This window comes from Actinomadura hibisca NBRC 15177, assembly GCF_001552635.1.
In the GTDB taxonomy this organism is placed as follows: Bacteria; Actinomycetota; Actinomycetes; order Streptosporangiales; family Streptosporangiaceae; genus Spirillospora; species Spirillospora hibisca.
Genome location: NZ_BCRO01000028.1, coordinates 1 through 57671, shown reverse-complemented (window position 1 = coordinate 57671; position 57671 = coordinate 1). Strand labels below are relative to the sequence as shown.

At 70.0% G+C, this 57671-nt stretch carries 34 protein-coding genes and 1 pseudogene (1 of these 35 running past the window's edge); 18 read left to right on the top strand and 17 right to left on the bottom strand.

The window, feature by feature from the left end; translation table 11 throughout:
- Positions 1-2470, bottom strand: the 5' portion of a protein-coding gene (locus AH6_RS14700; protein ID WP_067479655.1) for an AAA domain-containing protein. 563 nt of this gene lie to the left of the window's left edge; the window shows 2470 of its 3033 coding nt (coding positions 1-2470); it begins with the start codon at positions 2468-2470; its stop codon lies beyond the left edge, outside the window.
- Between the two features lie 170 nt (positions 2471-2640).
- On the opposite strand from AH6_RS14700, the gene pglW reads away from it, so the two are divergent.
- The gene (gene pglW, locus AH6_RS14695; RefSeq protein ID WP_067479690.1) at positions 2641-7062 is read left to right on the top strand and encodes a BREX system serine/threonine kinase PglW; all 4422 of its coding nucleotides are present in this window, start codon (positions 2641-2643) and stop codon (positions 7060-7062) included.
- 41 nt (positions 7063-7103) lie between these two features.
- On the top strand, positions 7104-10760 hold the full coding sequence (pglX, locus tag AH6_RS14690; protein ID WP_067479652.1) for a BREX-2 system adenine-specific DNA-methyltransferase PglX: 3657 nt from the start codon (positions 7104-7106) through the stop codon (positions 10758-10760).
- A gap of 206 nt (positions 10761-10966) precedes the next feature.
- Here pglX and AH6_RS14685 read toward each other — a convergent pair whose 3' ends face one another.
- Positions 10967-11152 (bottom strand): hypothetical protein, encoded by a 186-nt coding sequence (locus AH6_RS14685; protein ID WP_067479651.1) that lies wholly within the window; start codon positions 11150-11152, stop codon positions 10967-10969.
- A gap of 610 nt (positions 11153-11762) precedes the next feature.
- On the opposite strand from AH6_RS14685, the gene AH6_RS47090 reads away from it, so the two are divergent.
- Complete coding sequence (locus AH6_RS47090; RefSeq protein WP_083982848.1) at positions 11763-12257, top strand: helix-turn-helix domain-containing protein; 495 nt, start codon at positions 11763-11765, stop codon at positions 12255-12257.
- Between the two features lie 395 nt (positions 12258-12652).
- On the opposite strand, the gene AH6_RS43750 is transcribed toward AH6_RS47090, so the two are convergent.
- The 5 genes from AH6_RS43750 to AH6_RS14660 form a co-directional block, all read right to left on the bottom strand.
- Complete coding sequence (locus AH6_RS43750) at positions 12653-13141, bottom strand: hypothetical protein (protein ID WP_157431485.1); 489 nt, start codon at positions 13139-13141, stop codon at positions 12653-12655.
- A gap of 13 nt (positions 13142-13154) precedes the next feature.
- Positions 13155-16889, bottom strand: a complete 3735-nt coding sequence (locus AH6_RS14675; protein WP_218005826.1) for an SGNH/GDSL hydrolase family protein — start codon at positions 16887-16889, stop codon at positions 13155-13157.
- A gap of 379 nt (positions 16890-17268) precedes the next feature.
- On the bottom strand, positions 17269-18186 hold the full coding sequence (locus AH6_RS14670) for a hypothetical protein (RefSeq protein WP_067479647.1): 918 nt from the start codon (positions 18184-18186) through the stop codon (positions 17269-17271).
- Between the two features lie 67 nt (positions 18187-18253).
- Complete coding sequence (locus AH6_RS14665) at positions 18254-18778, bottom strand: RICIN domain-containing protein (protein WP_067479646.1); 525 nt, start codon at positions 18776-18778, stop codon at positions 18254-18256.
- Between the two features lie 230 nt (positions 18779-19008).
- On the bottom strand, positions 19009-19716 hold the full coding sequence (locus AH6_RS14660) for a transposase (protein WP_218005825.1): 708 nt from the start codon (positions 19714-19716) through the stop codon (positions 19009-19011).
- 25 nt (positions 19717-19741) lie between these two features.
- Between AH6_RS14660 and AH6_RS43745 the strand changes: the two genes are divergently transcribed.
- The 8 genes from AH6_RS43745 to AH6_RS14625 all read left to right on the top strand — a co-directional run bounded on the left by AH6_RS43745 (position 19742) and on the right by AH6_RS14625 (position 35067).
- Entirely contained in the window at positions 19742-20116 is a 375-nt protein-coding gene (locus AH6_RS43745) for a helix-turn-helix domain-containing protein (RefSeq protein WP_157431484.1), read from the top strand.
- 497 nt (positions 20117-20613) lie between these two features.
- Positions 20614-24459, top strand: a complete 3846-nt coding sequence (locus tag AH6_RS14655; protein WP_067479645.1) for a DUF6079 family protein — start codon at positions 20614-20616, stop codon at positions 24457-24459.
- On the top strand, positions 24456-27284 hold the full coding sequence (gene pglZ / locus AH6_RS14650; protein ID WP_218005824.1) for a BREX-2 system phosphatase PglZ: 2829 nt from the start codon (positions 24456-24458) through the stop codon (positions 27282-27284). Before AH6_RS14655 ends, pglZ begins: the two co-directional genes overlap by 4 nt.
- A gap of 28 nt (positions 27285-27312) precedes the next feature.
- Positions 27313-28632, top strand: coding sequence for a BREX system ATP-binding protein BrxD (brxD, locus tag AH6_RS14645; protein ID WP_067479644.1), 1320 nt, complete (start codon positions 27313-27315; stop codon positions 28630-28632).
- Complete coding sequence (locus AH6_RS14640) at positions 28629-30728, top strand: DEAD/DEAH box helicase (protein ID WP_067479643.1); 2100 nt, start codon at positions 28629-28631, stop codon at positions 30726-30728. Before brxD ends, AH6_RS14640 begins: the two co-directional genes overlap by 4 nt.
- Positions 30729-30897: 169 nt before the next feature.
- Positions 30898-32721, top strand: coding sequence for an ATP-dependent nuclease (locus AH6_RS14635; protein ID WP_067479642.1), 1824 nt, complete (start codon positions 30898-30900; stop codon positions 32719-32721).
- Positions 32722-33580: 859 nt separating this feature from the next.
- Positions 33581-34447, top strand: coding sequence for a lytic polysaccharide monooxygenase auxiliary activity family 9 protein (locus AH6_RS14630; protein ID WP_067479641.1), 867 nt, complete (start codon positions 33581-33583; stop codon positions 34445-34447).
- Positions 34448-34533: 86 nt separating this feature from the next.
- Positions 34534-35067: a DUF305 domain-containing protein gene (locus AH6_RS14625; RefSeq protein ID WP_067479687.1), complete on the top strand. Its 534-nt coding sequence runs from the start codon at positions 34534-34536 to the stop codon at positions 35065-35067.
- 15 nt (positions 35068-35082) lie between these two features.
- Here AH6_RS14625 and AH6_RS14620 read toward each other — a convergent pair whose 3' ends face one another.
- Positions 35083-35559, bottom strand: coding sequence for an Lrp/AsnC family transcriptional regulator (locus AH6_RS14620; RefSeq protein ID WP_157431483.1), 477 nt, complete (start codon positions 35557-35559; stop codon positions 35083-35085).
- A gap of 65 nt (positions 35560-35624) precedes the next feature.
- Here AH6_RS14620 and AH6_RS14615 point away from each other — a divergent pair, with 65 nt between their 5' ends.
- A complete protein-coding gene (locus AH6_RS14615) occupies positions 35625-37796 on the top strand; it encodes a helicase-associated domain-containing protein (RefSeq protein WP_067479631.1) in 2172 nt (723 codons plus the stop codon).
- Between the two features lie 8 nt (positions 37797-37804).
- On the opposite strand, the gene AH6_RS14610 is transcribed toward AH6_RS14615, so the two are convergent.
- Positions 37805-38065, bottom strand: a complete 261-nt coding sequence (locus tag AH6_RS14610) for a hypothetical protein (RefSeq protein ID WP_067479630.1) — start codon at positions 38063-38065, stop codon at positions 37805-37807.
- Between the two features lie 511 nt (positions 38066-38576).
- Here AH6_RS14610 and AH6_RS14600 point away from each other — a divergent pair.
- Both AH6_RS14600 and AH6_RS42460 read left to right on the top strand, forming a co-directional pair.
- A complete protein-coding gene (locus AH6_RS14600) occupies positions 38577-39380 on the top strand; it encodes a DUF72 domain-containing protein (protein ID WP_067479626.1) in 804 nt (267 codons plus the stop codon).
- A gap of 94 nt (positions 39381-39474) precedes the next feature.
- A pseudogene (locus AH6_RS42460) lies at positions 39475-41712 on the top strand (Orn/Lys/Arg family decarboxylase); the annotation flags it as partial.
- A 25-nt stretch (positions 41713-41737) separates the two neighbouring features.
- On the opposite strand, the gene AH6_RS14595 reads toward AH6_RS42460, so the two are convergent.
- From AH6_RS14595 to AH6_RS14585, 3 genes are all read right to left on the bottom strand, one after another.
- The gene (locus AH6_RS14595) at positions 41738-45985 is read right to left on the bottom strand and encodes a hybrid sensor histidine kinase/response regulator (protein WP_067479624.1); all 4248 of its coding nucleotides are present in this window, start codon (positions 45983-45985) and stop codon (positions 41738-41740) included.
- Between the two features lie 106 nt (positions 45986-46091).
- Positions 46092-46940: a siderophore-interacting protein gene (locus AH6_RS14590; RefSeq protein ID WP_067479622.1), complete on the bottom strand. Its 849-nt coding sequence runs from the start codon at positions 46938-46940 to the stop codon at positions 46092-46094.
- On the bottom strand, positions 46940-47977 hold the full coding sequence (locus tag AH6_RS14585) for an ABC transporter substrate-binding protein (protein ID WP_067479620.1): 1038 nt from the start codon (positions 47975-47977) through the stop codon (positions 46940-46942). Before AH6_RS14585 ends, AH6_RS14590 begins: the two co-directional genes overlap by 1 nt.
- A gap of 159 nt (positions 47978-48136) precedes the next feature.
- Here AH6_RS14585 and AH6_RS14580 point away from each other — a divergent pair, with 159 nt between their 5' ends.
- From AH6_RS14580 to AH6_RS14570, 3 genes are read left to right on the top strand one after another with little or no spacing between them, the layout of a single operon-like run.
- Positions 48137-49171, top strand: coding sequence for a FecCD family ABC transporter permease (locus AH6_RS14580; protein WP_067479685.1), 1035 nt, complete (start codon positions 48137-48139; stop codon positions 49169-49171).
- Positions 49168-50214, top strand: coding sequence for a FecCD family ABC transporter permease (locus AH6_RS14575; RefSeq protein ID WP_067479618.1), 1047 nt, complete (start codon positions 49168-49170; stop codon positions 50212-50214). Before AH6_RS14580 ends, AH6_RS14575 begins: the two co-directional genes overlap by 4 nt.
- Positions 50211-51017 (top strand): ABC transporter ATP-binding protein, encoded by an 807-nt coding sequence (locus AH6_RS14570; protein WP_067479616.1) that lies wholly within the window; start codon positions 50211-50213, stop codon positions 51015-51017. Before AH6_RS14575 ends, AH6_RS14570 begins: the two co-directional genes overlap by 4 nt.
- A gap of 55 nt (positions 51018-51072) precedes the next feature.
- Here the strand turns inward: AH6_RS14570 and AH6_RS14565 are convergent, their stop codons facing one another.
- The 5 genes from AH6_RS14565 to AH6_RS14545 are packed head-to-tail and all read right to left on the bottom strand — an operon-like array spanning position 51073 to position 56041.
- A complete protein-coding gene (locus AH6_RS14565) occupies positions 51073-52338 on the bottom strand; it encodes an ABC transporter substrate-binding protein (protein ID WP_067479614.1) in 1266 nt (421 codons plus the stop codon).
- Entirely contained in the window at positions 52335-53486 is a 1152-nt protein-coding gene (locus AH6_RS14560; RefSeq protein WP_067479612.1) for a branched-chain amino acid ABC transporter permease, read from the bottom strand. Before AH6_RS14560 ends, AH6_RS14565 begins: the two co-directional genes overlap by 4 nt.
- Positions 53479-54369, bottom strand: a complete 891-nt coding sequence (locus tag AH6_RS14555) for a branched-chain amino acid ABC transporter permease (protein WP_067479610.1) — start codon at positions 54367-54369, stop codon at positions 53479-53481. The genes AH6_RS14560 and AH6_RS14555 overlap by 8 nt, the downstream gene beginning before the upstream one ends.
- Positions 54366-55190 carry an ABC transporter ATP-binding protein gene (locus tag AH6_RS14550; RefSeq protein ID WP_067479608.1) on the bottom strand — a complete coding sequence of 275 codons (825 nt, stop codon included), beginning with the start codon at positions 55188-55190 and terminating at the stop codon, positions 54366-54368. Before AH6_RS14550 ends, AH6_RS14555 begins: the two co-directional genes overlap by 4 nt.
- 50 nt (positions 55191-55240) lie before the next feature.
- Complete coding sequence (locus AH6_RS14545; protein WP_067479606.1) at positions 55241-56041, bottom strand: ABC transporter ATP-binding protein; 801 nt, start codon at positions 56039-56041, stop codon at positions 55241-55243.
- 225 nt (positions 56042-56266) lie between these two features.
- On the opposite strand from AH6_RS14545, the gene AH6_RS14540 reads away from it, so the two are divergent.
- On the top strand, positions 56267-57526 hold the full coding sequence (locus tag AH6_RS14540) for a PucR family transcriptional regulator (protein ID WP_083982844.1): 1260 nt from the start codon (positions 56267-56269) through the stop codon (positions 57524-57526).
- Positions 57527-57671 lie beyond the last annotated feature (145 nt).

Below are 57671 nucleotides of genomic sequence, written 5' to 3'. Positions count from 1 at the left end.
CGCAGTAGATGTCGATGCTGCTGCGCGCCCGGGCGATGTCCCACTCGACGGCCCGGGCCACCTCGTCGGCCGGGAAGAAGGCGGGACGGGCCAGTTCCTCAGCGTCCAGCCCGCTCAAGTCGGCGGCGGCCCGAACCGGGACCAGTTCATCCACGGGGAGGCGCTGGGCGTCCCGTTCGAGGTGGTCGAGCATGACCGCTACCTCGCTGCCCGGAGGCAGGTTCCGGCGCATGAACTCCACGTTGGCGACCACGACCAGGTGGTCCTGGGCACGGCTCAGCGCCACGTTCAGCAGGCGGCAGGAACTGGATGACAGCCCCGTGCCCTGGTAGAAGTACCCGAGCTGGGACCCTGCCCCGGCGACGGTGTCGATGACCACCAGCGGCCGCTGGCTGCCCTGGAACCGGTGCACGGTGTCCACCAGTCCCTCGTAGGCCTCGCCGAACCGGTAGGCCAGGCTGGTGTTGAGCGCCTTCTTCTGCGCCGTGTAGGGAGCGATCACCGCGAGGCGGTCGGTCGGCCGTACCGCACCGGCCTTGCGCGGGGGGAGCACCGTGTCGTACTGCAGGCCGCGGATCAGCTCGTGGATCACGGCCTCGTGGACGGGGTTGGACTGATGGGCGTTGCGCGCCTTGGGGTCGCCGACCTGCCGAGCGGAGGTGTCGATGAGCACCAGCGGCCCGTCGATCAACGGTGAGGCGGGCAGTCGGCTGCCGTCGCCGCGCCCGGTGAGCAGTGGTGCGTCCGGGTAGGCGACCTCGTTGACCACCGCGCAGATGGCCGGGCGCATCCGGTACTGCTCGTTGAGCGAGATCATGCGGGCGTCGGAACGTGCGGTCCCGCGCTCGTCCACCAGCCCGGCGGCGTGGAAGGCGTCGCGATCCATCCACCGTCGGGAGTGCGCCTTGTCATCCTCGCCGGCGCGGCGGTCGCCGGACCCCCTGGTGACGGCGGGCAACTGCCGGAAGTCACCCGCTACCACCACGCGCTTCCCGGCCAGGCCCGCCGCGTACCAGGCCGAGGGCAGGTCGACCATGCCGGCCTCGTCGATGACGACGACGTCGACGGTGTCCATGAGCTTGCGGGACTGCACGGCCTTGGCGACGGTGGTGCCCATGACGCGGCAGCGCGAGCGGACGGCGGCGGCGATCTTCTGCAGTTGGTCCCGGAGGCCGGCCAGGTGCTCCTCGAACCGGGCGATGAGATCACGCAGGTCCGCGGCCGCCTGCAAGCGGCTCCGCTTGACCTGGAGCGGGGCGAGCGCGGACTGCACGGCTGCCAGATCACCGTAGTGGCGCTGCCGGTCGAGCCGAAGGACGGCACGCTCCTGCTCGAGCAGCCCCAGCACGTGCTGCCGGTAGCCGAGTTGGTGCTGGAGCTGGTCAAGCCGGGCCTGCTTGCGCTGAGCGCGGAACCCGGACGGCACTCCGATATCGGTGATTTCCCTTCGGAGAGCGGCGACGTCTGCCACCGCGGCCTGCTCACGCTCTTCTATCCGGACGAGAGCCTGATCGACGGATACCAGCTCCTGCTGCAACCGCAGGAGTTCGGCGGCCGATCGGTCGAACTCGTCATGGATGGCGAGATCGCGGCGCAGCGCCTCCAATTGCGGGGTGACCCGCAGGATCTCGGCGTCCAGGGCAGCCCCCAGACGCTCGGCGATCCGCTCCGGGACGATCCGGTCACCGAACCTCGCGGCCAGGGAGGCGAGGGCGATGTCCCCGGCCCGCTGGACGAGCCCGTCGCCGAATCCCGCCTCCTGCGACAGCAGCTCGCACATCCGCTCCAGGGCCTGGTCGACGGCCACGTGGGTGGGGGCGAGGAACAGCACGCGCAGCCCTTGCCGGTAGCAGCCCTCCACCAGGCAGCTCACCACCTCGGTCTTGCCGGTGCCTGGCGGACCCCAGATGAAAGTGATCTCGCTGCCGAGCGCATGCTCGATCGCCTGCCGCTGGCGGAGGTTGAGCTGCCGCTGCCGGTAGCCGCTGATGAAGCGGTCCGGGGTGTCGCACCGACCGACCCGCGGCCGTCCTTGCCCGATGAGCCAGTTCGCCGTGGTCGTGTTCACCGGGCCGTTGGGGTCGCCCGCCCGTTCCAGCTTCTCGGCCAGGATCTCCAGGCCGGCGGTGTCGTCCTCGACGAGCCTGGCGTTGCGCGGGGCGGAGCCGAGGTCGGCGGCGGTGACGACCTTGATCTTGCCGTCGTGCATCCGCTGGATCTGCGCCGGAGCCCAGGGGGCGGAGCCCCGGGACAGGCGGATCAGCAGCCGTTTGCCGTGGAAGGCGTCCCTCCAGGACTTGCAGGAGAACAGGTACTCGCGCTCGTCCCCGGACCCGCCGATCCACGTACCGTCACTCAACGGGAGTCCGGGCGCACCGGTCATGTCGCTGTTGAGGGCGGCGGTGATCTCTGCTCGGACCGCGCGGTGGAGGTCGGGAATCGGATAGGGGCCCGTTCGGCGTTCGGTCAACTGTTCTCCCCGCTGGCTACACCGGCACCGTGGGGAAAAAATTTACCGGATCATTGACTTGTCGTCAGGTGATCACCGATTGCAGGGCGAAAAACCAGTGCGCGGACGGGCTGGCCGATAAGATCGATGCGCGTCCCGAAGGGCGTGTCCAGGGGCGAGAGGGGATGACGGTGGCCGAGTCCAGCAAGCCGGTGCCCAAGCCGCCTCCGCCCGTTCAGCGCTGGTTCCAGGAGCGCAGGTCCGAGTACCCGTGGGAGCAGGACGGCCTCGACCACGTCGCCGGTCTCATGCCCAAGGTCGAGCCGTACCGGGCCTGGGCGACCTTCTCCTTCACCGCCGCCTCCGGCCGGGTCAACGAGTGCGACCTGTTCATCGCCACCCCCGGCGGTCTCTACCTGGTCGAGCTGAAGGGGCATCCGGGCCGGGTCGTCAACAACGGCGGCGACTGGATCTTCCACGGCCCCGACCGGGCCCGCCACCTGCACAACCCGCTGCACCTCACCGACCGCAAGAGCAAGGAGCTGCGGAGTCGGCTGAGCTGGGCGGCCGGAAAGCTGCACCTGACCGGCGTCAAGGTCCCGCGCGTCGAACCGGCGGTCTTCCTGACCGACCCGAACCTGGTCAGCGAGCTGGACGAGGTGCAGCGCGCCCGCGTCTACGGCCGCGACGACGTCGACACCGGCCTCGGCCGCATCTGGGCCGACCTGCTGGGCGTGCCGCCGCACAAGGAGTCGCTGCGGGTCTCGCCGAACTTCTCCCGGCAGCTCCCCAAGCTGCTGGAGGCCATCGGCATCACCAGCTCCCAGGCCCACCTGAACTTCGGCGACGGCTGGAAGCTCGCCCCGCAGGTGCTCGACTCCGGCCCGACCTGGGAGGACCGGCTCGCCGAGCGCAAGCAGATCGTGTCCGAGGCCGGCCGGGTGCGCATCTACCTGGTGAGCCAGATGGCCACCGACGAGTCCCGCCGGTCGGTGGACCGCGCCGCGCGCCGCGAGTACCAGGTGCTCCAGGGCATCAACCACCGCGGCATCGCGCAGGCGGTGCAGATCGGCGAGCACCAGGGCGGCCCCGCCATCCTGTTCCGGCACGCGCCGGGCGACCTGCCGCTGCAGTCCTACCTGAACGTGTACGGCGGCTCGCTGACCTCCGAGGTCCGGCTCGACCTGGTGCGGCAGCTCGCCGAGGCCGTCCGCTACGCCCACAACCGCAGCCTGTACCACCGGGCACTGGCCGCGCGGTCGGTGTACGTGACGGCCAAGGAGGACGGTTCGCAGCCGGTGCTGCGGATCGTCGACTGGCAGACCGCCGCCCGCGACTTCGACACCGCCACGCCCAAGTCGATCGGCAACTCGCTGGCCGACGACACCCACCTGGAGGACTCGGCGCTGGTGTACCTGGCGCCGGAGTTCGAGATGCCCTACGCCGACCCCGTCGATCTCGATGTGTTCGGCATGGGCGCGATCTCCTACCTGATCCTGACCGGCGAGCCGCCCGCGCCCGACCGGCCGACACTGATCGAGCGGGTCAGCGCAGCCGACGGCGGTCTGCACCCGTACGCGGTGGCCTCCGGCCTCACCGACGAGCTGGACCGGCTCGTTTTCCAGGCGACGCGCGGCGCCACCGGCGACAGACTGGAGTCGGCCGGGCGGTTCCTGGAGATCCTCGACCAGATCGAGCAGGACAGCGCCGTTCCCGACGAGGCGGCCGACCAGGACTGGGCGGGCACCGATCCGCTGACCGCCGTTCCCGGCCAGGCCGTGGACGGCGACGTCGACGGGGTCTGGCGGGTCGAGCGCGTCCTCGGCAGCGGCGGCACCGCACGCGCGTTCCTGGTGGCCCGCACGGTCGAGGACGACAACGGCGAGGAGCGCACCGAGCAGCGGGTCCTCAAGGTCGCGCTGGACGAGACCAAGGCCCCGCAACTGCACGCCGAGGCCGTCGCGCTGGGCAAGGTCGGCGGCGGCGCCATCGTCCGGCTGCTCGGCGGGCCCCGCCAGCTGGGCGACCGCACCGTCCTGGACCTGGAGTTCGCCGGCGAGCGCACCCTGGCCCGGGTGCTGAAGGACGACGGCAAGCTCACCTACCACCAGCTCGAACGCTACGGCCGGGACCTGTTCCGCGCGCTGGACCAGCTCGCCGCCAAGGGCGTGCGGCACCGCGACCTCAAGCCCGACAACTTCGGGGTGCTGCGCCGCGCCGACCGCACCTGGGAGCTGAAGCTCCTGGACTTCTCGCACTCAGGGGTCTCCGACCGCGACGCCACCGCAGGGACCCGCGGCTACCTGGACCCGTTTCTGGGCACCCACAGCCGCCCCGACTTCGACGACCACGCCGAGCGCTACGCCGCGGCGGTCACCCTGCACGAGATGGCGTCGGGGGAGAAGCCGCGCTGGGGCGACGAGAAGACCGACCCGCGCACGACCTCCGACCCGACGCCGTACCTGGCGGCGGACCTGTTCGACCCGGCGCTGCGCGAGGGCCTGACCGCGTTCTTCTCCCGCGCCCTGAACCGTGACGTCAACGAGCGCTTCGACACCTTCGGCCGGATGGAGGACGCCTGGCGGGAGGTCTTCAGCAAGGCCGACCAGGCCCCGCCGGTCACCACGCAGGTCACCGCCACCGGCGACGAGGCCGACACGATCCTGGACACCGAGGCGTTGCAGGCCGCCCGCGACGTCGCGGCCGAGGCCGCAACGCTGGAGACGCCGCTCCAGGCGGCCGGGTTGTCGCCGCGCGCCGCATCGGTGGCCGCGGGCTTCGGCGCCACCACCGTCGGCGGGCTGCTGGGCGTGCCGCTCTACCAGATCGCCAAGGCGCGCGGCGCGGGCGCGGTCGCCCGCAAGGAGCTGAACCGGCGGCACAAGCAGTGGACGGCCAAGTTCGGCTCCCCCGACCAGCAGGGCGACCAGCCCGTCGCGGGCCAGGGCACCGACGGCCAGGACGCGCCGCTTCCGATGGTCGGCCGCGTTCGGATCGACGAGCTGGCGTCCCTGCTCATCCCGACCGCATCGGCCAAGAACTCCCGCAAGGCCAAGGTGCTGCGGCTGCTGCTGAACCTGCCCGGCGAGGACGGCGCGCTCCCCGAGGTGCCCGAGCAGTGGCCCACGCAGGCGCAGGTCGCCAAGAGCGTGCAGAACATCACCCAGACCACGGTGTCGCGGTACTACAAGGACGCGGTCACCGAATGGGCGCAGGCCGATTGGATGGAGCCGGTCCGCAAGGAGGTCGTGGAGCGGACGCGCGCGTTCGGCGGGATCGCGTCGGTCTCCGAGCTGGCCGCCGAGCTGCGGGTCCGGCACGGTGCCGGTGACCGGCTCGACGACCAGACGGTCATGGTCCTGGCGTCCGCGGTGGTCCGCGCCGCCGTCGAGGCCGAGATGTACACCGGACCCGGCCGCGACGAGGAGGACGAGCCCAAGCTGGCCCGGCTGCGCCGGGGGCCGCAGGTGCTGGTGGCGCTGGAGTCGCTGCCCGGTACCGACGACCCGGCGCCGGGCGAACTGGCCGACTACGCGGTCGCGCTGGGCGGTCTCGCGCGCGAGCTGGCGGGGCAGGACCCGTTGCCGGGACGCGGTGAGGTGCTGCGCGAGCTGCGCCGGATCGCGCCTCCGGAGGGGATGTCGCCGCTGTCGGACGTCCGGCTGGTCGGGCTGGCCGCCGCGGTCGTGCCGGGCATCCTGGTCTCGCCCGGAATGCAGGTCTACCCGCGTGATCTGAAGCTGGCCAAGGCACTGCGGCTGGCCCAGGCCGGCGCGGGCGTCCGGCACCCGCAGGGGATCACGCTGGAGGGCCTGCGGACGAAGGTGGAGGCGTGGTTCCCGGGCCTGGACGCCTACGGCCCCGGCCTGACGTGGGTGGAGATGGAGGAGGCCCTCGCCGCAGCGGGCTTCCCGCTGAAGTACGAGGCCAGGGAGCAGCGGTTCCTGCCTCCGGCGCCGGTGCCGCACCCGACAACCTCCACGACGGCGACGAACCTGACGCCCGGAACGGGCGGGAGCGACCCCGTCCGGCAGGACAAGGTCGCCACGAGACTGGGCGTGGCGGCGAAGCGGGGCGGGTTCCTGGCGCTGACGGTGAACCTGAAGAAGCTGCCGGGCATGGCCGGGGCGATCGCGGCGAACTACCCGGTGGTGCCGGTGGACGTCGCCGAGGTGTTCCTGACGGAGTTCCGGGCGCTGGCGGCCGAGCACAAGGCCGAGTGGGGCCAGGTGCTGCGGGCCGACGAGAAGCTGACCCGGACCGGGCAGATGCCGGGCGGGCTGCGCTCGTTCGTGACCCGGGTGATGGAACGGGTCGAGCAGTGCCTGCTGGAGCGGGCCGACGGCCCCCGGACGGTGCTGTTCCTGCACAACGCCGGGCTGCTGGCCAGGTATTTTGAGCACGGTGGGCATGAGCTGCTGACCCGGCTGCAGAACGCGGCCCGCCGGTCCGCCGACGTCCCGCACGGGGTATGGCTGCTGTGCCCGTCGGAGGCACCGCGCGCCAGGCCCAACCTGGACGGCAAGACGGTGGAAGTGATCGGCGGCGACGCCGAATGGATCGTGCTGGACAAGGCGTTCGTCGAGCGGCTGCACGAGTCCCGCGCGGCCTAGCGGAACTCGTGTCGCATGGAAGAACCTGAGGAGATCGTTCGGTGGCTGTCGATCACGTGGCTCTGCTGAAGGACCTGCGCAAGCAGGTGCTCGTGCTGGAGGACGACCTGCGCGAGCGGACCGAGTCCGAGGCGGAGTTCAGGGACAAGCTGCAGGGCGAGTACGACCGGGCGCTGGAGGCCAAGCGCACGGCGGCCACATACGGGCCGTGGCGGGACGAGCGGGTCACGCAGGCGGCGGTGGCATGGGTTCTGGCGACGGTGTTCGTGCGGTTCTGCGAGGACAACGGCCTGATCGCCGAGGCGTGGATCGCGGGGCCGGGGGAGCGGCTGCTGGAGGCCGACGAGCGGCACCAGGCGTTCTTCAAGAAGAATCCGCAGAAGAACGACCGGGACTGGCTGATCGAGTCGTTCGATCATTTGGCCGAGACGAACGAGACCGTTGCGGGGCTGTTCGACGAGGACCACAACCCGCTTTGGGAGCTGGAGCCGTCGTACGAGGCAGCCAGCGAGCTGTTGAAGTTCTGGCGGCGGACCGGCCCGGACGGTGCGATTGTGCACGACTTCACGGACGCGGAACTGAACACGCGCTTCCTGGGCGACCTGTACCAGGATTTGTCGGACCACGCGAAGAAGACGTATGCGCTGCTCCAGACGCCGGAGTTCGTCGAGGAGTTCATCCTCGACCTGACGCTTGAGCCGGCGGTGGAGGAATTCGGACTGGAGCCGGTATGGCGGCACAAGCCCAAGGGCTGGCCGGGCACCGATCCGACAGTGCGGGGCCTGCGGACGATCGACCCGGCTTGCGGGTCGGGGCACTTCCTGCTGGGGATCTTTCACCGGCTGCTGCGGAAGTGGGAAGACGCTGCACCGAACGTGGACCGGTGGGAGCTGATCCGCCGGACGCTGGAGTCGGTGCACGGGTGCGACAAGAACCCGTTCGCGGCGGAGATCGCGCGCTTCCGGCTGCTGATCGCTGCCTTGTACGCGGCGGGGGAGAAGCGGCTCGACCGTGTACCGACGTTCCCGATCAATGTGGCGGTAGGTGACTCGCTGCTGCATGGCCGCGACGCAGAGAACGTGACAGGCCAACTTTGGGGCGATACGGAGCAGTTCACTTACCGGACCGAGGACGTCCAAAGCTTCGCGGCGCGCTGTGACCTGCTGGGAAAGCACTCCTATCATGTAGTGGTCGGTAACCCGCCCTATATCACCGTCAAAGACGAGAATGAGAATTCTAACTACAGGAAGTATGAAGCGGTTGGCGGCGCTTATGCGCTCTCGGTTCCGTTCGCAGAGCGGATCTTTGAGCTAGCCATCACCCCCGGGGGCGCTGGTCGCTCTGCTGGGTACACCGGGCAGATTACGGCAAACTCTTTCATGAAGCGAGAGTTTGGCAAGAAGCTGATTCGCTGGTTTTATGAGCGAGTTGACGTCACTCACGTCATTGATACGTCAGGCGCCTACATTCCTGGACATGGCACGCCGACGGTGATCCTTATCGGCCGAAACCGAATGGCATATGCCAATGCGACCATTCGCGTAGTGCAAGGAATTTGCGGCGAGCCCGCACAGCCCAAGAACGCGTCCGAAGGGAGTGTTTGGCAGTCCATCGTCAGACAGACGCCTCTGCCAGGCAGCGAGTCCGACTGGGTGAGTGTCGTCGATGTGGAGAGAACCAGCCTTTCTACTCACCCTTGGTCGCTATCTGGCGGCGGTTCTTCTGAAATGCAGAGCCTTATTGAAGGAGCTGCCCAGGAAACCTTGGGTAATGTAGCAAAGGAGATAGGTGCTGGGGCTGTAACTCGAGAAGACTCGGCGTACATGGTTGGTGCTGGCACACTACGCCGTCACCGAATCCCTAAATCATTTTGGCGTGCATTGGTGGAAGGTGATGTAACGCGTGAATGGAGGATCGCTGACCCTGTCATGTCGGTATGGCCCTACGATGCGGAATCTTTGAGGGCTCACGGTGATCCTGCTGTACTGACCTTCTTGTGGCCCTATAAGGTGAATTTGCGTGAACGCATCGCTTTCGGAAAGAGTCAAATTGCTCGCAAATTGACTTGGTTTGAATACTCTATGTTCTTTCGTTCAAGGTATAAGAATCCGCTATCGATCGCGTATGGGGAGATTGCAACGCACAATCACTTTGCGCTAGATCGAGGAGGGAGGGTCTTCAATCGTACTGCGCCGGTTATCAAGCTTCCTGATGAGACCAGCGAAGAGGAATACCTCGGCCTGCTCGGACTGCTGAACTCTTCGACAGCTTGCTTCTGGCTGAGGCAAGTGAGTCATAAGAAGGGTGGAAGTGTTGGTTCGGGGGGTGGTGACGCAGATCAACCCTGGTCGTGGACCCATCAATTCAATGCGAGCAAGGTTGGAAAATTCCCTATTGCAAGGCAAAAGCCAATTGATCTTGCAAAAATAATTTCATTGCTCGCAGATGGGCTTGACCTTCTTGAGGTGCGGATAAGTGATTATGATGCACTATCTAATCGTGATTCTTTAAATGACGTTCAGTTCAGGCGAGGAGTGTTGCGTCGGAAGATGATCTCTCTTCAAGAGGAGTTGGACTGGCAAGTTTATGGCTTTTATGGGCTACTTGGAGTAAGTGATCGAGGCGCCTTCTGTGAAGTAGATGCGATCGACCTTCCTGAGGTGGAACTTGGAGAGCGGCCTTTTGAGATCGTGCTTGCTCGGCGGGTGGTAGCCGGTGAAGCGGACAGCGAGTGGTTCCGGCGGCATGGATCTACGCCCGTCACGGAGATTCCGGAGCGGTGGCCGGAGGAGTATCGACGGGTTGTGCAGGCCCGCATCGATCTGATCGAGAAGCAGCCGCGGGGGATCGGGCTGCTGGAGCGGCCGGAGTACAAGCGCCGCTGGGCCGACGAGCCGTGGGAGAAGAAGGAGCGGGCCGCACTGCGGACCTGGATTCTGGACCGCTGCGAGCGTAAGGATCTCTGGTTCAGGCTGCGGGACGGGTTCGAGCAGCCGCGCACGTTGACCGTCGCGCAGCTCGCCGACCAGTTCCGCAACGACGAGGACATGCAGAACGTCGCCGCGCTCTACGCCACCGACCATCTCAACAAGCGTGACCTTCCGCTGGCTCAAGTGCTGGCCGAGGTCATCGCCGATGAGCACGTCCCCTACTTGGCCGCGCTGCGCTACACCGACACCGGGCTGCGCAAGCGTGAAGAGTGGGAACAGACTTGGGAGAAGCAGCGCGAGGAAGACCGCACTGGCACGCGGCTCGACATCGCGGTACCGCCCAAGTATGCGCCCAAGGACTTCAAGAAGAACTCCTACTGGTCGCATCGCGGCAAGCTCGACGTCCCCAAGGAGCGCTTCATCTCCTACCCGGGTGCGAGCCCGGACGCCGACAGCAGCCTGTTGCTCGGCTGGGCCGGTTGGGATCACAAGGACCAGGCACAGGCCCTCGTCAACCTGGTCAACGACCGGACCGAGCAGGCCGGTTGGGAGTCTGAGAAGCTGAAGCCCCTGCTCGCCGGCCTCCTCGAAGTGCTGCCGTGGGTTCACCAATGGCACGGCGAGCACGACTCCGAGTGGGGAGGCGTGCCTGCCGAGGAGTTCCAGGCGTTCCTAGACGACCAATGCACCGCGCACCGATTCTCTGAGAGGAATCTGCGTGACTGGCAGCCTCCGGCGGCCACGCGCGGGCGCAAGAAGCAGGCGTAACCCGAGTCTGGGTGGTGACCGCGCAGCCGGGAGACGGGGACGTCCCGGCCGCGAGGTGGTTCAGTGGACGCGGCGTGTGTTGGAGACGGCCTGGGCCAGCTCGTCCAACGTGGCCGTGCAGACCAAGCGCGGTTTCTGGGTGTGTGGTTGATCGCCCACCACTGCTGCGTGTGAACGCCCCACCAGCACGGCACGTCCGGGAAGTGCTAATGGAACTCCGCGATGCTCAGCGGCTCCCGCTTGGCCTGTCGGAAGAACACACCGGCCACCAGCGGTGCCACCAGTTCGGTGATGCGCGCGATTGCGGTGGCCGCGTCGGGGCAGCGCGCGAGCAGCCTGCCGGCGCTGGACCGGTACCACCACTGGTCCGAGACTGAACTCTCGTCCAGCATGACCGTCTCGCGAGGACCGGCAGCGCGGCGGAGAACACGCGCAACGAAGGACAAGGCTCGCTGCAAAGACGGGTCGTCCAGCCGTTCTCCTCCAAGACTCTGGCCAGGACCGGCAAGTCGGTGACGGGGGCGAAAGGACATTCCCTCCCTGGTTGGTTCTCTCTTCTCTTGGGCGGCTACGCGCTCCAGCGGCCTAGCCCCTCGTCGGGCACTGTCATCGCAACTCCCGACCGGCGGCACGCTCGGACGCGCGAGCGCGCTCTTTCGTCAGTGCCTCGTCAAGGGCTTCGGCCGTAGGGCGGATGACCGTGGCGCCAACGCCGGCGGTCTTGTCATGTAGGGTCGCCGCCCAGTCGCCGTACCGACCGTCGTAGCGGACGGACCGCCAGATCCGGTAGCCGGTATAGGTGGAACGGAGCCAGGCAAGGGCCTGGTCATCCGGGTGCGTTTGCGCGTCCCTGAAGAGTTGCCTCACGAGTGATGATCTCTCTCGGTTACCAATCCCAAGCTTGCTGTGATCAGGTTGCCTTCGGGAAGCGCAGGATGGCCAACCGGCGAATGCCAAGCAGGCCCATCGAAAGCGGCCAGGTTTCCTACCCCGAAGGACCCGATGCCCCGCCCTCCCAGAAATCCCGGTGTACCCCGTGCCCCTGTCCAGTACTTCGGCTCTGAGTTGCGCACCCATCGGGAAGCGGCGGGCCTGCCCCGGTCACAACTCGCGACCAAGCTCGGCTACTCGCCCCAGTGGCTAGGGCAGATCGAAGCGGGCAATCGCTCTCCGGCCGAGGAGTTCGCCACCGACTGCGACACCTCCTTCAAGACCAGTGCAGGTCCCGCCGCAGTGGCTGGCGGCGCTGGTACACGGGCACTGGGGGATCGAGACCCTGCATCACATCCACGACGTCACCTTCGGCGAAGACGTCTCAAAGATCCGTACCGGGCACGGCCAACATGGCCACCCTGTGCAACCTGGCCATCGCTCACCTACGCGCCACCGGAGATCCCACGATCGCCGCCGTCCGCCGCGCCATGTCCTACGACGCCCTCACCGCTCCGCTCGGCATCCAACTTGGCCTGCACCAGTATCAACGAGCACCGACTTTGAAATCGCCCTGGCCGCGGAGCAGGACCGGGATCCCGGCAGGGCACCCTGGAACCTGCGACCAGTCGACGTCCTCGGGACCGGGGAAGACGATCGTCATGTTGGTCTCCGACGAGACCAATGGACCACGGCGCAGCAAGCAGTGATCTCGCCGACATGGGTTGCGAGACCCTCCTCATCGGCCCAAGGAGTGGCCCAGCACGGTTCAACTCATGCAACCAGCCGATCCGCTCGGTGGTACCGAAGCTGGCGATCACCCCCCTGTAGGTTGCACCAACCGCTGGTGGTCGCCAAGAAAGCCCGACCGGTATACATGCAGTGCTGATCGCCATGAATGGCTAATCTCTGGTGATGCCAGGCTGCGGGACGACGGCGTCTTGATTCATGTCGCTCTCTGCTCACAGAGGAGTGGTGGCGGTGCTGTCAGGCATGAAAACGCGTAGTTCGCTTCGACATGGCTCCTGATCGAGCGGAAGATTCTCTTTAGTCACGTTGCTGCGCTTCCCGAGGGGCAAGCGCAGGGTGTAGCGGACGCAGATGTGAGGGGAGCGCGTTTCGGAAAGGAAGAGTGCGTCGATCTGCAGTCGGTCTCTGTGACGTTCCGCTCGCCAGAATTTTACGATAGCGCTGGTCTCAGCGCGGGTGAGGACTCCGTCGGCTGCGGCGGCCTGTAGCCGGCTGACCGACTCTTCAACGCGCTCACGCAGATTCTGGTCGGCTTGTTTATTCAACTCCTCCTGCCCTCGGGGCAGGAGGACCGTTACCCACCACAGCAGTAAGATCACAACGGTCAGTACCGCGGCCAGCGCCAGCCCGCCAACACCCAGAAGCATCCGAAAGGCGATGCGGCTGAGATGGCGGCGGGCTGGCGCAGGTTGTCGGTTCATCCCTTGGCCTCGATCACGGGTAGCCGATCTGGCCGAGTCGTGCCTGCATGACGCCAGCGTAGCCGGAAGTACCTGCTCCCTTGGGGTGGAACGCCTCTCGACTGAGACAGCCGACCAGCCAACTGAGCGCACACTGGTTCGTGGCCTCGGTGACTGGATCTCCGCGATGGAAGTCACCGTCGCCATTAGGCCCGGATACGATTTTGTTGATCCACTCGTCGGCGTCGCAGCCACCGTGGCCGACGAAGGCCGATACCGGGTCGGCGTATTCGATTTTGAGTTTGGAGGTGGACCCGGTGCGTAGTGAGTCGACTAGGGCGCGCTGTTTGGTGCCGGCGTAGTTCACGAGTTCGGCTAGCGCTTTGGTTTCGGTGAGGTCGAACCAAACCGATCCGGTGCACTTGACGGTGCGGCTGAACAGCTCCGGGTACCCCATCAGCACGATACGGGCGTTGGGTGCCTTTGCGGCTACCTCTTTCAGGAGGATGCTCAGATTGGGAATGATGCTGCTGTCGACTAGTCCTTTGTAGCGAGGGATGAAGTCGTCATCAGCGCAGTTGGTAGGGTAGGCACACTCCATGATGGCATTGGTGAATGCTCTTTCGTCGTTGCCACCAATGGTGAGCATCACCAGAGTGGTGTCCTTGGACAGTACACCGGAGTTCACCTGGGCGATCTCGTGAAACTGTCCTTCGCTGTAGGGTTGTTTGGCAGCACTCCAAGGCGACTCCCACACATTTTTGCTTTGGGCGCCCGAGCAGGCGACGAATCCCAACTCGGCGTCCTTGCTCCAGTCGTCGGCCAGGCTGCCCAGTGCCGTACTAGTGCCCGGTAGGACGACCTTCCTGGGCCAGGCGTTCTTGCTACGGCGGCAGGCGTTCCAGCGCTGATTGTCGCCGTGGTCGCTGTCGGTTTCGGCGTAGTAGGAGCCTGCTCCTTCGCCGGAAGAGTAGGAGTCGCCCAGCGCAGCAACCATGTGCTTGGGCTTGGCGCTCAGCGGTTGGAAGGCGATCGCGTCCCAGGCGATGTCGTCGCTTCCGTCGCCATCCTCGGTCTCTGAGCCCAGTCGGACTCGAGGAGTGCCGTTGATTTGATAGACGCCGAGCGAGACCCAGTTGTTGGCCATGCGTTTTTGATTGATGTAGCGGGTGCGGCTGAAGGCTCCGTCACCTAGGTCAATTTCGTACTTGGCTTGCTGAGTGTGGGCACCGTGGTCGGGCAAGTGCACCATGATGCGGGTCCAGGCGGCCAGCGAGCGGTTCAGTCTCCAGGTGCCGGTCGTTTTCAGACGTCCGCTTTCGGCTCCTGGGAGGCGGGTGTGGGTGAACCAGAAGTGGCCTCCATAGGCGGCGCCGATCTGGTGCAGGTCGATCTTGCCGGAGGGGGTAGCGAAGTCCAGGGTGAAGGTTCCGCTGGTAGGTGTCGGCGGATTTCCGCAGTATCGGTGAATGGGGGTGGAGTCGGGGACGTCGTCGATGACCAGGACTCCAGAGGGCAGCCCGGTGGTGTCGCATCGAGAGGGGTAGGAGATTCCGTTGGGCTGTTCGGGGTAAGTGCTGTCGAACCTCAGGACCTCATTGGCGCACCACTGACCTGCGCAGGATTTCCAGCTGACCGGGGTGGTCCACCAGCAGTACAGGTCCTTGTGATTGCAGGCCCCCAGACCCGGCTTGTTCTGGTCGTTATCGCCGATCTTGGAGGAGTCGCACATGTTAGCGGAGGTGCAGAACAGGGGTTCGGGCGGTTTGACCATGGTGCGGGCTTGGGCGGAGGTCCACCAGGCCGCCCGGAAGCCCGCCACCATCTTGCCGGGTGCTTCGGCGGCGAACAGCGGCCGGCCGGCCCAGCCCAAGACCTTTTCCTGGTAAGGCCAGTCCTGAGGGTGAGAGGCGTGCTCGTAGTCATCAGCACCAGCCGAGTTCTCTAGGAACGGGGTGCGGTTGAACTTCCACAAAGGATTGGCCGGGTTATTGGTCCAGCCTACCCCCCACTTGCCGTCGTACTTGCTGGCCTCGGATTTGGGGTGGTAGCCAGCGTTGTAGGCCCATAGGGCAAAGAACCAGTTCTCGGCCCATTTAGGGTCACCGTTGTCGACGACCAGGCCCTCGGCTTTAGTCTGGTTCCATTTATCGATGAGGATGTTGACGCCGGCGGCGATGTTGGCGGTGTAGTCCAAGGCCACGGCCTCCTGCTGGAGGGGGGTCAAGGACGAGCCCTTGGTCATCCCGTCGGTAACCTGAGAGATGCCGTAACCGCAGTCGGATTTACTGTAGTCGATCTTCCAGGGATCGCCCTGAGTTCCGTCGGGGTTGTAGGCAATGCCGTAGTAGTTGCCAATCAGGGGGTTGCCGGTGGCGCCGGGCATCACCACTCTGGAGGCCTGCCACATGTTGGACTCCTGGGCAAGGATGCCTAGGAAGACCTGAGAAGGGACCCGGCCGCCGCCACTGAGGCTCTTGAGCGGGAACAGCGTCTGCGGCTGGTAGGCGCCCATGCCCAGCTTCATCCACCCGGCTGGCCGGTTGATGTGCTTGTTGAGGTTGTTGGTGATTGCCTGGTTAACGGCCCACTCGGCCTGGCGGGGGGTGGGCTGCAGGGCATGCTTGACAGTGCTGTTGCGTGGGACGGCGCAGCGTGCGTCGGCGTCGATGGGATCGTCGGCTGCGGCCTTCAAAAGCGGAGAGCGCTCAGCAGTTCCTGTACCGCCGCTGGGCACGACCTGAAAGCGGGCTTTTTGCTGGGTGTTCAGGGCGGTGATGTCAATGTCGGTGGGGTGCGGTTTTGTCGGTCCAGAACCCGCACGGGGATCACGGGGATCGCGGCCACCGGCCCATGCGGTGCGGGTGACTAGCGCCTCGGCGTGGGTGGTCGCCTTGGCTTCACGCGGAGTCCCCTTGATCAAGGTTATGGGAGCAGGCAGCGCGGCCCGGGCGGTGGCCGCTCCGGTGATGAAGACCTGGCCGCTGGCACTGCGGGTGAGATCGACACCGTGCAGCGGTCCGTCGGCCAACCCGCTGGGGACGGCCGGGACTGGGCGGCCAGTGCGGGATTTCTTGATTTGCACGGCCTCCACCCGGCGGACAACAGCACGCTGCGCACCGGTTGCCGCACTGGCGCCGGGGACGGGTTCGCGGTCCAAGAAGACGATGCCGCCGTCGGAGTCAGGGCTGAGTTGGAACGGAACCTGCTTGGCCGAGGCGACCGGTGTGCGGACCCCGCTCGAAGTGATCTTAACGATCCGGGCGGAGTCGGCCGCTGCGAACCCGTCGCTGACCGGTACCGCGGAGGTGATCTGACCGGCCAGCTCGACTGGGCGCTCGACTGTGCCGTCGGCAGCGCCGACGGCCACCAGCCGGGAGGCGTTCTTGCTCTCCTTGGGGTACTGGGTGAACACCGCCTTCTCCGAGGCTCCGCAGCCGGGACTGAAGTAGGCCAGTGACGAACGTGTTGCGAGCTTACGGACCTTGCCGCTCTGCAGGTCCACGACGGCGGTGAAGGCTCCGCGCAGCATCAGGTCGGGCTTGTTGGTGAAGGCGCGAGGCGCGTAGGCCACTACGGCGCGACGGCCTGAACCGGTCACACACGCATTGCCGATCCACATGTCGGCATCGAAGCCCGGTTCCGACAGGGTGGCTGCTGTGCGCCAGCGGTATCCGTTGTTCTTGTCAGAGACTAGGACGTGGAAACCGGTGGCGTCGCCGATGGTGCTCCAGGCCCGATCACGTGAGGCGCGCCAATCGGCGCCCAAGACGCGCCGACGGTCGCCTGGAGCGACCTGCAGCGGTGGTCGGTCGTTGGGGCTGGACGCCGAAGCTCTGCCTTGCGGGGAGGAGGGGGAAGGTTTTGGTTGGGAAGGGGGATGATGCCGCAGGGCGGCGGTGGCCGCATCGACAGGAGCGGCCAGCGAGGCCAACAGAGTCAGGGTCGTGGTGACGATGAGGGATCTTCGGTGTTTCACGTTCCCCACCTAGAGCCATTCTCGGATGCGGAATGAGGCATCCCAGTCCAGAGATTCCGGGCTGGGTATGCGGCCTTTTGTTCGCGAGCAGGCACTGGCTGGCAGCAGGCACCGCTAGGTGGTGCCTGCTGCCAGCCAGCTGCCCTAGTTGCCCCCTACCAGTCGGCCTTCACCCTCGGGCGATGATGGTCTTGGCGTTGTGCAACCAGATGTCCACGACGCGTTTGCCCTTCAACAGCCGCGCTTGGTTATCGTTGACGAGCTTCTTCTGGTGAGCGATTTCCACCGCTTGGGCGATGCCGACCAGGTTGACTTGCTGGCGGCACTCGGCGTCTTGTGCGGCGACCTTGCGTTCCTCTGCCGAGGGGACCTGGCCACGCGACCGCTTGTCCCACTTGGGGCTCAGTTGTGCACTGACGTGGTTCTGGAAGTTGTGGCCGCGCGCCTTCATGCACTCTGACCACTGGGTCTCGGCGGTTTTGAACCTGCTGTCACGCATCACTGCGATCGCCGCTTGGGTCAGGAGTTGCCGAGGGTCGAGGTCGATGGCGCCTGCGCTGGCCTTGACCTTCCGATCGCCTTCGGCGAAGCATCCTCCTTGGGGGATGGCGCGGCCGGTGGAGGTGACCTTCGCCGACCCTAGGTAGGCGGCGGCCACATTTCCGCTGGACTTGGCTTTGATGGGGCGCTTGCCTTCACCACCGGGGGTGATGATCCCGCCATAGCCTTCCTTAGCAGCGGTCTTGGGGCTCAGGTACTCCACCACTCTGTGGTCCTGCTCCTGAGGAGCTGTCGCTGCGATCGCCAAAGCGGGCTTGGTGAACCCCAGGGCACTCAGGCAGCGGCGTGCCGAGATCACACGGGCCTTCTCGATCAGGGCGACCTCATCGAGTGACAATGTGTAAGCGTCCAGCGGATAGCTGGGCTGGGCGCTGCTGGTGACGTGCGCGATGTGCTCAAGCGGCGGAAGCTGGGGAGAACTGGACACCGAAGCCTGCTGGGTGCCGCACGCCGATGCGGAGACCAAGGCGGTGGCCAAACCGGTCATCGCGACGGTCCGGCGGGCCCGGTGCTGGGAGTGTTTCACCGTTGTCCCTCCAGGGGGAACATCGTGGGAGATCTGCTGGGGCGTCCGTCGGGCATTCCGCATGGCGTCACTTCCACCGCTGCTGCGGTTCGACCCAGTTGTCGACGGTGCGCTGCTCGCGCGTGTAGAGCTGGCCGCCCCGGCTGGTGCTCACCACCGCGATCACTAGGGGCAGGTAGCCCTGGCAGCCCTGCGCTCGCTGAAGCATGTAGCCGCCGTCCATGCTATGGCGCCACCACCGCTGGTTGGCTCTCGCATGCCAGTCCCACAAGACCATGGGGGCATAGCAGTGACCGGCGTCCCCGTCCAGCGCCTTGTTGGTACCGACCCCGTTGACATAGGCCTTGGACCCGTCGGAGTGGGTGGCCGAGTACCACTGCTGGTCGTTGTTGCCGTTGGCCGGCCAATGGATGATGGGATTGCCGTTGTTGGTCCTGCTGGCGGAGTTGGCCATGTAGGTGCCGGTCTGAGCGTTCTTCCAGGTGACCCAGCCGTCGGCGTGGGCGCTCGGCGCCAGCAACGCTATGCCGGCCGCTGCCATCAAGCCGCCTACGGCCCCCGCTTTCATGACGAGGGAAACGATGGTGTGCAAGCCCTCAACTCCTCCACGTTGATTTTGTCAGGCGGTTAGTCGGCTCATGAGATCATCGTGTGAGGACTTCTGTCAATAGCGCTTTTCGTTTTCAGTAAAGGGAGCGGAGATGAGGGAAGGCATCGTAATGAGCGCTTGTCACCGGACATGTCATCTGAGCCCCACCGATGGGCTCTGGGTAAAGTTGATAAGCATTTGCCGACAATGAGCGATCTACTAGGCAGAGACTGTCAAAAGCTCGGCCTGCACCCACGAAACACCGCAGGGTGCCACTCAGAACGTGTTTGACAGATGATCCTGGTAGTTACTGTTCGTGTTCGAGGGTCCGGGTCGCGTGGCGGGGTGGCTGTGGGTGATACGACGGTCCTCCGGTCGGTGGCGGCCCAGCGGATCAGCGCCTCGGAGGTGGCCGGACGGCGTTCGTGGTCGCGGGCCAGACGGCGGTGCACCATCAGCCGACCCAGCGTGCGCTCGGCCACCCACCGCCGGGGATGTACCTGGAAACCGCGTCGGCCAGGAGGTTTGCCGGTGATGTGCAGCGCGATACCCAAAGTCGCGGCCGCCCGGCCCACCAGCCGGCCGGCGAAGCCCTGATTGGCGAACACCGTGCGGCGGCGGGGGAACAGGTACAGCCTCGGCAGTAAAGTGGTGGTCCCGGCCCGGTCCTGCACGCTTGCCGGACACACCATCACCTGCAGTGGCAGCCCTAGCGTGCCGGTGATGTGCTGGGCGGCGCCTTGCCTCTCCCAGCGCCGCAAGTGCCAGTACACCGTCTGCCAAGGCGGAAAGCCCACCGGCAGGTACCGCCACGGGCGCCCGGTCTGGTTCAGGTGCAAGATCGCATCCATGATCGCGCGGCGCGGATGCTCTTTCTTGCGGTCGTCCCAGTGCACGGGCGGCAGCAGCGGCTCGATCAACGTCCACTGCGCATCGAACATGTCCGAGGGGTGCGCGCGGTGTCGCATGCCCACCGCCTACCCGCATCACACCGTGATCGCACGATCATCTGTCAAATGCGCACTCAGCCAGAGCGTCCTGGCCAAACGCCTGGGAGTGCGGCGCTCGGCGGTGAAGTGGGTATTCCGTGGTGACGGCGACGTTCGCATGGAGATTCTCGCCGAGTATCTGCACGAACTGGGCATCGAAGCCCCGCTCAGCCTGGGCGACGGGGAACCCGCGAACGATGAAATCCGGGAAGGGACGGTCCGCATCCTCGACGCCTCGACCAACTGGATGGGCGCGGGACCGGCAACGCCCAAGGCCAGCAAGGTCACCGACGTTGTGCGGCTGGGCACGGGACGCGGCTCATGGTCACGATCGAATGGGTGCTCCTCATAGGAGACTCGACATTGACGCCGGGGCGTCCTGACGCTGATCGGCGTCGAACAGGACGTGTCCCTCCCGCCTGCGCCACCGATGCAGACCAAACGGGTGGTTTTTGCCTATCTGGACGTCACCGGCCTTGAATGAGGGAGTGATGTGCCGGTCACCTTCACCACCGCCATCCCCGAGCGGTGAGAAGGCGACCTCCGCGACCGCCGAGATCAAACGGGGGCCGGCGGTGTCGACCTTGTTCGATGTTCTCCTGGAAGCGTTGATCCCGGTCGCCGAGTACGGGATGGGGCATACCGCATCGAGGCGGAGGCGGCCACTTCCGCCGGTGAGGTGTGCTCCAGGCACGACGCCCTGTACGTCGTCGAACCTCGGTGGCGGCGACCCCGTAAAGATCGAGTCAAGGGCCGGGCGTGCCCTCTATCGTGGTTTCCGCCGATGTGGAGCGCGAGGAGGATGGTGCCGGTGACCAGGTGCGGGCGGTTCCTGACGGAGGTGCGGGCATGAGCGACCGTACGGATCTGCTGCTGCGCGACGTCCTGGCCATCCCCGAGGACGTGCTCGCCGGGGACTTCAAGGTCGACCTCACTCACGGTTTCGACGAAGCGGCCCAGCGGGTCGAGGAGTACGTCGTCACCGAACAGCTCGCCGACGCCTTCCGCCGGTCGCTGAACCTGATCAAGGCGGCCGTCACCGGCGGCAAGTCCGAGGCCGCCTATCTGCACGGCTCGTTCGGCTCCGGTAAGAGCCACTTCCTGACGGTGCTGCACGCCATCCTGGACGGCCGGCCCGAGGCGCGCCGCAAGAAGCGGCTCGATGAGATCATCGCCGATCACATCGACCACGACGGCTGGATGCGCGACCGCAAGTTCATGATGGTGCCGTTCCACCTGGTCGGTGCGACCGACCTGGACTCGGCGATCCTCGGCGGCTATGTGGCCGAGGTCCGCAGGCTCGGGCTGCCCACGCCGCCGGTCTACCGGACCGACGCGATGTTGCAGGACGCCCGGAACCTGCGCGCGAGCCTGGGCGAAGCCACGTTCGCAGAGTTGCTGGGAGCCGGTCCGGACGCGGCGGCCGGCGAGGACGACGGAGATGGCCTGCCCAACCTTGACCGCGCCCAGGGCTGGACCGCCGCCGACCTGGACCGGGCCTTCGCCGCCCCCAGCGGGGACAGGCTGCGGACCGCGCTGGAGACGGCGCTGCTCGACGGTCCCTTCAAGTCCTACGCCGAAGGCACCCGCGGCGCGTCCAGTGCATACCTGCCGCTGGAGAATGGCCTGGCGGTGATGAGCCAGCACGCCCACCGGCACGGCTACGACGGACTGATCCTGTTCCTGGACGAGCTGATCCTGTGGTTGCAGGCCCATATGTCCGACCAGGTGAAGGTCAACACCGAGGTCAGCAAGCTGGTCAAGCTGATCGAGTCGGGCGACGCCGACCGGCCGGTGCCGATCGTGTCGTTCGTGTCCCGGCAGCGGAACCTGTCCCAGCTCATCGGCGACGACGTGGTCGGCGCGGACGTGAAGAACCTGGAGCAGAAGGTCGAGTACCTGGCGGGCCGGTTCGACGTGATCAGCCTGGAGGACCGCAACCTCCCGGCGATCATCAAGGAGCGCATCCTCAAGCCGCGGCCCGGGATGCAGAGCGCGATCGACGAGGCGTTCACCGGCATCGAGTCCAACAACGCCACCGTCAGGGACGTGCTGCTGGACGCCGACGGCACCACCCACGCCAGTTGGCACGACTTCCGCGATGTCTATCCGCTGTCCCCGGCCCTGCTGAACGTGCTGGTGGCGCTGTCGGGCGCGTTGCAGCGCGAGCGCACCGGCCTCAAAATGATCAACCAGATGCTGGTGCGCCGCCGAAACGACATGCGGCTCGGCCAGCTCATCCCGCTCGGCGACCTGTGGGACGTGCTGAGCAGCCAGGAGGACGGCGTCGGCGAGGCGTTCACCGACCACCTGCGGCAGACCTTCGAGCACGCCAAGCGTTTCCATGCCCGCGTCCGCGCCCACCTGCTGGAGAAGTACCAGGGCGAGGACGAGCGGTTCCGCGCCGACGAGCAGCTCGTCAAGACGCTGATCCTGTCGGCGCTGGCCCCTGACGTGCCCGCACTGGCACGGCTCACCGGGGCCCGGCTGGCGGCGCTGAACCTCGGCTCGATCCGCTCGCGCACCGTCTCGCCGGGCCGCATGGCCGGCAAGCGGCTCCAGGAGCTGATCGCCGCCGGGTTCGGTGAGATCCGCGCCGACGGCGACCAGGACCCGGTGTTCACCCTGCACCTGTCGGACCTGGACGTGGAACCGCTGCTGGAGCGGGTCGGCGAGCAGGACAACCTCGGGGCCCGCCGCATCTGGGTCAAGAAGCAGTTGTGGAAGGCGCTCAACGTCACCGACACCGGCGCGTTCGAGTCCCAGCGGGAGCTGGTGTGGCGGGGCACCCGCCGCTTCGCCGAGTTCGTCTTCGAGAACGTTCGCGACGACTCGGCGCTGCACGACGAGCAGTTCCGGCCGAGCGTGCCGGGGCACATCCGCTTCGTGCTGGACTACCCGTTCGACGTGCCCGGCAAGTTCCCGGGCGACGACCTCGACCGGCTCGACCGGATGCGGCGCGACGGGTTCACCGCCGACACCCTGGTGTGGCTGCCCGACCACCTGTCGGCGGGCAAGGCCGCGCAGCTCGGCAGGCTGCTGAAGATCCAGTACCTGTTGGAGAACGACCGGCTGAACGACTACGCCGGGCACCTGGCCGCCGAACAGCGGTTGCGCGCCCACAACCAGCTCAAGACCCAGGCCGAGAACCTCACCTCGCAGCTCACCGCCGTGCTCCAGCAGCTCTACGGCATCGCCGGGGGCACTGAGGACAACGTGGGGGCCGAAGTCCCCGACGGCAAACACGTGGAGTCGCTGCGGCGCGGGTTCGAGCGGACGAGGCTGCACGCCGCCGCCGGATTCGAGTACAACATGCTCGACCTGGCCGACAATCTGTTCGCCGACGTCTACCCCAAGCACCCCGACCTGGACTACGCCAAGACCCGCAAGGCCGTCACCAACGCCGAGCTGCGAGCCGTGCAGAAGGTCGTCACCGAGGCGGTGGAGCAGGGCGGCGGCCGGGTCGTCGTGGAGAAGAAGCAGCTCGCGCTGCTCAAGCGGATTATGCACCCGCTGGAGCTGGGCGAGGTCCACGACGGGCCGGTGAACATCTCCCCCGAGTGGCAGCGCCGCATCGAGCAGTTCGCGGCCCGGCACGGCAAGACCGGCGACTACCCGGTCGAGGAGATCCGCACCTGGATCGAGGAGTACGGCTGGACCGGCCTGGATAAGCCCGTCGCGAACCTCATCATCTGGACCTACGCCCTGCTGTCGGACCGCAGCTGGGTGCTGCGCGGCAACCCCGAGGCCCCGCCCGAGCTGGAGAAGCTGGGTGCGGGTTGGGCGCTGCGCGACCAGCCCAAGCCCACCGAGAAGGAGTTCGCCGACGCCCGGCGGCGCGCGGAGAGCATCTTCGGGGAGCGGGTGCCGGAGACCCTGGTCACCCGCAACGTCACCGATCTCGCCAAGCGGCTGCGCGACCACGCCGCGCGCCTGGAGGAGTCGGCCGCCGGAGTGCTCCGCCTGCTGGACAAGCACGCTGACACCCTGGGGCTGGCCGACATCCAGTCCGATCGTCGCCGTTCCGCCCGGCACGCCATCGACCTGATCGCGCGGCTGCGGGCCGGTGAAGGCGACACCGCACTGCTGAAGCAGTTCGCCGCAGCCGCCTATGACGTCTCTGACAAGATTCTGGGCGCGGCGGTGAAGTCGGCTCCGGAGCAGTTCGCGGCGCTGCGAAACGCCCAGTGGGGAATGCTCGCCGACGCGCGTGAGCTGGCCAAGCGGACCGACGGCATCGGGCGGCGCGCCGCCGCCCTGGTGGAGCGGCTCGCCGAGGTCGCGGCGGCGCACGAGTTCGAGGTGCGGCTCGCGCCGGTGCTGGCCGAGCTGAGCCAGCGCGCGACGCAACTGGTCCGCGAGGCGATCCGCGTCGACCCCTCTCCCGGCCCGGGACCGCAGCCCGACCCGGAACCGCAACCTGATCCGGAACCGCAGCCTGACCCCGGCCCCCGGCCCGGTCCTGGCAACGCAGGTGACGTCCCTCTGGGCGGCGGCGACGGGAAGCCTCCGATTCCCGACGACCCGCCCGGCGCACCGCACGGCCACAAGCGGGTCGAACCGGGCCGTATCAACGACACCCTGAACGAGGCGATGCGAGAGATCCGCGAGTTCGCGGACAGCCACCCCGGCGTGCCCTTCGACATCGTCTGGAAGCCGGTCGCCCCCGACGACCAGCAGCGGGAGGACCGGTGACTCCGCCGGTGGTGGACCGGCGGGTCCTGGAGGCCATGCTCGACCTGGAACTGCCGCACCGGCAGGGCGACGGCGGCCAGGCCGGGCCCCGGCTGGTGCTGGTCCACGGACGCTACCGGCCCGGCGCGGCGACCGAGTTCACCGTCCGGATCGGCGACCGCCAGCGCCCGGTCACCGTCAGCGACCAGCCCTCGGTGCTCGGGGTGATCGACGCCTGGGAGAGCCACCGGCTCGGCGCCGCCGGGTCCGATGCCGTGCTGGTGATCACCACGGGCGTGGACGGGCGGCTGCTGGGGGCCGACGTGCGCGGGCACGCCCTGGGGCGGCGCCCACTGAGCGTGGACCGCGCCGTCATCGTCCAGCAGCGGTTCGGCGCGGCGGGCCTGGACCCGCGCATCCGCCAGGAGAACTGGCTGGTCGACGCGCTGCTGGACGCCGAGCCCGCCGACGGCTGGCGCACCCACCCGGCCGCCGCGGCCTGGCGGCGCAGCGGCGGCAGCGTGCTGACCCGCGACGCCGCCGTGCGCGCCCTGGTCGAGGCGCGGCTGGAGATCACGCGGGAGCGGCGGGGCACCGCCGCCGACGGCGCGGGCGACCTGGACGCCGACACGCTGCTGGCCTGGTCGCGGGTGCCCGGCGCGACCGCCAGGTTCGCCGCCCTGGTGCCTGACGAGCGCGACGGCATCGCCGCCTGGCTGCGGCAGACCGCCGGCGACGCCGCCGCCGTCCTGCTGGAGCTGGCCGCCGCCGGGCACGGCGCTGACGCGCTGGCGCTCGGTGTGGTCGGCTCGGTGCTCACCGACCCCGCCGCGCCCCGCGACGCGGCGCTGGCCGTCGGGCGGATGTTTGCGGGCGTCTCGGCCGGCATGGAGGAGCTGACGGTCTTCGCCACCGCTGTCCAGGGCACCCTCACCCGCTGGATCAGCCAGGCGGAGACCGGGCGGCCCGGTAGCGAGGAGGCGCGCGAGCGGGTGCTGGCCGTCCTGCGGCGCGCCGACGAGCTGGCCGCCTCCGCCGGACTCGCCGAGCCCCTGGCGGGCGACGCCTTCCTGCCGTCCGGTCTGAACGCCCGGCTGCGCACGTTCGCCGCCGCGCTGCACGGCGACTTGGCGGGCGCCGAGCAGGCCCTCGGCAAGGTTCAGGACCACCGGCTTTCCGGACTGTACGGCGACCGCTGCCGGGTGGCCGAGATGGCGATGCGGCTGCGCCGCTGGCTGGAGGAGGCCGCGGCGGCCGAGATCGCCTCGGTCGCGGAGGGCGTCTCGCGCCACCTGGCCGAATGGGGGTGGGCCGACCGCGCGCTGAACGTGGTGTGGGCCGGTGACCCCGCCCGCGACCCCATCGTGGGTGACGCCTACCGGACGCTGTACGAGCAGGCCAGCGACCGCCGTTCCGAACTGGACTGGGCCTTCGCCAAGCGGCTGGTGCCCTGGGCAGCGGTCGCGGCGGCGCAGGCTCCCGGAGGGACGCTGCCGATCGAGTCGGTGCTGTCCGACATCGTGCTGTCCCTGGCCCAGGTCACCGGCAGCGCTGCGCCGCTGGTCCTCGTGCTGGATGGCATGAGCGCCTCGGTCGCCGCGCAGCTCGGCGAGGAACTGGTGCGCGCCGGCCGCTGGACCGAGGCGACTCCCGCAGCGGGCGAGCGCCGCGCCGCCGTCTCCATGATCCCCTCGCTGACGCGGGTGAGCCGCGCGTCCCTGCTGACCGGGACGCCCACGGCCGGGGGGCAGGGGGTGGAGAAGGCCGGGTTCGCGGCGTTCTGGAAGCGGTACCGCAAGACCGCCCAGTTGTTCCACAAGGCCGACATCCCCGGCGACGCGGGCCACCGGCTCGCCCAGCCGCTGGCGGACGCGCTGTCGGAGGACCAGGTCGTCGGCGTGGTGCTCAACACCATCGACGACGCACTGGACCACGACCGGGAAGGCGACCGGGCCGGCTGGAAGGCCGCCGACGTCACCTTCCTGCCCGACCTGCTGAACGCCGCCCGCGACTACGGCCGTCCCGTCGTCCTGCTCTCCGACCACGGCCATGTGCTCGAACGCGGCGCCCCCGGAGTCCGCCCGAGCGCCGCGCCCGGCTCGGGCGCTGCACGATGGCGCACCGGTGCTCCGGACGAGGGCGAGATCGAGTTGGCGGGGCCACGTGTCCTGGAAGGCGGCGGCCGGGTGGTCGTTCCCTGGCGCGAGGACATCCGCTACACGCCGCGCAAAGCGGGCTACCACGGCGGGGCCTCGCTCGCGGAGATGACGGTTCCGATCCTGGTCCTCCTGCCGGAGGGCGGGCCCCTGCCCAAGGGATGGGAGGTGCTGCCTCCGGAGAAGACCGTTCCTGCGTGGTGGCACGCGGCCAGGCCCGAGAAGGAGACGGTGTTCTCCGCCGCCCCGTCGAAGCCGCTCAAGAAGCTTCAGAGCCTGTCCCCGGTTCGGCTGGAGGAAGACGGAGCGCTGTTCACCGTCGGTGAGGTCGCGCCGTCGGCTCCGGTCCCCGACCCCGCCGCGCCGCCGACGCTGGGGCAGCGGGTCACCAAATCGCCGATCTACACCGAGCAGAAGCGGTACCTACGCAAGCCGCCCGACCCCCGGCAGGTCGCCGCCGTGATCGACGCGCTAGCGGAGACAGGGCTGACTCTGTCAGCCACCGCCGTGGCGGCGGCCGCGGCCGCCGCCGGGGGACGCCCCCCGCGCGACGCCGAGATGTTCGTCACGGCGTTGCAGCGACTGCTGAACGTCGAGGGCTATCCGGTGCTCGAACTGGTCGACGCCGGGCGCACCGTGCGGCTCGCCGAGGACCTGCTGCGCGAGCAGTTCGGGGTGGCGGAGCGTTGACCTGGGACGGCGCTACGATCGGGTCTTGATGAACGAGGTCAGCGCAGCACGCCGCCGTGAGGTCATCGACGCCTTGCGGCGCGGCACGGTGCCGCAGTCGGGGCTCGACCTGCTGGCGGTCGGGCTCGACCGGTTCGCCGGTGCCCTGGACGACGACCTGTCCACCGTCGCCAAGGGCGGCGCGGCGTTCCATGCCATCCGTGGCGAGTACGGATCGGGCAAGACGTTCTTCGCACGCTGGTTGGGGGAGCGGGCCAAACGCGCCGGACTGGCCGTCGCCGAGATCCAGATCTCCGAGACCGAGACGCCGCTGCACCGCCTGGAGACGGTCTACCGGCGGCTCACCGAGCGGCTGGTCACCGCCACCCATGCCGCCAGCGCGCTGCGGCCGGTGATCGACCTGTGGTTCTACACGCTGGAAGAGGAGGTCCTCGACGCGGGAGATGTCGCCGAGGACGACCGGCAGGGCCTCGCCAGGGCGGTGGAGGCGCTGATGGAGCAGCGCCTGGCCGACGTGGCCCGCACCACGCCCGCGTTCGCGGCGGCGCTCCGGGGCTACCGCAAGGCCCGCGACGAAGGTGACACCGCCACCGCCGAAGCGCTCATCGCCTGGATCGGCGGGCAGAAGTCGGTCGCGGCCTCCGCCCGCCGTGCCGCCGGGGTACGCGGAGACCTCGACCACTTCGCCGCATTGGGGTTCCTCCAAGGGCTGCTCACCGTGCTGCGCGATGGCGGCCACAGCGGCCTGCTGGTGGTGCTGGACGAGATCGAGACCCTTCAGCGGGTGCGCGGGGACGTGCGGGAGAAGGCGCTGAACGCGCTGCGCCAGTTGCTGGATGAGATCGACGGCGGCCGCTTCCCCGGCCTCTACCTGATGATCACCGGGACGCCCGCGTTCTTCGACGGGCAGCAGGGCGTCCAGCGGCTGCCCCCGCTCGCCCAGCGGCTGGCCACCGACTTCACCACCGACCCCCGGTTCGACTCGCCGCGCGCGGTGCAACTGCGCCTCACCGGCTTCGACCTGCCGAGGCTCGGCGAGCTCGGCCGCAGGGTCCGGGACCTGTACGCGGCCGCCGCACGCAATCCCGACCGGGTTGCCGCAGTGGTCGACGACGCCTACATCGCCGAGTTGGCGACCGCCGTCACCGGCGGCCTCGGCGGCCAGGTCGGCGTCGCACCGCGCGTTTTCCTGCGCAAACTCGTCGCCGACGTCCTGGACCGCGTGGACGAGTTCGCCGACTTCGATCCGCGCCGCGACTACGCCCTCACGGTCTCCGACACGGAACTGAACGACGTCGAACGCAGCGCCGCGGCGACGGCGGGCGACGTCGAGTTGGAACTGCCGTGACGGAGGCCGCCTTCGACCGGCTCTCCCCGGTCCTGGTGCACCACATCGTCAACACCCTCGGCTGGCGTTCGCTGCGGCCGTTGCAGCAGGAGGCGATCGCGCCGCTGATGGACGGCTCCGACGCGATCCTGCTCGCGCCGACCGCCGGCGGGAAGACCGAGGCGGCGGCGTTCCCCCTGTTGTCGGCGATGGACCGGCAGGGCTGGACTGGCCTCTCGGTGCTGTACGTGTGCCCGCTCAAGGCACTTCTCAACAACCTGCTGCCGCGTCTGGAGGGCTACGCGTCCTGGACCGGCCGCCGAGCCGCGCTGTGGCACGGCGATGTGCAGCAGGCGGCGCGCCGCCGCATCCTGCGCGACCTGCCCGACATGCTGCTGACCACGCCGGAGTCGCTGGAGGCGATGCTGGTCAGTACCAAGGTCGACCAGGCCCGCTTTTTCTCCGGTGTCCGGGCGATCGTGGTGGACGAGGTGCACGCCTTCGCGGGCGACGACCGCGGCTGGCATCTGCTGGCCGTCCTGGAGCGCCTGACTCGACTGGCGGGACGGCCCATCCAGCGGATCGGGCTGTCGGCGACGGTGGGCAACCCCGCCGAGCTGCTCCACTGGTTGCAAGGGGCCGAGCGAGGACGGCGTCCGGCGCAGGTCGTTGCGCCGGGAGTCGGAGCCGCCGCCGTTCCCGAGGGCGACATCGAGCTGGACTACGTAGGGTCGGTGCCGAACGCGGCCACGGTCATCGCGGCCCTGCACCGCGGTGAGAAGCGCCTGGTGTTCTGCGATTCCAGGCAACTGGTCGAGGAGCTGGGCGCCGCTCTGCGGGCGCGCGGCATCACCACCTTCCTGTCCCACGCCTCACTGTCGATGGACGAACGCCGCCGCGCCGAGCAGGCGTTCGCCGAGGCGCGCGACTGCGTCATCGTCTCTACCAGCACCCTCGAACTCGGCATCGACGTCGGAGACCTCGACCGGGTCATCCAGATCAATGCGCCGAGCACAGTGGCGTCGTTCCTGCAACGCCTCGGCCGGACCGGACGCCGTCCCGGGACCGTCCGCAACTGCCTGTTCCTCACCCTCGACGCGTCGTCGCTGGTCTCGGCGGCCGCCCTCCTGCTGCTGTGGAAGCGCGGCTATGTCGAGCCGGTCGAGGCACCGCCCGAGCCACGCCACATCGTCGCCCAGCAGTTCCTGGCGCTGTGCCTGCAAGAGCACAAGACCGGGCGCGGCACGTGGGCGGGTGAGTGGAACGGCCTTCCCCCGTTCGACCGCAGCGCCGAACCCATCGTGGCGTACATGCTTGAGCAGGGGTTCATCGAACGCGACGGCGAGATGTTGTTCATCGGGCCCACCGCCGAGCAGAAGTTCGGCCGTCGCCACTTCATGGACATGACGGCGGTGTTCACCGCGCCGCCGGAGTTCACGGTGCTGGCGGGACGCCAGGAGATCGGGAAGACCGATCCGATGCTGCTCACCGAAAAGGTCGATGGCCCGCGCGTCCTGCTGCTCGCGGGCCGGAGCTGGAAGGTCACCTGGATCGACTGGAAACGGCGGCGCTGCTTTGTGGAACCGTCCGACCTGGCGGGCAAGGCGCGCTGGTTCGGCACGGCTTTCTCGGGTGTGGGATTCGCGCTCGCCCGCGCCTGCCGTGAGGTGCTGCTCGGTGCCGACCCGCAGGTCAAGTTAACCGATCGGACCGTGCGGCGACTTGCCGAGGCACGCGAGGACGACATCGGCAGCGTGCACCCCGGCGGCAACGTCATCAGTCGAGACGGGGACGACGTGCGCTGGTGGACTTGGGCCGGTTATCGGGCCAACGCCGTTCTGACCGCGACGCTGTCCGGTCTCACCGATGAAAAGCAGCACTTCAGCGACGAGTGGGTGCGGCTGCGCGGTGACATCACGCCCGCCATGTGGCGGACGGGGACCGTGGACGCCGCTGAGAGATTGTGCCTGCCCGACATCGACGAGCGGGCGCTACGCGGCTTGAAGTTCGCCGATGCGCTGCCCGAGCGTCTCGCGGCCGCCACATTGGCCGTCCGGCTTGCCGACTTTGATGGCGCGATTCGGGTTCTCGGGGAATCCTCCCGTTTTGTCGGCTGAAGAGGTCACGTCGTGGCAGTACGCCCGATCATCTGCTGTGGTCGGTGGAAACGGGCATGTCATGTCGGCGTCGCCGGGCGCGGTGCTTTGCCGTATCATGACTTGATCAAGTGGCGATGGGACGGTATCGCCGTGCGTTGAGAGTCCATATGATGGGGCGGTCCGCACCGTGCGCCTTGACACCTTTTCGGTCACCGGATTTCGTTCGCTGCAGAAAGTCGCGGACATTCCGGTGAGCAGTCCGACCATCCTTGCCGGCCACAACGACGGCGGGAAGTCGGCTGTGCTGGGGGCGCTGGAATTCCTCCTCGGCGAGTACAAGTTGACCGATGAGGACCGGACCTATGCCTTGCCCGAGAGGCAGGGGCATGATGCGAGCGTTCCGTCTCGTTGTGAAGCGACCATCGTCGAAGGACTGTTCAGCACCGACGAATGGGAACGACAGGTGCTGCGGCTCCCCGAAGAGCTCAAGATGCGTCGCCGGGCCGGAGAGGATCTCGACGCCACGCTGGAGTACTGGATTCCGGTTCCCGCCGACGAACGGTTGCATGACCTGACGCGGTTCACCGCTGTAGAGCTCAAAGCGTTGGCGAAGGAACTGGGACTGCGACCGGCATCGCAGCGGCGGGCCGACTTGGAGGTGGCTCTCCGTGCGTACGCCATGGAGAACGCCACTCGCCTCGGATGGTCTGGTGTGCCGTCGGATGTAGAGAAGCGGCTGCCGCAGGTCCTCTCCTTCGAGGGGGGCGACGCCAAGCCTGACGATGCCGTGCGCGGTGCGCTCATGGGGCGGTTCAGGACCCACGTCCGCGATGAGCAGACCACCGCCCAGATCCAGGAGATCGAGGCGCAGGTCCAGGACCGCCTGCGCATTGATGCCAAGTCCCTGTGCGACCACATCCGCACTCGCTGTCCTGACCTCAACGAGGTCTTCGTCGACCCCCGAGTCTCCTTCAAGCACGGTTTCGAGGAGGCGGCGCTGAAGATCGCCCGGACCACGGGCGAACCTGTCAGCCTGAAGAACTCCGGGCTCGGCAGCTCCCGGCGGATCTCCCTGGCGATCTGGGAATGGACCATGGAGTTGCTGGAGGCGGAGGAGGCCGAGAGCGAGCAGTCCCCACCCCAGACGATCGTCGTCTATGACGAACCAGACACGCATCTGGACTACCGGCAGCAGCGCCAGATCATGCAGTTGATCAGGGACCAGAGCGCGTTGCCTCACGTCAACGTCATGGTGGCGACCCACTCCATGAACCTGATCGACGGCGTGGACATCGCCGGCGTGGTGAACCTTCGGCTGGAGAACGACCGTACCGTCATGGAGCGTCTCGACGCCGACACCCATGAGGGCTTGGACCTCCATCTCCAGCAGATCGCCGCATCGCTCGGACTGCGCAATTCCGTACTGTTGCACGAACGGTGTTTCCTCGCCGTGGAGGGGGAGACCGAGCAGCAGGCCATCCCCATTCTGTTCCGGCTGTCGGAGGGACTGTCGCTACAGGCCGCGGGCATCGCGCTATGGGCGTGCTCCAACAACGAGGGCGCACTGCACCTGGCCGGCTATCTGGCCAAGCACGGTCGTTCCGTCATGCTCATGGTCGATGCCGACAGCCGGTCCGCTCCCAAGGGAATTTTCAAAACGCAGCGGCTCGTCCAGTACTTCGGGAAAGATGTCGCAAACTATGTCAAGTTCGTCGGGGAGCCCGCTGGACACAGTGAGCTGGAGGAATTGTTTCCCGACTCCCAGTGGGCTGCCGTGGCCAACCAGATATGGCCCAAGACGGCTCTCTGGACACCCCAGGAGTTCGCCGTGCTCAGAGGGCAGGGAAAATTCAGCAGCAAGGTCTTGGAAATGCTGAAGAGCCAGAGCGAGGACGGTCCTGGCGGAAAGCCTGAAATGATGTACCGCCTTGCGGTGACCCTGAAGGGCCCCGAAGACGTTCCGGCGCAGTTCAGGGAAGTTTTCGCGGAGTTGCGGAAAATGGCCGGTTAGAGGCCGCTGCTGTCTGCTCTTCGCCGTTTTCTCTCATGCGGCGACGACGTGCGAGGATCCTTTCCTTGCGCTGCTCGGGAGTGGGGGCTTCCCACTGATGCCAGCCCGCCGGAGGCTTCCAGCGCTGCATGTGATCATGGATTTCGATACCGCACCAACGGCACCCGCTCGGGGGAGGCGTGTCCTGATCGGCATTACGCGAGTCTGTGGGCATCTCCCCTCCTTCCATGTCAGGATTATTTCCTGCCCCACTGACAAACTCCCCGCTTCTGGGGCATCGAATCGCGATCTTCTCGGTTCGGCCTTCGGGTGGCGCTGCGTTTGCCGCTGACAGAATCGATCAGAGCGGACCAGGTGTGCCGGGTGCCGTCGTCTGGTGGCGGTTCGGGGACCGGCATACGGTGGCGTCGGTGCGGCCCGGCGGGACTGTCTGCGTCTGTCGTCGGCGTCACCGTTCACGGGCCGGTCGGGCAGCGGCATGTCGTCGCACTCGCCGTCGTGGATCGGGCCGGCGAAGCACATCCCTGACCGAACCGTGTCCACCGGCGGAGCCGAGACAGCAGGGCACTGATCGGGCTGGGGGAGCCGGGCCTTCTTCGTGTTCTGCTGACCTGCGGACGGTGGAGAAGGCGCCGAGGTCAACGCCGCATCCTGGGCTCTTGTTGCCGAACTTCATCCCCCACCCACTGGTCCGGCCCGTCAACTGGGGTGGTCGGGAAAAGTGTGCAGGTCGGGGGATTGCCCAGAGGCGTCCAAAGGATTACGTTGCTCCCAACTAATAGGAAACCTTCCTTTCTGAAAGGTTTCCGCGTCCATGGAAGCTCCCCGCCGTTCCTTCGCCATCAAGGAGCAAAGTTCCATGCGAATCCCCACCCGGGCGGCCCTGGCCGCCGCCACCCTCCCCGCCGCCTCCCTCGCCGTCATCGCCCTCCCCGCCGCGCCCGCCAACGCCCACGGCACCCTCTCCGACCCGCCCAGCCGCGTCTACGTCTGCAAGAACGAAGGCCCCGAGACCCCCAAGTCCGACGCCTGCAAAGCCGCCGTCGCCGCCGGAGGCACCCAGGCCTTCTACGACTGGAACGAGGTCTCGCTCCTCGAAGCGGGCGGCCGTCACCGCGAGCTCATCCCCGACGGCCAGCTCTGTAGCGCCGGGCGCGCCAAGTACCGCGGGCTGGACCTCCAGCGCGCCGATTGGCCCGCCAAGCGCGTCTCCTCCGGTCCGCTGACCGTCACCTACCACGCCAGCGCACCCCACGCGAACAGCAACTTCGAGTACTACATCACCCGCGACGGCTGGAACCCCACGCAGCCTCTGCGCTGGTCCGACCTGGTTCCCCTAGCCACCTTCAACAACCAGAACCCCACGACCTTCACCAAGTGGACGCTGAACCTCCCCCAGCGCACCGGTCGCCACCTCATCTACTCCATCTGGCAGCGCGTCGTGGGCAGCCAGGAAGCCTTCTACACCTGCTCGGACGTGGACTTCGGCGGAACGACCGGCCCGACGCCCACTCCAACACCCACCCCTACGCCGACGCCCACCCCGACCCCCACCCCCACGGCCTCGCCCACCGGCCAGCCGGGCGGCACCTGGGCCTCGGGCACCGCCTATAAGGCCGGTGACCGCGTCACCTACGGCGGGGCCACCTACCAGTGCCTTCAGCCGCACACCGCGATCCCCGGATGGGAGCCCTCCGCCACCCCCGCCCTCTGGCGCGCCGTCTGATCCGGTTTCCACCAGGCCCGCGCCGAACTCGGCCCGGCGCGGGCCTGCCGGAAGGGACCGGAAGGGACCGGAAGGGAGTGGACGCGATGCGGCGTCACCGTTGGACGGCCGTCCTCATGGGATGCGTACTGATGCTCGCCGGATGCGGGGGAGAGAAGAGCGGCGACTTCAACGACGAGGACGTAATGTTCCTCCAGATGATGGTCGTCCATCACGGCCAGGGCGTCCGGATCGCCCGGCTCGCCGACGAACGCGCCGCCCGCAGCGACGTCCGGACGCTGGCCAGCGCAATCGAAGCGACCCAGATCAACGAGATCACCACCATGGCGCGCTGGCTGCGCAACTGGCGGCGTCCCCCCACCGCCCCACCCGGCGGTCACACCGCGCACGGCGGCATGCCCGCCACCCCCGAAAAAGAGATCAAAACGCTGGAGAAAGCCCACGGCACAGCCTTCGAGCGCAGGTTCCTCAACACCCTGATCGCCCACCAGGACGACGCCGTGCAACTCGCCCGAGCCGAGGTCGCCGCCGGGACCAACCCGTCCGCACGCGACCTTGCCGACCGCGTCGTCCGATCCCGCACGGCCCAGATCCAGCAGATGCGCGGCCTGCTCGGGTGATCGGGGACCGGATGATCAGTAACCCCGCAGGCGGCGCAGCCGCGAGCTGATCGCACTGGGCTGGCGGCCAAGGGCAGCGCCGATCTCCTCATTGGAGGCCCCGGCGTCATGCATCGCCAGCAACCTCCGCTCCTGCTCGGCGTCCCACGGCCGGTACGCCTGAGCGTGCTCGGCGCGGATCGCGTCCCACGCGTGAGCCTTGGGTTCCTTGGCCTCCTCGGCGGCGGATGTGGCGGATGCGGCGGCCGCCGCAGCCTCAGCGGCCTCGGCCCGCTTCGCCTTCCTCGCCGCCCTCACCTCCCGCGACGCCCTGGGCCGCTTGAGTTCGATCTCGCTCACCGAATCCACCGGCACCTCGGCGAGGATCTCCCCCTTGTCCAGCACCAGGAACCGCCCGTCGTCGACGAGGATGCGGTCCGCGTTCCACGCGGCCTCCTCGACCCAGGCCCCGTCGTGCAGATAGGGAGTTGAGAACATGACGCGGATCGGCATGACGACCATTGTGACGGGCGCGCGGCACCGTCGAGAACCGGTTGGCGCCGCTAGGCTCAGCCTTTATGGAGCCCCTGGACGCTCTCACCGGCTGGTTGCGCGAATGTCCGGTCGAGCGGCTCGCGGAAGTGATCCGGCAGCGCCCCTGGTTGCTGGAGTACGCGCCGCCGCGCACCCCGCGCGAGCTGGCCCAGCGGATCATCGGCGACCTTGAGACCGAGGTGCTGCTGCTGGACGCTGGCCTGCCCGAAATGGAGGTGCTGGCGACCGCCGCTCGACTGGCGCGGGACCGCGACGACCGTGACGACCGCGGCATCGGCCCCTCTCCATACGGGCTCCCCTTCACGCCGGGCACGGCCCAGGTCCCCGAACACGAACTGCTCGCGCTGTTCGGCGGCCCGCACGGACCCGAGGGCGCCGCGGTGACCGCCATCCTGGACGGCCTGCGCGCCCGGCTGCTGGTCCTGCCCGCCACGCCCGGCGTCGTCGCGCTGCCGTCCGCGATCGCCGGTGCCCTGTCCGCGCCGCTCCACTGGGAACCCGCCCTGAACCAGGCCCTGACCGTCGCCTACAACAAGGCCGAGGTGATGACGGTCGCCGCCGCCCTCGGCGTCAGCGCCACCACCCGCCCCGACGCGCAGGCCGGGATCGTGCGGCTGCTGAGCGACCCCGAACGGGTCCGCGCCCTGCTGGCTGAAGCCCCGCCCGAGGCGGCGCGGATGCTGACCGACGTGGTGCGGCAGGAGGTCGTGCTCGGCACCTACTGCTTCGAGCGCCGGGGCGGCAAGTACGTGTTCCGGGCGGGCGGGTCCGGGGACGCCGACACCGACTGGCTGGCGCGGCGCGGGCTGCTGGTCCCGGTGGCCGACGAGCGCGCGCAGGTCCCCAAGGAGGTCGCCGACGTCGTCCGTGGCGAGGCGGGTCCCGTCCGGCTCACCCTCCGGCCGCCGGAGGTCGCGGCCGTCCCGGTCGCGGAGGCGCGCGTCGTAGGGGAGGCGTCGGCCGCGCTGACGGCCGCCGCCGACCGCCTGGAAGCGCTGCTGGACGCCGTGGACGTCCGCCCGGCCGCGATCCGCAAGGCCGGCGGGCTGGCGATCCGCGAGACCCGCCGGATCGCCAAGCAGATCGGCGCCGACGAGGACGAGACCCGGCTGTGGATCGACCTGTGCGCGAGCGCGGGCCTGCTGGAGGTCGGGCCCGTCGACGGCGTCCCGCACCTGATGCCCGCCCACGCCTACAAGCAGTGGACCACCGAACAGCTCGTGCCGGTACTGCATGCCTGGCTCCGGCACGGACTGGTGCTCTCCTGGTGGCCCGACGACGGCGAGCGCCCGATCGCGCTGGTGGAACCGGACGACGCCCTGGCCCCGGTCCTGCGAACGGCGCTGCTCCGCACGCTGGCCGGACTGCCCGACGGCACCGGCCTGCCCCCGGGCGGCGTGTCCGACGACCTGCTGGACGCCGTCGCCTGGCACCGGCCGCTGTGCGCCGAGACCGACGACCTGCCCGGCCAGGCCGCCGCCACCCTCCGCGAGGCCGAACTGCTCGGCGTCGTCGCGCACGGCGCGCTGACCGGCGTCGGCCGGGCACTGCTGGAACCGGACCCGGCCGACGAGCGGCTGGCGGAGGCCGTGACGGCGCTGCTGCCGCGACCGCTCGACCGGGCGCGCTTCCAGACGGACCTGACCGCCGTCGTCTCCGGCCCGCCCTCGGCCAAGCTCGCCGCCCTGCTGAACGGGGCCGCCGACCGCGAGTCGCGGGGCGGCGCGACCGTGTGGCGGTTCAGCGAGGCGTCGGTCCGCCGGGCCCTGGACGGCGGCACCGGCGCCGACGCGCTGCTGGCGGCCCTGCGCAAGGCGGCGGACGGCGGCCTGCCGCAGGCGCTGGAGTACATGGTCACCGACGTCGGCCGCAGGCACGGCCGCGTCCGGGTGGTGCGCACCGGCTGCTGCCTCCGCTCGGACGACGAGGCGCTGCTGACCGAGATCGCGGCCCACCGCGACCTGCGCGGGCTGAGCCCGCGGCGCATCGCCCCGACCGTGCTGGTCAGCGCCGCCGGAGTGGACGAGACGCTGGCGGCGTTGCGCGCCGCCGGATACGCCCCCGCCCTGGAGGAGGCGACCGGGACGGCGGTGGTCGAACGCGCCCCGTCCCACCGCGCCCCCAAGCCCCGCAAACCGCGCCGCAAAGCGCTCACCCCGGAAGACCTGGCCGAACGCGTCCTCAAGGCGCGCTGACCGGCGGATCAGAGCGGGTCGCGTTTGCCGGTCACCGTCGTCTGGTGGCAGGTCAGGGACCAGTGCGCGGTGGCGACGGTGTGGCCCGGCGGCGTCGTCTTCGTTCCGGTGACCAGGGTCGCCGTTCGCAGGTTGACCAGGTACAGGATGCAATCCGACAGGTTCTGCGCGTCGCCGTAGTAGTACCAGCTGCTCCGCTCCAGCGCCGGGCCGAGGGTGAAGGGGGCTTGCAGGGCCTCCTGCGCGAGGGGCGGGAGGTTGCCCAGCACGCCTCGCGTCTCCTCGTCCAGGCCGATGTCGATCGGTTGCGCGCCGGGGGAGGGGGACTGCGCGGAGTCGGTCTCGGGCGGCGGGCGGTGTTCGATCGGGAAGCTGCGGTGGTCGCAGCGGGTAGCCGGTCAGCTTGTACGCGGGAGGCTCGCCGCTCGCGTGGACCGGGTCGGCGAAGGTCATGGCCTGGGTGCCGAAGATCATCGTGGAGAGGCGGCCGTCGTGGTTGTCGTAGACCAGCCACTCGATGGTCTCGCCCGCGTGCTCCTGGAGGTCCGCCTTGACCTTCTCGTCGAGAGCCTCCCAGCACTTCTGGCGGGACGGCAGTTCGGGCTTGAAATCCAGTAGGCGCGCTTCGTGCAGGATCGGGATCGAGTCTTCGTCGGAGTCCGGCACCGGGGCCTCCAGGGACGGAGAGGACCGTCTCATCGTATGAATTCCGGCGGTGGGGTGGGAGGCCCACGTGACGGGGCAAGGTGAATTTCCGCCGGCCCTGGGAAGGAAGCCGCCATGTCGATGCTGGTGGGAACGTCGGGGTGGCAGTTCGAGGACTGGCGGGGCGCCATGTATCCCGAAGGGGTCGCCAAGCGGCGCTGGCTGGAGCGCTACTGCGAGTTCTACGACACCGTCGAGAACAACAGCGCCTTCTACCGGCCCGTCGCGCGCAAGACGTTCGAGGGCTGGCGCACGCGGACGCCCGACGGGTTCGTCATGACGGTCAAGGCCAACCGGGTCCTGACCCACCAGAACCGGCTCAAGGACCCCGCCGAGACCGTCGAGGGCATGGTCACCGCCGCGCGCGGCCTCGGCGAGAAGCTGGGACCGATGCTGCTCCAGCTCCCGCCCAACATGCGCGTGCAGGCCGAGCGGCTGGACGCCTGCCTCGCCTGCTTCCCCGACGACGTGCGCGTGGCCGTCGAGCCCCGGCACGAGTCGTGGTGGACCGACGAGGTCCGGGGGATCCTGGAGCGGCGCGGGGCCGCCCTGTGCTGGGCCGACCGGCTCGGCAAGCCGATGACGCCGCTGTGGCGCACCGCCGACTGGGCGTACGTGCGGCTGCACGAGGGCGCGGCCGAGCCGTGGCCCTCCTACGACGACCACGTCCTGGCGGAGTGGGTCGAGCGCATCGGCCAGGCGTGGCGGCCCGGCGAGCAGGTGCTCGTCTACTTCAACAACGACCCGGGCAGCGCCGCCGTGCGCGACTCGGTGCGCTTCTCCGAGATGGCGCGCGCGGCGGGCTGGACCGTGAGCCGTACCCCCGAGCCGGGGTCCGAGCTCGCCACCGCCTTCACCGTGCCGCAGCCGACCTGGTGAGCGGGTAGGGGTCTCTCACCTGGTTACTCAGCGTGGCGATCGGCGACCGTGGGTATCGGGTTTTCGTCATCCCCCTGACGATGGAGCCCCCGCGATGGAACACACGATCCTCGTCGCCGTCGACGAACGCCCCGACGCCGACTCGGCAGCCGCCGAGCAGCTGCGCCTGCTGGTCGCCGCCCTCGCCGAGCACCGCCTGCGCGCCCGCTGGACGCACCGCGCCGTCGACGCGCTGGCGGTGGTCGGCTCCGAGGCGGCGCTCACCGCGGTCCTGGTCGGCTGGGGCGTCCCGGGGGCCGAGGACGTGCTGGCCGCGGTCGCCAAGCGCTTCCGCGGGCTGCCGGTCTTCCTGGTGGTCTCCGGCGACGAGCCCCGGGACGTGCCGCTGTGGGTGTACGAGATCATCCAGGGCTACGTCTTCCCGCTGGAGGACACCCCCGGCTTCATCGCCGGGCGGATCGCGCACGCCGCCGACCAGTACGGCGAGCGGCTCCTCCCGCCGTTCTTCGGCGCGCTGTCCCGGCTGGAGGACGCCCACCGCTACTCCTGGCACACTCCCGCGCACGCGGGCGGCGTCGCGTTCCTGAAGTCGCCGGTCGGGCGTGCCTTCTTCGACTTCTACGGCGAGCGGCTGCTGCGCACCGACCTGTCGATCTCGGTGCCCGAGCTGGGCTCGCCGCTGGACCACACCGGCCCGATCGGCGACGCCGAACGCAACGCCGCCCGCGTCTTCGGCGCCGACCGCACCTTCTTCGTGGTCAACGGCAACGCCACCGCCAACCGCGTGGTCGGCCACCACACCATGGTCCGCGACGGGCTGGCGCTGGTCGACCGCAACTGCCACAAGTCGATCCAGCACGCGCTGACCATCAGCGGCGCCCGCCCGGTCTACCTTGTGCCCGAACGCAACGGGCTGGGCCTCGCCGGGCCGGTCCCACCGGCGGGGCTGGCGGCGGCCGCCCTCGGGGAGCGGCTGGCCGGCCATCCGTTCACGCCCGGCGCGGCGTCGGCCGAGCCGGGGTACGCGGTCATCACCAACTCCACCTACGACGGCGTCTGCTACGACGCGGTGCGCGTCGCCGAACTGCTGTCGGAGTCGGTGCCCCGGGTGCACTTCGACGAGGCGTGGTTCGCCTACGCGCGCTTCAACCCGTTCTACGCGCGCCGGTACGGGATGGCGGTCGACGAGCGCACGCCGCCCGGCGCCGGGCGGCCCACGGTGTTCGCCACCCAGTCCAGCCACAAGCTGCTGGCCGCGCTGTCGCAGGCGGCGATGCTGCACGTGCGCCCCGCCCCGCGCGCGCCGGTGGACTACGACCGCTTCAACGAGACCTACCTGATGCACGCCACCACCTCGCCGTCCTACCCGATGCTGGCCTCGCTGGACGTGGCGGCGGCGATGATGGACGGCCCGTCCGGGCCGCACCTGACCGGCGAGGCGATCGTGGAGGCGGTGCGGTTCCGGCAGGAGATGGCGCGGCTGGCCGACCGGATCGCCGCCGACGGCACCCGGCCCGGCTGGTTCTTCGGCGTCTGGCAGCCGCCGGAGGTGACCGACCCGGCCACCGGCCGCGCGGTGCCGTTCGCCGACGCCGACCCCGCCCTGCTGTGCTCGGACCCCGGCCCCTGGACGCTGGAGCCGGGCGCGCCCTGGCACGGCTTCGACGGCCTGGAGGACGGCTACTGCCTGCTGGACCCGATCAAGGTCACCCTCACCTGCCCCGGCGCCGACGCCGCCGGCGGCACCGGCGAGTGGGGCGTGCCGGCCCGGATCGTGGCCGCCTACCTCGAACGGCGCGGCATCGTGGTGGAGAAGACCGGCGACCACACCCTGCTGGTGCTGTTCTCGATCGGCATCACCAAGGGCAAGTGGGGCACGCTGATCGACGCGCTGATCGACTTCAAGGACGCCCACGACCGCGACGTGCCGCTGGCGGAGGTCCTGCCCGGCGTCGGCCCGGCCGGCGCCCGGCTGCGCGGGTACTGCACGGCGGTGCACGAGCGGTTGCGCGACTCGCGGCTCGGCCCGCTGCTGGACGAGGTGTTCACCGACCTGCCCCGGCCGGTGCTGACCCCGGCCGCCTGCCACCACGCGCTGGTCACCGGCGCCACCGAGCGGGTCCCGCTGGCCGCGCTGGCCGGGCGGGTCGCGGCCGCGCTGGTGGTGGTGACGCCGCCGGGCATCCCGATGCTGATGCCCGGCGAGTCGGCCGGGCCCGGCGACGGGCCGCTGCTGGCCTACCTGCGCGCGCTGGAGGCGTTCGACCTGGCCTTCCCCGACCTGGCCACCGACATCCACGGCGCGCACCGCGACGCCGGGGGCCGCTACCGCGTCGAGTGCGTCGCGGACCCGGCCGTCACAGGTTCAGCCACGACCGCATCCGCGCCATCAGGTCCTCGGCGTCCACCGGCTTGGTCACGTAGTCGCTGGCCCCCGACGCCAGGGTCTTGTCCCGGTCGCCGTGCATCGCCTTGGCCGTCACCGCGATGATCGGCAGCTCGGCGTAGCGCGGCATCTTGCGGATCGCGGCGGTGGCGGCGTAGCCGTCCATCTCCGGCATCATCACGTCCATCAGCACCAGGTCCACGTCCGGGTTGCGCTTGAGGGTCTCCACCCCCGCGCGGCCGTTCTCGGCGTAGATCACCTGCATGCCGTGCAGCTCCAGGATGTTGGTCAGCGCGTAGACGTTGCGCACGTCGTCGTCGATGACCAGCACCTTGCGGTCGGCCAGGTCGGTGTAGGCGGGCGCGGGGTCGGCGGCGAAGGGCCGTTCGGCCTCCTCCGCGTCGTCGCGCACCAGCGGCAGCACCTCGCCGGGGCCGCGCGCCGACAGGTGCAGCGTGATGCGCTCGCGCAGCTCGTCCAGGCCGGGCAGCAGCTCCAGCGGACGGGTCCGCGCGCGGCTCTGGAGCAGCGTCTCCTGGACGGTGGGCAGCGTGCGGCCGTGGTAGGCCAGCACCGGCAGCGTCAGCAGGTGCGGCGCGCCGTCCAGCAGCGCCAGGAAGTCCTCGGCGGTCTCGCTGGAGTCGAGGTCCAGCACCACGCAGTGGAACCGGTCGCGCTCCAGCGCCGCCATCGCCGCGGCCGCGTCGCCCGCCGTGGTGACCAGCGCCGGGGCGTGCGCGGCGGGCAAATCGGCGGCGACGTTGCGGGCCAGCGGCGACAGCAGCCCGTTCGCCCGCGACTCCACCACCAGCAGGCGGCGCGGCTCCTGGTCACCGGCGTCGGGCAGCGGCGCCGGGGCCACCGGGACGGGCGGGCGGACCGCGCGCGGCGTGCGGCCCGGCTCGTCGGCCGGGCCGGTCTCCAGCGGCACCGTCAGCGTGAACGTGCTGCCCTCGCCGAGCGCGCTCTCGGCGTGGATGCGGCCGCCCAGCAGGTCGGCGACCTCCCGGCTGATCGACAGGCCGAGGCCGGTGCCGCCGTACTTGCGGCTGGTGGTGCCGTCGGCCTGCTGGAAGGCGTCGAAGATCTGCGACAGGTTCTCCGCCGCGATGCCGATGCCGGTGTCGCGCACCCGGAACGCCAGCAGGCCGCCGTCCCCGGCCACCCGCAGGTCGCCGTCGGCGCCCGGCTCGGCGCGCTCCACGACCAGCTCCACCGAGCCCTCCTCGGTGAACTTCACCGCGTTGGACAGCAGGTTGCGCAGCACCTGCCGCAGCCGCTGCTCGTCGGTCAGCAGCCGGTCGGGCACGCCCTCGCCGGTCCGCACCTCGAAGCGCAGTCCCTTCTCGGTGGTCAGCGGCCGCACGGTGGCCGCCACGTCCGCCAGCAGGCCGCGCACGTCCAGCGACTCGACGCTGACGTCCATCCGGCCCGCCTCGATCTTGGACAGGTCCAGGATGTCGTTGATGAGCTGGAGCAGGTCGGTGCCGGCCGAGTGGATGACCCCGGCGTACTCCACCTGCTTGGGCGTCAGGTTGCGGGTCGGGTTCTGCGCCAGCAGCTGGGCCAGGATCAGCAGCGAGTTCAGCGGGGTGCGCAGCTCGTGGCTCATGTTGGCCAGGAACTCGCTCTTGTACTTGGAGGCCAGCGCGAGCTGCTGGGCGCGGTTCTCCAGCTCCTGGCGGGCCTGCTCGATCACGCGGTTCTTGGCCTCGATGTCGCGGTTGCGCTGGGCCAGCAGCGCCGCCTTGTCCTCCAGCTCGTCGTTGGAGCGGCGCAGCTCGTTCTGGCCGACCTGGAGCTCGGTGGCCAGGCGCTGCGACTCGGCGAGCAGGGTGTCGGTGCGGGCGTTGGCCACGATCGTGTTGACGTTGACGCCGATGGTCCCGGCGAGCTGGGCGAGGAAGTCGCGGTGCACCTGGGTGAAGCGGCCGAGGCTCGCCAGCTCCAGCACGCCGAGCACCTGGTCCTCCACCACCATCGGCAGCACGATCAGGGTCGCCGGGTCCGACGCGCCCAGGCTGGAGGAGATCGACAGGTAGCCGGGCGGCGGGTCCTCGACGAGGATGGCGCGCTTGCTGCGCGCGGCCTGCCCGACCAGCGACTCGCCGAACCGGTAGCGGCGGCCGGTCTCGCGGTGGCCGTAGGTGCCGACGACGCGCAGCTCGACGCCGCCGGGGGCGTCCTCGGCCAGCAGGAACGTGCCGTACTGCGCGCCGACCAGCGGCGCCAGCTCGTCCATCACCAGCTCGGCCACCACCGACAGGTCGCGGTGGCCCTGCATCAGCCCGGAGATGTGCGCGAGGCTGGTCTTCAGCCAGTCCTGCTCCTCGTTGGCGCGGGTCGTCTCGCGCAGGGACTTCACCATCAGGTTGATGTTGTCCTTGAGCTCGGCGACCTCGCCGGAGGCGTCCACGGTGATGGAGCGGGTCAGGTCGCCGGTGGTGACGGCGCTGGTCACCTCGGCGATGGCGCGGACCTGGCGGGTCAGGTTCCCGGCCAGCTCGTTGACGTTCTCGGTGAGCCGCTTCCAGGTGCCCGACACGCCCTCGACCTCGGCCTGCCCGCCGAGCCGCCCCTCGCTGCCGACCTCGCGCGCCACGCGCGTCACCTCGGCGGCGAAGGAGGACAGCTGGTCCACCATCGTGTTGATGGTGGTGGTCAGCTCCAGGATCTCGCCGCGCGCCACCACGTCGATCTTCTTGGTCAGGTCGCCCTGCGCGACGGCGGTGGTGACCTGCGCGATGTTGCGGACCTGGTCGGTGAGGTTGACCGCCATCGAGTTGACGTTGTCGGTGAGGTCCTTCCAGGTGCCGGCGACCTTCGGCACGTGCGCCTGGCCGCCGAGGCGGCCCTCGGTGCCGACCTCGCGGGCGACGCGGGTCACCTCGTCGGCGAACGCCGACAGGGTGTCCACCATCGTGTTGATGGTCTGGGCGAGCGCCGCGACCTCGCCCTTGGCCTCCACGGTGATCTTCTGGGAGAGGTCGCCGCGCGCCACGGCCGTGGACACGTGCGCGATCGACCGCACCTGGCCGGTGAGGTTGGAGGCCATGACGTTGACGTTGTCGGTCAGGTCCTTCCAGGTGCCCGACACCCCGCGCACGGTGGCCTGGCCGCCGAGGTTGCCCTCGGTGCCGACCTCGCGGGCGACGCGGGTGACCTCGTCGGCGAACGCCGACAGCTGGTCCACCATCGTGTTGATGGTGTCCTTCAGTTCGAGGATCTCGCCGCGCGCGTCCACGCGGATCTTCTGCGTCAGGTCGCCCTTGGCCACGGCGGTGGTGACCTCGGCGATGGAGCGGACCTGCGCGGTGAGGTTGTCGGCCATGACGTTGACCGACTCGGTGAGCGCCTTCCAGGTGCCCGAGACGCCCTTCACGTCGGCCTGGCCGCCGAGGCGGCCCTCGGTGCCGACCTCGCGGGCGACGCGCGTCACCTCGTCGGCGAAGGAGGAGAGCTGGTCCACCATCGTGTTGATGGTGTTCTTCAGCTCCAGGATCTCGCCGCGCGCGCCCACGGTGATCTTCTGGGAGAGGTCGCCGCTGGCCACGGCGGTGGCGACCTGGGAGATGCCGCGCACCTGGTCGGTGAGGTTGCCCGCCATCCAGTTCACCGAGTCGGTGAGGTCGCGCCAGGTCCCGGCGACGCCGCTGACCTGCGCCTGGCCGCCGAGGCGGCCCTCGGTGCCGACCTCGCGGGCGACGCGCGTCACCTCGTCGGCGAACGAGGAGAGCTGGTCGACCATCGTGTTGATGGTGGTCTTGAGCTCCAGGATCTCGCCGCGCGCCGACACGGTGATCTTCTGCGTCAGGTCGCCCTTGGCGACGGCGGTGGTGACCTGCGCGATGGAGCGGACCTGGCCGGTCAGGTTGCCCGCCATCGCGTTCACCGAGTCGGTGAGGTCCTTCCAGGTGCCCGACACGCCGGGCACCTCGGCCTGGCCGCCGAGCTGGCCCTCGGTGCCGACCTCGCGGGCGACGCGGGTCACCTCGGAGGTGAACAGCGAGAGCTGGTCGACCATGCCGTTGAACACGGTGGCGATCTCCGGCAGCAGGCCGTCGCCGTCCTGCGGCAGCCGCGTGCCGAAGTCGCCGTCGCGGACGGCGGTCAGCCCCGCCAGCAGCCGCCGCAGGTCGTGCTCGGACCCGCCCACCGCGCCGTCGGAGCCGTGCCGTGCGCTCCCGTTGCGTCCGGGGGAGCCCGTCGCCTCGTCCATCCGTCCGCCCTCCGCCTGCCGATGACAGCCAGCATAGATAAGTGTCGGACGGCAAGCGTCCGACTGCGCGGACGAACGGGAGCGGAACGGACGCCCCCGGTCTCCGCTAGTCCTCGTCCAGGTGCGGGGTGCCGCCCGCGATGACCTCGGCGAGCAGGTCCTCCTCGGTGGCCCCGCGCCGCCAGTAACCGGTGAAGCACACGGCCTTGCGGTCGACGCCCCGGTCGTTGACCAGGTTGCGGCGCAGCGCCTTGACCATGGCCGACTCCCCGGCGATCCACGCGTAGGGCGTGCCACCGGCGGGGACGTCGGCCTCGCGGACGGCGCGGACGATGTCCTCGCCGTCGCCCCGCACCAGCCAGGTGACCTCGGCGTCGGCGGCGGTCGGCAGCTCGCGGCGGTCGCCCGCCTCCGGCACCGAGATCCACACCTGGACCCTGGTCCCGGCGGGCAGGTGGGCGAGGATCCCGGCGGCGGCCGGGAGGGCGGTCTCGTCGGCGGCGACCAGGTAGTGGTCGGTGCCCTCCGGCGGCCGGAAGTCGATCGCCGAGTTGTCGGGCGACAGCGGGCCGAGCACCAGCACCCGGTCGCCTTCCCCGGCGGACGCCGCCCACGCGGCGGCGGGGCCCGCGTGCGCCCCGTCGCCGTGCAGGACGAAGTCCACGTCCAGCTCGCCGGGTCGCTGGGCGGCCACGGTGTAGGTGCGCATCACCGCGCGCTCGGCCGGGTCCTGCATCCGCCAGGCGGTGAACCAGTCCTCGCCCGCGTCCACCGGGACCACGGGGGCCTCCTGGTGGGGGTGCGGCAGGAACAGCTTGAACCGCTGGTCGCGGCCGCCGGAGGTGAAGTCGTCCACCTTCTCGCCGCCGAAGGTGACGCGCATGGTGGACGGCCCCACGCGCGCGGCGCGCAGGACGTGCAGCTCGATCGCCGCGTACTCGGCTTCGCCGGCCATCAGGAGACCTTCTTGGCGGAGGCGATGGACTTGGCGATGGCCTCCAGGTACGGGGCCGAGCCGGCGTAGGAGAAGATCGGCTCGGCGTTCCACGGGACGACCTGGCCCGCCTTGACCGCCGGGAGGTCCTTCCAGGACGGCTTGCTCGTCAGGTCCTTGGGCTGGAGCGCCTGGGTACGGGCGTCCAGCATGATGATGTCGGCCTGGTACTTGTCGGCGTTCTCCCAGCTCAGCGGCTCGAAGTAACCGTCCTTGTCGGTCTTCTGCGGCACGAGCAGGTCGACGCCCAGCTCCTTGAAGTACATGAGGTCGGTGTTCTTCGCGGGGCTGGAGACGTAGAACAGGTCGGCGCTGCCGGACCCGGCCAGCACCTTGATGCGGCCGTTGGCCTTGACCGCGTCCCGGACGGCCTGGGCGGCGCGCTCGAAGCGGGCCTTGGCCTCCACGACCGCCGGGGCCTTCAGGTCCGCGCCCAGCGCGGCGGCCAGCTCGGAGTAGCGCTGGATCGGCGTGGGCAGCGAGGCCGAGCCGGTGGCGATGCCGACGCTGGGGGCCAGCTCGAAGATCTTGCCCTTGCTCTTCTCCGGCACGTAGAACAGCGTGTCCGGGGTGAACATGTGGTCCACCAGCAGCTCGGGGCGCAGCGCGGCGTACTTCTCGATGTTGAACTCGCCGTAGGCGTTGCCGATGATCTCGACCTTCGAGATGTCGACGTTGCCGACCTGCGGGTCGCGCTGGCCGTTGGCGAGCTTGGCCGGGCCGTAGACGCCGACGATCTGGTCGCGCACGCCGAAGTCCCACAGCGCGGCGGCGGCGCCGACGTAGGTCACCACGCGCTGCGGGCGGGCCTTCAGGCTGATCTGCTGCTTGCGGTCGTCGGTGAAGGTCCACGGGCCGCCCGAGGCGGAGCCGCCGCTCTTGCCGCTCCCGGAGTCGTCGTTGCCGCCGCAGGCGCTGATCAGGGCGCCCAGCGCGACGGCGCCGCCCGCGGAGAGCAGGCCGCGGCGGGACAGGTGGTGGCCTCGGGAGTTCGCCATTGACGTTGATCCTTAATTACTGAATAGGGTGGTCCGATACGGACCGACATCTCGCTTAGGTTAACCTAACCTAAGTCGAAGTCCAGCGGCGCGGGTCGGGTGACCGGCCGCGCCCGTCCCGGAAGCCAACCCGTGCCCCTCACCACCTCACCTGCGCCGATGCCCGCGCCGACGCCGGCGGCGCCGCCCGTCCCGGGCGTCCCCGGCAGGCGGCTGGGCCGCTCCGCCGGGCTGGTCGCCGGCGTCCTGGTGTTGTCGCTGGCCGTGCTGCTGAGCCTGGCGGTCGGGGCGCGCCCCCTGTCGCTCGGCGACGCCTGGCGCGGCCTGGTCGACCCCGCCGCCCCGGCCTACACCGTCGTCCACCAGATGCGGCTGCCCCGCACGTTGCTGGCGCTGCTCGCCGGTGCCGCGCTGGGGGTGGCCGGAGCGGTGATGCAGTCGCTGACGCGCAACCCGCTGGCCGATCCGGGCATCCTCGGCATCAACACCGGCGCTGCCGCAGCGGTGGTTTCGGCCATCTCCTTCCTGGGGGTGTCGTCGTTCGCCGGGTTCGTGTGGTTCGCGTTCGCCGGGGCGGGCGCGGTGGCCTTCCTGCTGTACGCGGTCGGCGGCGGGCGCAGCGCCACCCCCACGCGGCTCGCGCTGGCCGGGGCGGCGCTGAACGCGGCGCTGTACTCCTACGTCACCGCCGTGCAGTTGCTGGACACCGCGACGCTGGACCGGATGCGGTTCTGGATCGTCGGGTCGCTGGCCTCGGCGCAGACCCCGATCGTGTTGCGCCTCGCCCCGTTCATCGCGCTCGGGCTGCTGCTGGCGTTCCTGCTGGCGCGCCCGATGAACGCGCTGGCGATGGGCGACGACGCCGCCCAGGCCCTCGGCGCGAACCCGGCCCGCACCCGCGCCGCCGGGATCGTGGTGATCACCTTGCTGTGCGGCGCGGCGACCGCCGCCTGCGGCCCGATCGCCTTCGTCGGCCTGATGGTGCCGCACCTGGTGCGCACCCTCACCGGGCCCGACCTGCGCTGGCTGCTGCCCTACTGCGCGGTGTTGTCGCCGGTGCTGATGCTGGTCGCCGACGTGCTCGGCCGGGTGGTCGCCCGCCCGTCGGAGGTGCAGGCCGGGGTGGTGACCGTGCTGCTGGGCGGCCCGGTGTTCCTCTACTTCGTCCGCAAGCGCCGGGTGGTGGCCGCGTGAGGGCCGCGCCCCGCACCGGCGTCGTCCGCCTCGGCGGCCTGTCGTTGCGCTTCCGTCCCCGCGCCCTGCTGGTCGCGGCCGCGTGCCTGCTGCTGGCCGCCGCCCTGGCGATCGTGCTCATCGGCAGCGGCGACTTCACCATCAGCCCCGCCAACGTGGTGCGCTCCCTGATCGGCCAGGGGCAGCCCGCCGAGGACTTCATCATCCACCGGCTGCGGCTGCCGCGCGTGGTGACCGCCCTGGTGGTCGGCGCGGCGCTGGGCCTGGCGGGCGCGCTGTTCCAGTCGTTGACCCGCAACCCGCTCGGCAGCCCCGACATCCTCGGCTTCACCCAGGGCTCGGCGGCCGGGGCGCTGGCGGTGATCGTGCTGTTCGGCGGCGGCGCCGTCGCGATGGCCGCCGGGTCGGTCGTCGGGGCGCTCGCGGCGGGCCTCGCCATCTACGCGCTGGCCGGACGCGGTGGCGCGCACGGCCAGCGGCTGGTGCTGTTCGGCATCGGCGTGGCCGCCATCCTCACCGGCCTGAACGGTTACCTGCTGACCCAGGCCAAGGTCTTCGAGGCGGCGGGCGCGATGCTCTGGCTGGTCGGCAGCCTGGACGCGCGCGACTACGCCGACGCCGTCCCGCCGCTGGTCGCGCTGGCGGTGCTGGCCCCGCTCGTCATGATCGTCTGCGGCCGGGCGGTGCGGATGCTGGAGATGGGCGACGAGGCCGCGCGCGCCCTCGGCGTGCCGATCGGCGCGGTGCGCGGGCTGCTGCTGGTCGCGGCGGTGCTGCTGACCGCGCTGGCGGGCGCGGCGGCGGGCCCGGTGTCGTTCGTGGCGCTGACCGCCCCGCAGCTCGCCCGCCGCCTGACCCGCACCACCGGCCCCAACCTGCTGCCCTCGCTGGCCATGGGCGCGGTGCTGCTGACGGCCGCCGACTGGGTCGGCCTGCACGCCTTCCCCGGCCGCCAGCTCCCGGTCGGCGTGGTGACCGGCCTGCTGGGCGGCGGCTACCTGATCTGGCTCCTGGTGAACGAACGCAAGGCGGGACGAGTATGAAGGACGACGGCGCGCGGCTGTCCGGCGACGACCTGACGCTGGCCTACGACAAGCGCGTCATCGCGCAGGGGCTGGACGTCGCGGTCCCCGACCGCTCGTTCACGGTGATCGTGGGCCCGAACGCGTGCGGCAAGTCCACCACGCTGCGGGCGCTGGCGCGCGTCCTCAAGCCCGCCGCCGGGACGGTGCTGCTGGACGGCGAGCGCATCGGCTCCTGGCCCGCCAAGAAGCTGGCGCGCACGCTCGGCCTGCTGCCCCAGTCGTCGATCGCGCCCGAGGGCATCACGGTCGCCGACCTGGTGGCGCGCGGCCGCTACCCGCACCAGGGCCTGCTGCGGCAGTGGTCGCGCGAGGACGAGCGGGTCGTCGGCGAGGCGATGGCCGCGACCGGCGTCGCCGAGCTGGCCGACTGGTTCGTCGACGAGCTGTCGGGCGGCCAGCGCCAGCGCGTGTGGATCGCGATGGCGCTGGCGCAGCAGACCCCGATCCTGCTGCTGGACGAGCCCACCACCTACCTCGACATCGCCCACCAGATCGAGATCCTCGACCTGTGCGCCGACCTGCACGAGGCGGGCCGCACGGTGGTGGCGGTGCTGCACGACCTGAACCACGCCGCGCGTTACGCCACCCACCTGATCGCGATGCGCGACGGGCGGATCGTGGCCGAGGGCCCGCCCGGCGACGTGGTCACCGCCGCGCTGGTGGAGGAGGTGTTCGGGCTGCCGTGCCAGGTGATCGAGTGCCCGGAGACCGGCACCCCGCTGGTGATCCCGGCGGCCCGGCACCGCGCCCCGGTCGGCTGAACGACCGGGGCGCGGCCCGGTCCCCGTCGCGTGGTCAGCCGGGCGGTCCGGCCGGTCAGCCGCCCGTGGGGACCTGGTACTCCTTCGCCATCGCGGACTCGGCGGCCGGTTTGTGGATCACCAGGCCGCCGAGCGCCTTGGCGTCGGTGCGCAGGATGTAGGTCTTGCGCGTGCCGGGCCTGTCGGCGCTGGAGAAGTCCATCGGCGTGCCGAAGCCGTCGTCGTAGGCGCCGGTGGACCGGTGCGCCTTGATGACGCCGTCACGCGACAGGTCCTTGCCCGCGCACGCCTTCTTCAGCGCGGCGGTGAACAGCCCCGCCGAGGTGTAGCCGTTGACGACGGCGTTGTCGCGCGGCTGGCCCGGGTACTTGGCGGCGTAGGCGGCGGCCAGCTTCTGCACCGCCGGGATGTCGGCGCCGATGGGCGCGCCCGCGCTGGTCAGGTAGAACTCCTTCAGCAGCGCGGGCGCGGCCGGGGTCTGCAACAGTTGCGGCGCGAACCCGGAGTTGCTGGCCACGATCGGCACCGTCAGCCCGCGCGAGCGCGCCACACCCGCCAGCGACGCCGACTGGCGCGGCCCGGCGCTCATCAGGATCGCCTTGACGCCCGCGTTGCGCAGCGCGGCGGCCTGCGCGGTCATGTCGTTGTCAGTGGCCTTGATCTTCTGCTCGACCAGCGTCAGGCCGAGCTTGCCCGCCGCGTGCTTGGCCCCGGCGAGGGCGCTCTCGCCGTAGTCGCCCTCGAAGTAGACGTGCCCGACCTTGTCGCCCTTCTTCAGCCCCTTGTCGGTGCTGAGGAAGTCCAGCGCGTTGATGGCGTCCACGTCGTAGGTGGTGCCGGTGACCTGCACGTACTGGTTGCCGAGCAGGCTGGTGGACCACGCCATCGGGATCGTGAACAGCTTGTCGGAGCTGATGCGCTGCTTGAGCGCGGTCACCATCGGCGACCCGATGAACTGGGTGATGCCGACGACGCCCGAGCGCAGTTCGCTGTAGGCGGCCATGGCGCGCTGCACGTCGTAGCCGTGGTCGCGGACCACCACCTCGACCTGGCGGCCGCACACGCCGCCCGCCTTGTTGACCTCCTCGAAGTAGAGCTGCTGGGCCTGGGTGAGGCTCTTGCCGAGCGGCGCGTAGACGCCGGTGAGGTCGCTGACGATGCCGACCTTGACGCCCTTGTCGGTGACGCCGGGGCCGAGCTTGACGCCGTCGGCGGCCGTGCCGCCGGAGCCGCCGGTGGCCTTGTCGCTGCATCCGGACGCCGCCAGCAGCGCGGCCGCCAGGCCGACGGGCAGCACCGCCGTGCGCACGAGTCTTCTCATGCGGGTTGCTCCTTCTGATCGAGACCGGGGTGGGGAGGGGCGGCGCGGCGGCGGGCGCGGACGGCGCGGAGCCGCGCCCACATCCCGAGCAGGCCGCCGGGGAGGAACAGGACGACGGCGACGACGGCGGCGCCGTACAGGACGCGGGCGGCCTCGGCCGGGGAGACCCCGCCCGAGCCGGGTGCGGCGACCAGCGGGAGGCCGTCGCTGTAGCGGGTGAGCAGTTGCGGCAGCAGCGTCACGAACACCGCGCCGGCGACGGCCCCGGCGGCGGTGCCGAGCCCGCCGATGACGATCATCGCGAGGTAGTCCAGGGACAGGAACATGCCGAAGTACTCCGGGACGGTCCGGCGGAACACCAGCGCCAGCAGCGCCCCGGCCGCCCCCGCGTACATCGACGACAACACGAACACCCCGGCCCGGTAGCGGGCCACCGGCACGCCCAGCACGGCCGCGGCCACCTCGTGGTCGCGGATGGTGTTGAGCGCGCGGCCGGGACGCCCGCGCAGGATGCCGCGCGCCAGCCAGGCCGCCAGCGCCAGCAGGGCGAGGCCGAGGAACCACAGGCGTTCCAGCGCGCCGAGCGGCACGTTGAACACCACGAGTTCGGGGGAGTCGGCGAAGGTGACGCCGGGCAGCGCGAGCGGCGGCACGTCGCGGCCGTTGAAGCCGCCGGTCAGGGGCTCGGCGTTGAACAACACGTGTTGCCCGATGAAGATCAGCGCGAGCGAGGCGATGCCGAGGTAGGTGCCGCGCAGCCGCCCGGCGATCGGGCTGAACAGGCCGCCCGCCGCGCCCGCCAGCAGCACCGCGCCCAGGAACGCGACGGGCGTGGGCAGGCCGAGGCCCGCGAGTTCGTGGCCGGGCCGGGACTCGCCGTCGGAGGCCAGGTAGACGTAGCCGTAGGCGCCGACGGCCAGGAAGAACGCGTGGCCGAGGGAGAGTTGGCCGGTCGCGCCGGTGAGCAGGTTCAGGCCGATCGCGCCGATGGCGGCCGACATCGCGAACAGGCCGGTCTGGAGCCAGAACGAGTCGAGGTAGAAGGGGAACGCCAGCAGCACGGCCGCGACCGCGACCGCCGCGAGGACGGCGGGGCGGGGCAGGCGGTCAGACGCGAGGACGGCCGGGCGGGGCGGGCGGTCAGACACGGGTCAGCTCCCTGGTGCCGAAGAGCCCGGCGGGCCGGACGAGCAGGACGGCGAGCATCACCAGGTAGGGCGCGACCTCCCCGACGCCGCGCCCCAGGAACGCGAGGTCGCCCTGGTAGCCGGTGACCAGCGACTCGGTCAGGCCGATGATCAGGCCCCCGGCGAGCGCGCCGGTGGTGGAGTCCAGGCCGCCCAGGATCGCGGCGGGGAACGCCTTCATCGCCGCGAACGAGGTGGCGCGGTCCAGCCCCGGCGTGGGGAACACCGTCAGGAACAGGGCCGCCACCGCCGCCAGCGCGCCCGCGACCGCCCACGCCCCGAGCGACACGCGCGTCAGGCGCACGCCCATCAGCGCGGCGGTCTCGGCGTCCTCGGCGGCCGTCCGCATCGCGAGGCCCCAGGAGGTGTGCCGGAACGCCAGCAGGAACACCGTGATCAGCGCGGCGGCCGTGAGCAGGGCGGCGATGCGGGTCTGCGCGATGCTGACGCTCCCGATGTTGACGACCTTGCTCTGCCACGGATCGCCCAGGGACAGGACCTCGGTGCCGATCTGCCTGGTCAGCTCGGTCGTCAGCACGATGTCCACGCCGATCGTGACGATCGCCAGCACGGCGTGGTTCTCCACGCGGGCGCGCCGCAGCACCAGCAGCTCGACGGCCGCGCCGACCAGCGCGGCCCCGGCGATCCCGGCCGCGAGCGCGAGCAGGAAGCCGACGTCGTCGTGCAGGACGGCGGTGATGTAGCCGCCGACCAGCAGCAACGAGGCGTGCGCGAAGTTCACCACCTCGGTGGCGCGGAAGATGATGACGAAGCCGAGGGCGATCAGCGCGTACACCGACCCCATCGAGATCCCGTTGACCAGCAGTTCGGCGAAGGTGCTCACGCCGTCTCCCCCTCGGGTTCGTCGCGCCCGGGTTCGTCACGATGGTGCGCGCCGCCCAGGTAGGCGCGCACCACCGCCGGGTCGCGCTGCACGTCGGCGGGCGCGCCGCAGGCGATGCGGCGGCCGAAGTCGAGCACGGTGACCCGGTCGGCCAGCCGCATCACCAGGCCCATGTCGTGCTCGACCAGCAGGATCGACAGGCCGAGGTCGGCGCGCGCCGCCATGATCACCTCGGCCATGCGGCGGCGCTCGCCCGCGTTCATCCCGGCGACCGGCTCGTCCAGCAGCAGCAGGCGCGGCTCCATCGCCAGCGCCCGCGCCAGCTCGACGCGCTTCTGCACGCCGTAGGGGAGCGTCCCGGCCGGGGCCGCCAGGTACTCGGAGACCCCGACGAACCGGGCGATCTCCCGCACGCGGTCGCGGTGCCGGGCGTCCTCGCGGCGGGCGGTCGGCAGCCGCAACCCGGCCGACGCGAACCCGGCGCGGGTCAGCCGGTGGCGGCCCAGCATCAGGGTGTCCTCGACGGACTGGAGGCTTGACAGCGCGAGGTTCTGGAAGGTGCGGGCCACGCCCAGCGCGGCGATCCGGTGCGGTTTCAGGCCGGTCAGCTCGCGGTCGCCGAGCCGGACGCTGCCCGCCGTGGCCCGGTAGACGCCCGACAACACGTTGAAGCAGGTGGACTTGCCCGCGCCGTTCGGGCCGATGATCGCGTGCACGGTGCCGGGCCGCACCGTGAAGGCGACGTCGTCCAGCGCGGTGAGGCCCGCGAAACGCACCGTCAGGCCGGTCACCGCCAGCTCGGCCGCTTCCGGTTCGCTCACGGCGTCTACTTCTTCTGCTTTGCTTACGGCGTCCGCCTCCTCCGCCCCGCTCACGGCGCCCACCTCTCCAGCGTGGGCAGCGTGTCGGGCCGCAGCGGGCCGGGGTCGTCGGTCTCGGCGACGCCCAGGTAGCGGCGGCGGATCTCATCGCTGGCGGCCAGCTCGGCGGCGGTGCCGTGCAGCGCGACCTCGCCCACTTCGAGGACGTACGCGGTCGCGGCCAGCTCCAGCGCCAGCGCCGCGTTCTGCTCGATCAGCAGCACCGAGATGCCGCGCCGGTTGATCTCGGCGATCGTCTCGCCGATGCGCTCGGCCATCATGGGGGCGAGGCCGAGCGTCGGCTCGTCCAGCAGCAGGACGGCGGGCCGCGCCATGAGCGCGCGGCCGATCGCCAGCATCTGCTGCTCGCCGCCCGACAACAACCCGGCCCGCTGCCCGGCGCGCTCGTTGAGAACGGGGAACAGCTCCAGCACCTGCGCGCGCGCCTCGGCGACGCCGGACCGGCGGCCCTTGCCGAGCGTGCCCGCGCGCAGGTTCTCCTCGACGGTGAGGCGGCCGAACACCCGCCGCCCCTCGGGCACCTGCACCACCCCGGCCGCCACGACGGCGTCGGGCCGCAGGCCGTCCAGCCGCCGCCCGTCCAGCCGGACGGTGCCGCCTTCTACCGCGCCGCGATGGAACCCCAACGTTCCGGACACCGCGCGCAGCAGCGTGGTCTTGCCCGCGCCGTTCGCGCCCAGCACCGCCGTCACCGATCCGGCGGGCACGTTGAGGGAGACCTCGCGTAGCGCCCGCACCGCCTTGCCGTAGCTCACCGAAAGCCTGTCGATCGCGAGCGCGCCGCCCGCCATGGCCACCTCCCCGGCCCGTCTCCGTGGGCGGAGACCGGTCGTGTGCGGCACCGAAACATGTGACGCGGATCACCGTCCATGGGCGGCGGGCAAGTCGGGACAGGCGTCCAAGTGGAGCGTGCCCGCGTTGTGCGTCCGCACAGGGCCACCTTCATCGGCCTCGCGGCACTTCCGGTGCGGCGCGCGGCCGTGACAGGCTGGTGAGATCACCAGCGGAGGTCGCACATGCCCTCGACCAGCGCCGATGCCGCCCCTGTCCCGGCCGCCGACGGGGTCACTGGCCGTGCCGCCGACCAGACCGCCGATCGGGCCGCCCGCGCCGCCGCCGACCGTCTGGTCCGCGCGGGCGCGTCCCGCCTGCGCGAGCGGCTGCCCGAGCTGGCCGACCGGCTGGTGGAGGACGTGCTCGCCGAGGACCCGGGCTACGTCGACTTCGTGCCGCGCGACGAGTTCCGCGAGTCGGTGCGCGCCAGCCTGGAGGCGGGCATCGAGCAGATGAACCGCCGGGTGCGCGGCCACCGCGCCGACCTGTCGGTGGCCGAGGGCATCGGCCGCCGCCGCGCCGAGCAGGGCCTGCCCCTGGAGTCGTTGCTGCGCAGCTACCGGATGGGCGGGCGGATCGTCTGGGAGGCGCTGATCGAGGTGGTCGCCGGGGACGACCCGGACGAGCTGACGACCCTGCTGCGCTACGCCAGCGTCGTCTGGCACATCATCGAGCAGCAGTCCACCGTGGTGTCGGAGACCTACCGGCGCACCGAGTCGGAGCTGCTGCGCCGCAGCGACGAGCGGGTGCAGGCGCTGCTGGACGCCCTGCTGGAGGGACGCGGCGTGGACGGCGGGCTGGCGCAGGCCGCCGCGGCGGCGCTGGACCTGCCCGAGCACGGCCGGTACGCGGTGGTGGTGCTGCGCGCCCACCGCACCGCCCCCGACTTCGAACGGCCCGACCGGATCGGCGGGTTGCGGTTCGTGTGGCGGATGCGCACCGACAACGAGGTCGGCGTGGTGGCGCTGGGCGGGCTGGGACTGGACGAGCTGGCCGACGCGCTGCGCCCGCTGGTCGCGGGGGAGGCCGGGATCAGCCCCGTCACCGACGGGCTGGCCGGGCTGGGCCGGGCACGGTGGCTGGCGGAGGTCGCGCTCGGCACCAGCCGTCCCGGCGACCACACGGTGGCGCGGCTGGAGCGACGGCTACCCGCCGCGCTGGTGGTGGCGCAGCCTGAGTTGGGCGGGCTGTTGGGTGGGGAAGTGCTGGGGCCGCTGGCTGATCTGGACCCCGCTGATCGAGAAATTCTGCTCGACACGCTGGCGGCCTGGCTGGACTGCGAGGGCTCGGCTAATCGGACGGCGGGGCGGCTCTACTGCCATCGCAACACCGTGTTCAACCGGCTGCGTCGCTTGGAGCAGCTCACGGACCGTTCGCTGCACCGTCCTCGTGATGTGGTGGAGCTGGCTTTGGCGTTGGAGGCTGAGCGTTTGGTTCGGTGAAGTCGGTGAGGATTGGTGCGCGCTGTCGAGTGCGGAAACCCGCGCGGGGTGAGGCTGGCGGGGATGTGTCCCTAACCCCGCGCAGGCTGGGCTGAGTGGGCACGTGCACCAACCCCGCGCGGGGCTGGGGTCGCTGGTCGGGTGC

Coding starts and splice junctions, on each gene's coding strand:
- AH6_RS14685 (WP_067479651.1), bottom strand. CDS start 11,152: ATGCTGGACGAGAGTTCAGTCTCGGACCAGTGGTGGTACCGGTCCAGC.
- AH6_RS47090 (WP_083982848.1), top strand. CDS start 11,763: ATGCCCCGCCCTCCCAGAAATCCCGGTGTACCCCGTGCCCCTGTCCAG.
- AH6_RS43750 (WP_157431485.1), bottom strand. CDS start 13,141: ATGAACCGACAACCTGCGCCAGCCCGCCGCCATCTCAGCCGCATCGCC.
- AH6_RS14660 (WP_218005825.1), bottom strand. CDS start 19,716: ATGTTCGATGCGCAGTGGACGTTGATCGAGCCGCTGCTGCCGCCCGTG.
- AH6_RS43745 (WP_157431484.1), top strand. CDS start 19,742: ATGCCCACCGCCTACCCGCATCACACCGTGATCGCACGATCATCTGTC.
- AH6_RS14655 (WP_067479645.1), top strand. CDS start 20,614: ATGAGCGACCGTACGGATCTGCTGCTGCGCGACGTCCTGGCCATCCCC.
- brxD (WP_067479644.1), top strand. CDS start 27,313: ATGAACGAGGTCAGCGCAGCACGCCGCCGTGAGGTCATCGACGCCTTG.
- AH6_RS14630 (WP_067479641.1), top strand. CDS start 33,581: ATGCGAATCCCCACCCGGGCGGCCCTGGCCGCCGCCACCCTCCCCGCC.
- AH6_RS14625 (WP_067479687.1), top strand. CDS start 34,534: ATGCGGCGTCACCGTTGGACGGCCGTCCTCATGGGATGCGTACTGATG.
- AH6_RS14620 (WP_157431483.1), bottom strand. CDS start 35,559: ATGCCGATCCGCGTCATGTTCTCAACTCCCTATCTGCACGACGGGGCC.
- AH6_RS14615 (WP_067479631.1), top strand. CDS start 35,625: ATGGAGCCCCTGGACGCTCTCACCGGCTGGTTGCGCGAATGTCCGGTC.
- AH6_RS14600 (WP_067479626.1), top strand. CDS start 38,577: ATGTCGATGCTGGTGGGAACGTCGGGGTGGCAGTTCGAGGACTGGCGG.
- AH6_RS14595 (WP_067479624.1), bottom strand. CDS start 45,985: ATGGACGAGGCGACGGGCTCCCCCGGACGCAACGGGAGCGCACGGCAC.
- AH6_RS14590 (WP_067479622.1), bottom strand. CDS start 46,940: ATGGCCGGCGAAGCCGAGTACGCGGCGATCGAGCTGCACGTCCTGCGC.
- AH6_RS14585 (WP_067479620.1), bottom strand. CDS start 47,977: ATGGCGAACTCCCGAGGCCACCACCTGTCCCGCCGCGGCCTGCTCTCC.
- AH6_RS14580 (WP_067479685.1), top strand. CDS start 48,137: ATGCCCGCGCCGACGCCGGCGGCGCCGCCCGTCCCGGGCGTCCCCGGC.
- AH6_RS14570 (WP_067479616.1), top strand. CDS start 50,211: ATGAAGGACGACGGCGCGCGGCTGTCCGGCGACGACCTGACGCTGGCC.
- AH6_RS14565 (WP_067479614.1), bottom strand. CDS start 52,338: ATGAGAAGACTCGTGCGCACGGCGGTGCTGCCCGTCGGCCTGGCGGCC.
- AH6_RS14545 (WP_067479606.1), bottom strand. CDS start 56,041: ATGGCGGGCGGCGCGCTCGCGATCGACAGGCTTTCGGTGAGCTACGGC.
- AH6_RS14540 (WP_083982844.1), top strand. CDS start 56,267: ATGCCCTCGACCAGCGCCGATGCCGCCCCTGTCCCGGCCGCCGACGGG.